Source organism: Paenibacillus sp. Soil750, from assembly GCF_001428045.1.
Classification (GTDB): domain Bacteria; phylum Bacillota; class Bacilli; order Paenibacillales; family NBRC-103111; genus Paenibacillus_E; species Paenibacillus_E allorhizoplanae.
The window spans coordinates 229,343-274,401 of record NZ_LMSD01000004.1 but is presented as its reverse complement, the minus strand read 5'-3'; the positions used below and the strand labels follow the sequence as shown (position 1 = coordinate 274,401).

The following is a 45,059-nucleotide window of genomic DNA, read 5'->3' as shown; positions in this document are numbered from 1 at the left end:
GTAGACGACGAGGTTGATAGGTTCGAGGTGGAAGTGCGGCAACGTATGCAGCTGACGAATACTAATCGGTCGAGGGCTTAACCAAAATTCCTAAGAGTAATACCTACGTTGAAGTTTCGTATCTAGTTTTCAGGGAATACTATTCCTGAATCGTATATATATCTTGGAGAGATACCCAAGTGGCTATAAGGGGACCCTCTGCTAAGGGGTTAGACTGCGTAAGTGGTGCGAGGGTTCGAATCCCTCTCTCTCCGCCAGTTCCAAATATATATACACTTTTATGTGGCGGCGTAGCTCAGCTGGCTAGAGCGTACGGTTCATACCCGTAAGGTCGGGGGTTCGAGCCCCTCTGCCGCTACCATAAAACCAAACACCAGATGGAGGCTTAGCTCAGCTGGGAGAGCATCTGCCTTACAAGCAGAGGGTCGGCGGTTCGATCCCGTCAGCCTCCACCATCATCTTTTACGCCGTTGTAGCTCAACTGGTAGAGCAACTGACTTGTAATCAGTAGGTTGGGGGTTCAAGTCCTCTCGACGGCACCATTTTTATGGTAAGACCTTTGTAGCATGGAGCTGTGGTGTAGTGGCCTAACATGCCTGCCTGTCACGCAGGAGACCGCGGGTTCGAATCCCGTCAGCTCCGCCATTTCTTTTATAATTAATGTAGGACATGCTATAAATAATCATTTGGCTTTGTAGCTCAGTCGGTAGAGCAGAGGACTGAAAATCCTCGTGTCGGCGGTTCGATTCCGTCCAAAGCCATTGAGATGGTTGTATTGCTTTGGCAGTACGGGTATCTCGTATCTGGAGGCTTAGTGAAGTGGCTAAACACGGCAGACTGTAAATCTGCTCTCTTCGAGTTCGGTGGTTCGAATCCATCAGCCTCCATTTTCCTTTCACCTACGAGTCATTAGCTCAGTTGGTAGAGCACCTGACTTTTAATCAGGGTGTCGTAGGTTCGAATCCTACATGACTCACTTTTATAAGTAAACGTACAAGACCATAGGGTCTTTTTTTGTTTCCATTTTATATAGAAAAAGCATCCTGCTATAGGATGCTTTTTTGCTGTTCAGAGCTTGTCAGCGACGGACTGCATTTTTTGTTCCATGGAGGCGTGCTTGTCGCGGCGATCATCGATTTTGATGGACGTGGAGACACGAGCAGCACCATGCAAGAAGGGAACCTCGTGGACGGCACGGATGACCTCGAATAAACGGTCTAAAGGGCCTTCCAGGATGGTACCCATGGGTGTCATTTGAAAGCGGATATCTTCATGTCGCTCTAATTCTTTATGGAGGTCAGCGACATAGCCGCTCAGGCTGGTTGTGGCCGTTCCGATGGGGATGATGGTGAATTCAGCAATGGCCATAGAGATCAGAAGCTCCTTCCTTTAGTTTACTTGTTGTTAAGGATAACAATCAGGAGCTGGCAAGGTCAATAATGTAATCAGCAGTTCTTGCTGCTAAGGCCATTACGGTAAGCGTAGGATTGCCTCCACTAGAGGTGACGAATAGGCTAGCATCACAAATGAATAGGTTCGGTATGTCATGACTTTGACCGTACGAGTTCACCACGGATGTAGCGGCGTCATTGCCCATCCGGCAACCACCCATCAGATGTTGTGTATCTGGTACGACATAGGAGATCTCTCCACCAGCTGCACGGAGGATCAACTTCATATTTTCAACAGCGTGATCCAGGAGCTTGAGATCGTTATCGCAGTAATTGAAGGCTAAGGAAGCCATAGGAATACCATATTCATCTTTTTCATCAGCTAACGCAACATGATTGTTCCAATTGGGAAGGACTTCTCCGACCATTTTGAGACGACCATAGAAGTTGTAATCCTGCATAGCTTGTCTGAAGGACGAGCCCCACAAAGGCGCCTCAGTGGCCTTGCGAATGCCTTCTGCCATCTCTATAGGCCGAGAGCCGTGAGCATGTATGGTATACCCGCGGACAAAGCCTCTACGTGGATCTGTCTCATAGAAATCTTGGGTAGATGCCAGCACGGGTGTTCCTTTGTACAATCGGACTTCCTCTTCAAACTTGGCATAAACATCGTTGCTGCTATGCGTCATAATCGCCTTGCCTACCCATCCGCTGGAATTGGCTAATCCATCAGGGAACTGTGGTGTGGCGGAGTGGAGTAGCAAACGAGGTGTTTCCACAACGTGCGAACAGAGGATAACAGTTTTGGCACGTTGCCGATAGGTTATGCCTTCGTGGACGAACAGAACCCCGCAAGCATGGCCATAGTCATTAACTTCGATTTGAGTGACCCTGCAATCTGCGAGAATTTCGGCACCTGCTTGAACTGCTTTAGGAATGTGCACGATCAATGTGCTAAATTTCGCATTAGGGATGCAACCTTGCAGGCAGAACCCACGATTGGTGCAAGCAGATCGGCCTTCTAACGGGTTAGAGAGGATGGCTAAGGGTGTAGGTGCGGATTGAATACCAAGAGATTTGCATCCTTTGTGAAATAAGACAGCATTAGGACTAAGCGAATCTAGTTCTGGAAAGGGATATGGACCCTGAAAATTTCCCCAAGGGAAATGCTTAGGGCCGGAAACGGAGATTTCTTTTTCAACACGCGAGTAATAGGGTTCTAAATCTTTGTAATGAATGGGCCAATCTTCCCCAACGCCATCAATGGCCTTCGTTTTGAAATCAGATTCATGAAATCGCAGAAAAACCCCCGTAAAGTTCTGGGTGCCGCCGCCAACCCCTTTTCCCGAATGATGCTTTCCAGTAACGAATGTCTCGGTAGCATCAACAAGACGCGTATCCTCCCAAGCGAGGTGCTTCATACTCAGTTCATCACTTGCGAAATCCTTCACAGGATCACGCCAAGGCCCTGCATCAAGCACAACTACACCAAGCCCAGCTTCACTGAGTTCTTTGGCTAGAACACCTCCAGCAGCGCCTGCTCCTACGATAACAATGTCTACGGTTTCATTCTCATAGCGCCACTTCATGATCGTTTCGCAGCCTCCCAGGATTCAAGTTGGTCAGGACTATGAAGGGTGTATCCGTGAGGATAAGCAGGCCCTCCAAACCCAATTTCCGACCAAACTAAAGGATGAGCATAGTAAGCTTCTACACAGAGTTGAAGAAGCTTTTGGAATAAGATTTTTTGAGGAATGCCATCCCAATTTTTCGTAGGTGGATAGCTATCGTTGCTTATCTGAAGCATAATGCTCCGTTGGTTCGTCTCATCTAATTGAAAGAAAGGCTGACTATTCGCAATCCATCCTGTTTCGTCAATCGCTTTGAGTCCTTGACGTAAAAGTACTCGAATAGGAGGTGTACCCACCTTGCGATGTCCCTCACCTTTATTTTCAGATAGTACCTGATCGATATGGTTAATGACGTATTGAATGATTTCTCCGCGATGATCGTCCATAAGCAGTGAACACCAAGCACGAAGCGTTTCGGCCTCAATGACCGTTACATATCCGTATGCATTTTCACGAATAAGTCGAGCTTTCACAATGGATCTCGTGTGTACATCCCATTCCCTGCTTTCTTCCATGACATCAAAGGTTGGATAATGATTATGATCTTTCATGCTTGTCACCTCCATAGCTAACGAGAATAAAAACCAAAAAGTGCTACTACAATTATTTCCAAATCCATGAAGAATATGAGGATGCCACCTATGAAGTTGTGTTTTTAATAAAATGAAACAATTGGCACCATTGCCAATGTCATGGTGGTTAGGAAATATTTTAGGAATGAAAGTCTTTTCATTACCATGGTAATCTTGTACTAGTAACTGAGATGTTTTCCATTTTACCCAACTCACCCAAGAGAGCACGTACAGGAGGAAATACAATGTTAAAGAGTCTTGCACACCGCACGCTAGGAATAACTGCTGCGATTACGATCGCATTATCAGCAACAACTGCTGTTTCCGCTTATGCCGCAAATGATGATATGGATGCCGTTTCATTAGCCAAAAAAATGGTTGGCATAGATTACTCCAAAAGTGATGAAACACCTTCTGCAGGGTTTGATTCATCAGGACTGATCTATTATGTCTATGAAACGTTAAATTACACAGTACCTAGAACTTTAGCGGATCAATTCAACATGAAATCCACGAAAATCACGAAAATAGATAAAGCTGAGCCAGGTGACGTCTTGTTCTTTGGTAGTGGTTCAAAACCAACGTTTGCTGGGATCTATGTAGGCCAAGGTAAAATGGTCATGGCATCCCAGAGCAAAGACGAAGTCGTCACTCGCAATGTAAGTGAGCTTAAGGGCAGCTTTATTGGTGGAAGAAGTATTCTTTCAGCTAAGGATCGTTTGAAAGCTGAGTTGATCCTAACCGCTCAGAAATATCTTGGAACTCCATATGTATTTGGTGCGAAATATGGTCAAACCAAAACAATGGATTGTTCTTCTTTTACAAAAACGGTGTTTGCTGCTTATGGGATTACGCTACCACGTGTTTCTCGCGACCAAGCGAAGGAAGGCACTTTCGTTAGTAAAAGTAATTTACAAACCGGAGACTTGGTCTTCTTTACAACGCCAGATTCCGGTAAAAACATTGGACATGTTGGTATTTATGTTGGTAACGGCATGATGATTCATACGTACGGTGAAGGTGGTGTCAAATTCACCTCGATGAATAAAGAATGGTGGGCAGATCACTACGTAACGGCTCGCCGCGTAATCAAATAGCACCTCTTTCATATGGACCTTCTTGCCAATTGTGGCAGGAGGGTTCCTTTCGATTCACAGGAATAGGCAGACATATGGTACAATAGAGAGATAAATATAGAAGATGCTATAGGCAATAAGGAGTGAAGGCAGATGATTTGGGAGCATGTCAAGGAGCGATTGGAAGCGGTTTTACAATCGCCAATACAGATAAGCCTGATACCGGATTCCGAATGGCACCAGCTTGTGGAGGATCAGGGAGAGAGCCAAGAAGGATTGAGTCGTAGTGTGATCCGGGGAGAGGAAGTTCTTTTCTTCATTTCACAGGATCATAAAGAAGTTCGTGTCCTAAAGATAAATGGGAGTAAGTTGTCTATTTCAGAACGCAAACTCGTCGAACTTACGATCGAATCTAAGCAAACTGTAGAGAAGAAGCAATTCGGCTCCTATCTGTCTGAAGATGAAAGGAAGTCGAATCAATTAAGAGACTGGCTGCTGCAGCAAATGGAACGCGGTACAGGCCATGCAGAGCTTCCAGATGCGCTTGCTTCACAGTCATCGTTGTATTCAACCAAAATCCCTCTCTTGTTGTATGGGGACTATCCTCAGAACCAGCGTGTATCCTATACGGAGCTTAAGAAGCTATTGGAATCTTTCTTTGAAGCGGAGATTATTCTGATTCCTTTACTGGAAAAAGAGTGGTTAATCCTAGCACCAGAGGTCCTTATTACTAGCGGCAGCGAAGAACGTGATGGGGACGAGGAAGAAAGTGTTGAGCAAACCCTTGATGCACTTGGCTCAGGTTTATATGAGATGTTGGCAAATGAATGGGTAGGTGAATGCCATCTTGCCATTGATTTCCCTGTGAAACCGGCGAAGTCTTTGTTTGCTACCGTGCTAAAGCTGCGTGAAACCATTATGCTGGGCCGATCGTTCCACGTAGGCAGCTTTATTCATCTGCGTTGGGAGCTTCGTCTTGAGAAGTTGTTGCACCTTATAGAGGAAGAGGAGAAAACCGATTTCCTTGAGCAGGTGCTCCGCGGCACGGATCATGTGCTGGATAGCGAGACGGTAACGACGCTAGAGCATTTCTTTACACTAGACTGTAACGTAAGTGAAACAGCGAAGAAGCTTTATATTCATCGTAATACGCTGCTTTATCGGTTGGACAAGTTCAAGAACGAGACGGGACTGGATGTTAGAACGTTTAATCATGCGGTTTTGGTACGTCTGGCCTTGCTATTGTACAAAGTAACGAAAAGAAAGTGATTTTTTTGTAGGGATTGTGCATAGTCAGTCCGCCGCTTGTAGGGTAAGATGTGTATATAGAAATGTTGATAAATAAAGCATTTGAACGATAAATTGTAGGGGGAATGAAATCATGGCAGGCGTACGTTTAAATCATATCGTTAAAAGATATTCTGGTGCAGAAGAATCAACAGTTAAAGATTTCCATCTTGAAGTTGCTGACAAAGAGTTCGTAGTTCTTGTTGGTGCATCCGGTTGCGGAAAATCCACAACTCTTCGTATGATCGCAGGTTTAGAGGAAATCACTGAAGGTGAACTTTACATCGGAGACCGCCTTGTAAATGACGTAGCTCCAAAAGATCGCGATATCGCGATGGTATTCCAATCCTACGCTCTTTATCCGCATATGACTGTTTATCAAAACATGGCATTCGGATTGAAACTTCGTAAATTCAAAAAAGCTGATATCGATGCTCGCGTTCGCGAAGCAGCGAAAATTCTAGATATCGTTCACTTGCTTGATCGTAAGCCAAAAGCACTTTCCGGTGGTCAACGTCAACGTGTTGCCTTGGGTCGTGCGATTGTTCGTGAGCCACAAGTATTCTTAATGGATGAGCCGCTTTCCAACTTGGATGCGAAACTTCGTGTACAAATGCGTGCGGAAATCACAAAACTTACAAAACGTCTTGGTGTTACAACGATCTACGTAACGCATGACCAAATCGAAGCAATGACAATGGGCGATCGTATCGTTGTTATGGATAAAGGTATTATTCAACAAGCTGCTACACCAGAAGAAATCTACAACTTCCCAGTGAACATGTTCGTAGCTGGTTTCATTGGATCCCCATCCATGAACTTCATGTCCGGAACATTGGCATCTGAAGGCGGCGGTGTATTCTTCAAAGCAGGTACTGTCAACGTTGAAGTTCCAGCTGGTAAAGCACAAGTTCTTAAAGACAAAGGATTCGTTGGCAAAGAAGTGATTCTGGGAGTTCGTCCAGAAGATATTCACGAAGAGCCAGTATTCTTGGAAGCTTCCCCGAAAACAGTATTCAATGTTAACGTTGAATTGACTGAGAACTTGGGTCACGAAATGTACTTGTACTTGAACGGTATCGGCGCTAACACAGTAATCGCTCGTGTTGACGGTCGTTCCGGAATCAAAGAAGGTACTAACGTTAAATTGGCACTAGACATGAACAAAGTTCATTTCTTCGATAAAGAATCAACACTTTCCATCCTGGTTAACCCAAACCTATAGGATTGCACTGAAAGGCCAGCCGTTATCGGCTGGTTTTTTTGTTTATTTCGAGGTTCATGAACACAGTAGTTGATTTCAATTAGGTATTCCATTACGATGAAACTATTGGAAGCCTGCGTGCAACAAGGGAAAGCAAATGGTACATAAGCAAATTCGGAGGAGTTAGGACAATGGCCAAAAAGGTAAAGGTTTCCGAAATGATGGAACAGCTACATATGGAAGTGTTAGCAGGTGAGGGTGGGCTAAAGCGTCCGATTACTACTGGTGACTTGTATCGCCCTGGTCTTGAAATGGCGGGATATTTCAATTACCATCCCAAAGAGCGAATTCAGATGCTTGGAAAAACAGAGATTACGTTTATAGAGATGTTGACGACGGGTGTTCGTAGAAATCGGGTGGAACAGCTTTGTGCCCCTGAGGAAACGCCATGTATTATTGTAACGCGAGGACTGGATGTTCCCCTTGAATTACTCGAAGAGGCAACTAAGCGTGATCTTCCGGTGCTAAGAACGCAGCTGTCAACGACGATTTTTGCAAGCAGATTAACTGGTTTTCTTGAAAATAAGCTTGCACCCAGCACGACAATCCATGGTGTACTTGTTGATGTCTATGGGGTAGGTATGTTGATTACCGGTAGCAGTGGGATCGGTAAGAGTGAAACTGCGCTTGAGCTTGTAAAACGAGGGCATCGACTGATTGCGGATGATGCGGTTGAAATTAGGCAAAACGGGGATAAAGTATTGACGGGTAATGCCCCAGAGTTGATTCGTCATTTACTTGAGATCCGCGGCGTAGGTATCATTAACGTCATGACACTATTCGGTGCAGGTGCGATTCGTAATGTGAAGAAGATTTCAGTTGTTGTAAAATTGGAGAATTGGCAGCAAGAGAAGCAATATGATCGTTTGGGCTTAGATGAGGAGCTAACGCGGATTATCGATACTGATCTGCCGCTAGTTACGATACCTGTAAGACCAGGCCGAAACTTAGCCGTCATTGTTGAGGTTGCTGCGATGAATTATCGCTTAAAGCGTATGGGTTATAACGCGGCGCTGCAGTTTACGAATAAGCTGACAGAATCGTTGAATGAAGATTTTGAGGATTTTGATTGAGAGAGGGCGTAAGCTCACCAAATAAAGGAGTGGAACTATGTTAGAAAGTATTGCGTTCTCCTTAGGGCCGATTCATGTAAGGTGGTATGGCATTATTTTGGGAACAGCCGCATTAATCGGTTTAATGTTGGCAATCAGGGAAGGGAAACGATTCAAAATCGTACCTGACTTCTTCATGGATTTATTGTTAATTGGGGTTCCTTCTGCCATTATTGGGGCTAGAATTTATTATGTAGCTTTCCAATGGGCTGATTATAAGGATAATTTATGGGAAGTATTCATGATATGGCACGGCGGGATTGCAATTTATGGCGCTCTGATCGGGGCTATTATCGGTACTTCATTCTATATTCGGGCCAAGGGATATAACTTCTTTCGAATTGCTGATATCCTTGCGCCAGGTCTAATTGTTGGACAAGCAATCGGTCGTTGGGGCAATTTCATGAATCAGGAAGCTCACGGTGGTCCGGTAGAAGAGTCGTTTTTGAGAGATAGCTTGCACTTACCGAATTTTATTGTGAATCAAATGAACATCGAGGGGACATTCTACCACCCTGCGTTTTTGTATGAATCGATATGGAGCTTTGTAGGTCTGCTGTTCTTGTTCTGGCTTCGTCGCAGGCCGTTTTTGCGGGCAGGAGAGCTATTTCTAAGTTATTTCATCTGGTATTCGATCGGTCGTTTCTTTATTGAAGGGATTCGTACTGACAGCTTAGACATCACGGGGCCAGGTTGGTTAGCTTCATTAATGAATGCGTTATGGTCACCTATGAAAATTGTGTTTGAACCAGGCGTACTGACATATGGAGGGAATATTCGTTTCTCCCAACTCCTTGCATTGCTAATTGTCATTGCGGCCGTGATCATGATCATCATTAGAAGAAAAAAAGGCTATTCCAATGAACGTTACTCGGATCCAATTGTATCTACGCTAGCGCTTGATAAAAACAAAGTAGTCAATGATGAAGAAACAGATAAAGGAGTAAACTATGATTCAAACCGTACTATTTGATTTGGATGGCACGATTGTAGACACGAATGAGTTAATTGTACAATCGTTCTTGCATAGCTTGGAAGGCGAAACACCTGAACCTATTAGTCGGGAGCTTATTATTCCCAATATGGGTCGCCCGCTAGTGGAGCAAATGGAATTTTTCACAGGCAAAAAAGAAGTTGAGGCGCTGATTACTAAGTATCGTACGTTTAACCTTGCTAAACATGATGAGCTTGTGCAGGAATTCCCGAACGTGCGTACGGTAATGGCAAAACTTCACGAAAAAGGTATCAAAATCGGAATCGTGACAAGTAAAATCAGACTTACCACATTGATGGGACTGAAACTTTGTGGATTAGACTCTTACGTCAGCGCTATTGTAACAGTGGATGATGTAAAAGAACCAAAGCCGAGCCCCGAGGGTATCATTGCAGCGCTGAAAGAGCTAGGCAGTTCACCTGATGAAGCAATGATGGTAGGCGATAGTCATTATGATATTGAGGCTGCTCAAAATGCAGGAGTTACATCTGTAGGTGTATCCTGGTCCTGGAAGGGGCGCTCTTATTTAGAGCAGTACAACCCGGATCATATTGTCGATGATATGTTTGACCTGTTGCCATTAGTCGGGATATCGTCGGAAGTGAAGGTTGATTGAGGCAGACAGAGAAGTATCCCGTAGATGGCCCAAATGCGCTGTGGCAAATTTATCAAACGGTCAGTAAGTGGAAGGCTATGCGGAATTTCGTTTGGATTCAAATCACCCGTTATTCGCCATCCTTGCGGTTGAAGAACTGGATATATCGTCGTGCTCTAGGCATGACAGTTGGTGAGCACTCGGCATTTGCCTTGATGGTGATGGTGGATGTGTTTTTCCCCGAGCGGATCTACATTGGGAGTAATACAATTATTGGTTATAACACGACGATCTTGGCGCACGAGTATTTGACAAAGGAATATCGGTTAGGTGATGTACGTATTGGATCTCATGTGATGGTTGGGGCTAATACGACAATTCTGCCAGGTGTGACGATTGGTGATTATGCGATTATTGGTGCGGGTTCTGTCGTCCATAAGGATGTAGCCCCTAATAGCTTCGTGGCAGGTAATCCGATGCAGGTAATTCGGTCGGGCAGTGCCTAGTAAGAGGAAAATAAGATGGGCTCAACGTCATTGTGATGTTGGGTCCTTTTTTGTTGTGTAAAGGAAGCAGAATCTGCGGAAAACAACTATTAAAAATGGCATTTTGGGAATAGTAAAGACGCAGTGAAATCATAGGAAAAGGGAAGGTGTCGCTTAAGTGCAGCAATGGAATCGTAGTAAAATCGCAGATGTGAAAAAAGGTAACTTTGGAAGGTCTCTAGGAAAGAGTGTGGGAGTTGTAGTACTAGCTCTTATGCTGCTTTTATCCTTGCCGACAATAAGTTTGGCTGTCGGTAAAGAGGCGCAGGGACCCGATGTGTATGTGATCCAAGGGATGCTGAAATCACTAGGCAGCTATTCTGGTGATATTAATGGTTACTACGATAATACAACGGTTCAGGGTGTAAAGTACTTTCAGAAAAAGCATGGGCTGCCGGTAACAGGCGCTGTAGATAGCCGTACGCTCGAGTCGATCACCTATGGCTATATGAAGCTTAAGGGTGTTGGCCAGAGTCAAGGCGGCGGTAAAGGCGGTGCCGGAGGCCAAGGCCAGGAAGGCGGTAAAGGCGGTGCCGGAGGCCAAGGTCAGGAAGGCGGTAAAGGCGGTGCCGGAGGCCAAGGCCAGGAAGGCGGTAAAGGCGGTGCCGGAGGCCAAGTTCAGGAAGGCGGTAAAGGCGGTGCCGGAGGCCAAGGCCAGGAGGGCGGTAAAGGCGGTGCCGGAGGCCAAGGCCAGGAGGGCGGTAAAGGCGGTGCCGGAGGCCAAGGTCAGGAAGGCGGTAAAGGCATTGGCGGAGGTAAGGGCCAAGGCGGTGGTAAGTTCGAAGGTGGCGGTAACGGAGGAGGCAAAGGTCAAGGACCGAGTGCGACACAAGCACCGAGACCTAACGGTGGACCGAAGCCAGTACCAAATGGCGGTCAAACGCCAGCGCCGAACGGTGGGGCAACACCAGCACCATTTGGGAACGGAAACGGAAACGGTAACGGAAACGGGCAAAACGGACAAGCACCGAATGGCAACGGTAATGGTAACGGAAACGGTAATGGTAATGGACAATTACAGTCGCCTAATGGAAATGGTAATGGTATAAATGGGAATAAAGCTCCAAATGGTGGTCAACCACAGGCACCTAATGGTGGCGGTAAAACCCCGAATGGACCTGTAGAGGAAGACTGATTTAGATTTATCTAGAAGAGGGCATGCTGCCGCGGCAGCATGCCTTTTCCTTTTGTCAGAAAGTATGCTGATCGCATGCATGCGTCAGCGTCACAATGCGCCTCAAGAATCCGTATGCGTTGGGTGAAGACTCCTACGGGGCGCGGCAAATAGCTGGATATTATGCATCTATATGGACAGGATTTCGGCGGCTAAAGTAAATAGATGGATTTTCTGCTGTTAATTTCAGTCATTTGAGCTCGACGAGCTACTTTCGGCGAAAATAAATGTAGAAAATCCATCTAATGGTTGAAAAGAGTGGATTTCCCTCAAATTAACTGGAGGTTTTCCAGTTAGATAGGTGGTGGAGGTAATGGGACTGCTACTACACAATATAAGTGGATGAAAAGCGGGAAGATCCAAAATGATATAGCATAAAGCCGTGAATATAGGCTTCTCCATATACAGTTGACGACGTATGGGTTTATATGCCATTCTTAAAGCGCTGAACAAGGCGTAGACGATTGACGGTCCTAAAGATACGTGTTAAAATAGCCGTACATTCTTTATTTTGGTAGTATGGTAGCACGTTAACGCACTAAAGTAATTGATAAACAATAAATTGAGAACAACTGATTATACTCCTACTTATAGAGGTGAGACGGTGTCGAAGCCAAAAGTATTTGAAAAACCGTTAGGCGCGAAAGATTATTTGCCTGATGCGGTTGCGAAACTTAGAAATATAGAATTCCGTGTATTGGCCTGTATGGAACGCTGGGGCTACAACCAGATTATTACACCTACACTTGAATATTACGATACAGTTGGTGTAGCAAGCTCGACCGAGGATAAGAAGTTGTTCAAGCTGCTAGATCGCAAAGGGAAAACGCTCGTGCTGCGTTCGGAGTTAACGGCTCCAATAGCTCGAGTAGCTTCCTCGCTTTTAAAGGAACAGGAGTTTCCACTCCGTCTTTCTTATCATTCGAATGTTTTTCGTTCCATTGAAGAAGAAGCGGGCAGAGATTCAGAGTTCTATCAAACTGGGGTTGAGTTGATCGGTGATGCTACATCGGAGGCGGATGCCGAAGTTGTGGCGCTAGCGATTGCTTCTTTGCAAGCTGCTGGCGTTGAGAAATTTAAGATTGCACTTGGCCATGTTGGTTTTCTGAACGGATTATTCCAAGAAACATTGGACGGACGTACCGATGCGCAGCTTTCCTTGAAAGAGCATTTACTCGGCCGTGATTACGTCGGATACCGGGAAGCGATTAAGTCGCTTTCTCTGGCGCCTGATGTTGAGCGTGAGCTGAACGGCGTGCTAAGGCTTCGTGGCGGTGATGAAATCTGCGAGCAAGCTCGTATGGTTTCCCAGCATCCAATCGCACAGGACGCGATCCGACATCTATGCGAAGTGTGGGATGTGCTGAAAGCTTACGGTGTAAGCGAGCACGTGGTCATTGATTTAACGATGATTGGGGATTTCTCCTACTATACAGGTATGACGTTTGAAGGCTACGCTGCTGAACTAGGTTTCCCTGTCTGCAGTGGAGGCCGTTACGACAATTTATTGAGTCAGTTTGGACGTCCAGCTCCAGCGACAGGGTTTGCATTGAAAACGAATCGCATCCTTGAAGTAACTGGTAAAGAGCAAGTGGAACAACCAGTTCGTGTGCTTATCGCCTACGATGCCGAGCATCGTGAGAAAGCTTTGCAGCTGGCGAAGGATATGCGAAGCGATGAAAACATTAAAGTGAGTATCGTTATCACACAGCTTGTCACGAAAGAACAAAGCAATGACCTGGACAGAGTGGGGTACCACGTAATGAAGCTGATTGCGGAATAACCTCTCAGCATAGATGAGGGAAGTTTGGAGGAGGTTGGAACGGTGGATGATATTCTTAAAGTAGCGATGCCGAAAGGCCGTATCTATAAACAAGCAGCGAAGCTGTTTACGAAAGCAGGATTGCCTATTCCAGAGGATCTGGAAGAAGGCCGCCGTTTGATTATCCCTGTGCCAGGGGCGAAGATGGAATTTATTTTAGCCAAACCGGTCGATGTTCCTACTTATGTGGAGTACGGCGTTGCCGATATCGGGGTTGTGGGCAAGGATGTTCTGATGGAAGAAAATCGGAATGTTTACGAATTGCTTGATCTAGGGATCGCAAGATGCCGCATGTCGGTGATTGGATTACCGGATTGGAAACAAGTAATTAACCCACGCGTTGCGACTAAGTATCCGAATGTAGCTTCTCAGTATTTCCGGGAAAAGGGACAGCAAGTAGAAGTCATTAAGTTGAATGGTTCGATCGAGCTGGCGCCTTTAATCGGACTAGCTGACCGCATTGTAGATATGGTGGAGACCGGCCAAACTTTGAAGGAAAACGGTCTTGTCGAGCAAGAGGAAATCTTTCAGATCACGAGCCGCTTAATTGCGAATCGTGTGAGTTATCGGATGAAGAATGACTCCATCCAACGGTTGTGTGATATGCTGCAGGACGTACTGCCGATAGTGAAATTATAGCTTGTGTTAGTAAAGATGAGAGGAAGATGAAGATGCGGATTATGCCCGCCTCCGAATTTCAATTAAACCGCGAGGTCGAATACGGCTCACCCGAGCAAAATGAGTCCGTCCGCCGCATCATCGATGAGGTGCGGCAGGACGGAGATACCGCGCTGCGCCGCCTAGCGCAGCAGTTCGACGGCGTCAACGTCGCTGAGCTTCGCGTCAGCGACGAAGAGATCCAAGCGGCGTACGCGCAAGTCGACGCCGCATTCCTAGCGGCGCTGCGTCAAGCCGCCGCTAACATTCGTGCGTTTCATGAGAAGCAGAAACGCAATTCGTGGATGGACCTGCAGCCAGACGGCAGTCTGCTGGGCCAAATCATCCGACCGCTGAAGCGGGTCGGATTGTACGTGCCCGGCGGGAAGGCGGCGTACCCGTCTTCCGTGCTCATGAACGCCATCCCTGCGATCGTCGCAGGGGTGCCAGAGATCGCGATGGTGACGCCACCGTCCACCGCGGGCGAAGAAGGCATCAACCCGCATATTCTCGTGGCAGCAGCCGAAGCGGGTGTGAAAGAGATCTACCGCGTAGGCGGGGCGCAGGCGATTGCCGCGCTGGCTTACGGGACAGAATCGATCGCGCCGGTCGATAAAATCGTCGGCCCCGGCAACATCTACGTCGCGCTGGCGAAGCGCTTCGTGTTCGGCGTCGTCGACATCGACATGATCGCCGGACCAACCGACATTGTCGTGCTCGCCGACGAGCACGCCGATCCTGAATACGTGGCGGCCGATTTGCTAGCGCAGGCCGAGCATGATGAGATGTCACCATCGATTCTGGTGACACCTTCCCGCGAACTAGCCGAAGAGGTTCGGCTAGAGCTATGGCGGCAGCTGGATGTGCTGCCGAAGAAAGCCATTGCCGCTGTCTCGACAGCGACGAAAGGTGCGATCCTGCTTGTCGACTCACTCGATGAAGGTGTTGACGTGATCAATCGCTTGGCGCCGGAGCACTGTGAGCTGCTTGTGCAGGATCCTTTCACGTGGCTGCCGCGCATTGAAAATGCAGGTGCCATTTTCCTAGGCGCCTACAGCACAGAGCCTGTTGGCGATTATTTTGCCGGACCGAACCACGTGTTGCCGACGAATGGCACAGCACGATTCTCATCGCCACTGAATGTGGACGATTTCCTCAAAAAATCAAGCGTCATTCACTATAGCAAGGAAGCCTTACTAGCAAACGGAGACATGATTATGACTTTGGCTCGGAATGAAGGGCTGGAAGGTCATGCGCGTGCCGTAGAGATCAGACTTAAAAAAGAAGGGAAGTTGACCTAGATGGCTGAACAGGATCAAGTAAGAACTCGCTCAGCGAGTGTAGCCCGTAGGACGAATGAAACGGACATTAAACTTTCTTTTGACGTAGACGGTACAGGAATTTCAGAGCTCCAAACAGATGTTCCATTCCTGAATCATATGCTCGATTTGTTCACGAAGCACGGTATCTTCAATTTGAAAGTAGATGCCAAAGGAGATATCGAAATCGATGATCATCACACCGTAGAAGACATCGGGATTTGTCTAGGTCAGACCCTGCGCGAAGCGCTAGGCGACAAAAGAGGCATCAAACGCTACGCAAGTGTATTCGTCCCCATGGATGAAGCTTTGGCACAAGTTGTGATTGATATCAGCAACCGTCCGCATTTTGAGTACCGTGCTGAATACCCTACAGCGAATGTTGGCAGTTTTGAAACACAGCTGGTAAAAGAGTTCCTTTGGAAATTTGCGCTAGAAGCTCGTATTACTTTGCATGTTATTGTGCATTACGGTGAAAACACGCATCACATGATTGAAGGTGTGTTTAAAGCGTTGGGACGTGCGCTGGATGAAGCAACATCGATTGATCCTCGTGTGCAGGGGGTTCCTTCGACGAAGGGAGTGCTGTAGGCATGATCGCCATTATTGATTATGGAATGGGTAATTTACATAGTGTGAGCAAAGCGGTTGAACGGCTCGGCTATGAAGCGGTTGTGACGGGAGATCCGGAACAAATTCTAGCAGCAGAAGGCGCGATTCTTCCTGGTGTCGGCGCATTCGGTGATGCGATGGAGCATCTACGTGAATCTGGACTGGATGAGGTCGTTAAGCAGTATGCGGCGTCTGGCAAGCCTATGATCGGCATTTGTTTAGGGATGCAGCTATTGTTCTCCAGCAGTGAAGAGCATGGACAGCATGAGGGGCTAGGGCTTCTGCCAGGTACGGTTGTTCGTTTCCGCGGAGACTACAAAGTGCCGCATATGGGCTGGAATCGTCTTAGCTATAAGCAGAGTGAGAGTCCTATTTTCAAAGGGATTGAAGAAGGGCATGTGTATTTCGTACACTCCTACCATGCAAAGCCGGAGCGGGAAAGCGATTTGTTGGCTGTGACTGACTATTATCAACCTGTAACAGCAATTGTTGGTCGTGACAACGTCTATGGCATGCAGTTCCACCCAGAGAAAAGCGGCGATATCGGTATGCAGCTATTGGGTAATTTTTTAACCCTGTGTAAATAAGGCGGAAATAGTCTCTCAAGGAGGTGCTGAGCATGTTAGCCAAAAGAATTATCCCATGTCTTGACGTCAAGGATGGCCGAGTGGTGAAAGGCGTAAATTTCGTGAATTTACGTGATGCTGGTGATCCGGTTGAGCTTGCGGCAATTTATGATAAAGAAGGCGCGGATGAGCTGGTGTTTCTCGATATTTCGGCTTCGGTCGAAGGGCGGGCAACGATGGTTGAGGTCGTTCGTCAAACAGCAGGCGAGATTACAATTCCGTTTACTGTAGGCGGCGGGATTTCAAGTGTCGATGATATGAAACGTCTCCTTCGTGCAGGTGCGGATAAAATCGGGATCAATACGGCAGCGGTGCTGAATCCTCAGCTTGTATCGGATGGTGCGCGGAAATTTGGCTCCCAGTGTATCGTGGTGGCCATTGACGCGAAGTTCAATCCGGAGTGGGGCGAGTGGGAAGTGTACACCCATGGTGGACGCAAACCGACAGGCATTAAGACGCTGGAGTGGGCAAAGCGCGTAGAGGAGTTAGGTGCAGGTGAAATCTTGCTGACGAGCATGGATGCAGACGGAACGAAGGATGGTTTCGACTTGAAACTGACACGTGCGGTATCCGAGCTGCTAACGATTCCTGTGATTGCTTCTGGCGGTGCGGGAAAAGCCGAACATTTCTACGATGTATTTACGGAAGGCAAAGCTGATGCGGGGCTGGCGGCAACGATTTTTCACTATAAAGAATTAACGATAGACGGGGTCAAGGCTGACCTGAAAGGTAAAGGGGTTGAAATTCGATGACATTTTCAGTGGATCAAATTAAATATGACGCACAGGGGCTTGTACCTGCCATCGTGCAAGATGCGGTTAGTAAAGAAGTGCTGATGCTGGCTTACATGAACAGTGAGTCCTTGCAACGTACGATTCAAACGAGGGACACTTGGTTCTGGAGCCGTTCACGTAATGAGCTTTGGAATAAAGGGGCAACTTCCGGTCATACGCAAAAGGTAAAAGCACTTCGCTACGACTGTGATGCGGATACGCTGCTTGTACTTGTTGAGCAAGTAGGACCTGCTTGTCACAATGGTTCGTACACTTGCTTCACTTCGAACATCGCAGTGGAAGGTTCTGTTGAGGAAGCTGCAACTACTACTGGCGGTGATCGTTTCGCTATTTTGGCTGAACTTGAAGCTGTTATTGCTTCCCGTGACGCGGAGCGTCCTGAGGGTGCGTATACGACATACCTTTTTGAAAAAGGTGTCGACAAGATCCTTAAAAAAGTAGGCGAAGAAACGGCAGAAGTCATTATTGCAGCTAAAAATAAAGACAATGATGAGCTTCGCTATGAAGCGAGCGATCTTATTTTTCATTTAATGGTCCTTTTGCGTAATAATAAATTGCCATTGGATGATATTATGAAAGAGCTGGCTAATCGTCACGTCAAAAAATAAAGTAAACGACCTGGAGTGAATTCACGATGTTGATTGATTATCATACACATCATGTGCGCTGCGGTCACGCCTCTGGGGAACTGGAGGAATACGTCAAACGCGGCATCGAGATCGGGCTTACCCAATTGGGGCTTTCTGATCATATGCCGCTTTTGCATGTCGACCCGCAGACGTATTGGCCAGAAATGGCGATGCCGAAGGAAGAGCTACCCCGTTATGTAGAAGAATGTCTTCTTCTCAAAGAGAAGTACAAGGATCAGATCGATATTCGCGTGGGCTTAGAAGGCGATTATGTAGAAGGCTTTGAAAGTGAAATTGCTGCCATCATTAACGCATACCCATGGGATTATGTGATCGGATCGGTTCATTTTCTAGGTGAGTGGGATATTTCCGATTTTCGACAGCTCGCAGGTTGGGAAGGTAAGGATATTTTTGCAGTTTATACCCAATACTACGAGGCAGTGAAGAAAGCAGTTCGAACCGGACTGTATGACTATATCGGTCACATCGATATGATCAAACGATTTGGTTACGTGCCAGATCGCGATACGTGGGAATTGGAGAAAGCAGCGTTAGATACCGTTAAAGAGTATGGACTTGCGATTGAGTTGAATGCATCAGGCCTGCGTCATCCATGTAAAGAGATGTTTCCGAGCCGCCGCATGTTGGAATATTGCCATAAGGTGGGAATTCCAGTGACGCTTGGATCAGATGCGCATCAGCCGGAACGGTTGTCTCAGTATTTGGATGAGGCTAGAGAGTTATTAAAAGCGATTGGATTTAACGAAATAGCCACATTTTCTGCTCGAAAACGACATCTTGTGACTTTTTAAATTCGACACGTATCATGTATAATGAGTAGGACTATATAATCTATTTAATGAACCTTCGGAGGTAACCATTAACCATGCATAGCGACAATGTTAAAATTTTTTCCGGATCTTCGAATCCGAAGCTTGCGGAAAGTATTTGTAAAGAGCTCGGCCAGCCGCTAGGACAAATTAAATTATCACGTTTCAAAAGCGGAGAAATTTATTGCCTTTACGAAGAAACGATTCGTAACTGCGACGTGTTTCTGGTACAAACCTTCTCCCATCCGATTAATGAGCATATGATGGAGCTTTTGGTCATGATGGATGCGGCGAAAAGAGCATCTGCAAAAACGATCAACCTTGTCATCCCTTACTATGGTTACTCTCGTCAAGAACGTAAAGCAGCTCCGCGTGAGCCGATTTCAGCTAAATTAGTCGCGGACTTGTTTGCTTCAGCAGGCGCAACTCGTGTTGTTACGATTGATCTCCATGCGCCAGCGATCCAAGGTTTCTTCAATATTCCTGTGGATCACCTGACAGCACTTGATCTAATTAGTGATTGCATTAAAAGAAAAAATTTACCGAACCCCATTATCGTTTCTCCAGATGCGGGTCGTGCGACAACAGCTGAGAAAATGGCTAACATTCTCGATGCGCCTTTCGCTATGATGATTAAGAAGCGCCCAGAGCACAATGAATCTGTAATTACTCACGTCATTGGGGATGTTGCTGGACGTACGCCGATCATTATCGAGGATCTTATTGATACAGGAACAACGATCGTTAATGTTGTGGAAAGCCTGAAAGAACGCGGTGCGCTTGATGTCTACATCTGTGCAACACACCCTGTGTTCTCTGGCCCAGCGCTGCAACGTCTCGATCACCCAAGCATTAAAGAAGTTATTATTACGGATTCCATCGCGATTCCAGAGGGGCACTCGGATAAGTTTAATGTGCTTTCTGTAGCGCCTTTACTGTCTGATGCGGTTCGTATTATTACAGATGGTGGGTCCCTATCCTCCCTATTTAAATACGGCGGCGTATAATAAGGGAATTTTAAAAATCACCTTTGAAAACGCGGATATTCAGAGGAGCATATTCGGCGTCGAATCTTGAACGAAGTCCGGGAACTGCGGTACTCACGTAGGCTCACCTACGCTCTGTTCCTCGTTCCTCGGATTATCGTCCAACCTTCTCGGTTCTCGGTTTTGAAAGGCGACTTTTTAAGTCTATATTGGAACAGGATCGAAGACCGGTTTATAGGTCCATATCTTACCTTCGGATAATGTTTTTGGCTTCTTAGCGATCTATGGTATAATTTGAGTGTAATCAAATTGCCGGAGGTGTCTTGCTATGGAAAAGAAAAAGCGCAAATCCGAAGCGCCAAAACCAAAAGTTATCTCAATAAACATGGATGCCGCATTCTTTTTCGAGAGAGCGGTTCAATCTTTGGATCGGTTTCATTATGATAAGGCATTGAAATATTTCCGGCGGGCTGCAGAGTATGAACAGGATAACCCTGTGAATCACTGCAATCTCGCAGGAGTTCTCTCCGAAGTTGGCAATTATGACGAGTCGAACCAAATTTTGCAGCATATCCTTGAAACCATTGATCCCGAGATGACAGAATGTCACTTTTATATGGCGAACAACTATGCCAACATGGAAAACTTCGAGCAGGCAGAACAAGCGTTGGTTCGGTATTTGGAGAATGACCCGACAGGGCAATTCATGGACGAATCCGAAGAAATGATGGAAATGCTGAGCTACGAGCTTGATCGTCCCGCCCCTCTCACTAGCATCAAGAGTCGAGAAGGGCTGTTCGAGCATGATAAAGCCCGTGCGTTGCTCGAGGAAGGTAAGTTCGGCGAGGCAGTAAAGCAGTTGGAGAAATTAGTGAAGAATCAGCCTGATTTCACAGCCGCTCGTAATAATCTGGCATTGGCTTATTATTATATGGGTCAATTCGAGAAGGCGATGGAAACAATACGCGAAGTGCTGGTTATTGATCCAGGTAATCTGCATGCACTTTGCAATATGGCGATTTTCCATCAGCATTTTGGCAATAAGAAGGAACTGGCTGAGCTGACTACACTGCTAGGTAAGACGTTTCCGTTCCAGCAAGAACATGTGTTCAAGTTGGCTACGACGATGGGTATTCTTGCTCAGCATGAGAAAGCCTACCATCTGTTTAAACGTCTATTGAAGGCGGGAGATGGGGGAACAGATCCTTGTTTGTACCATTATGCGGCTGTTGCTGCCTGCCATATCGGTCGTTTCACAGAAGCATACCGCTTGTGGAAGCAGGTTCAGAAGCTAGATCCTGGTGCTGAAATTTCGAAGTTCTACTTAGAGCAATTGCGAGTCAGAGAGAAGTCGGCGCTTCCGCTTACTTGGAGCTACCACTATCATCTGCCGTTCGAGGAGCAGTTCCGTGCGCTTGAGAAGTCGACGCAAGGAATTCCTGATCAATTGAAGAAGGACCCCCTTGTGCGGTCATCCTTCTTCTGGGCTTTGCGACATGGCGACGTAGAAACGAAGCTTCAAGTTATTCAAGCCTTTGGCTTGATTGCGGACAACGAAGTGAGAGACGCGCTTCAGGATTTCATTCTGGATCACAAAGAGGATGACTATTTGAAGAAGGTTGCCATATTCGTTTTGCGAAGTATGGGTATCCGTGAGTCCCTTCCAGCTTATCTCGAAAATAAGGACATTATGGTAGAGGCTTCTCCGTACTCGCCTCATCTTCCCGTATGGGATGCAACATGGCAGCGAGTGATGGAAACAGCGCTATCGCATATGCACAAGCGTTACGATATGGTTCAACAGTATGACTTAGAAATTCTGTGGGTTGAGTTTCTAACGAAGGTGTACCCGAACGTGCCGAAGATTCACAAATCTGCAGGCTGGGCAGCGGCGTTAGAATATTTAATTGCCAAAATGCATCGCCGTACGATTTCCTATCAGGAAGTAGCTACACGCTATGGCGTCACGGTTTCCACGGTCAGTCGGCATGTGAAGCATATCGACGATACCTGTGGCTTGCGTGAAAAAATGGATGCGATTTTCAATAAGTTTACGAGTCTTTGATAGCCGAGAATGATGCATCATGAAAGCCTCGGCTTTCATACATATAGATAAACTGATTGTTCTTGCCCTAAACAGCGTTGAGCAATCGCTGATCAATCACGCTAATTAAAGAGAGCTTTCCTTAGGAAAGCACCTAGGAGGGAAATCATATGTATAAATCAGTCGTAGTAGGAACAGGACCATCCGGTCTAACAGCAGCCATTTACCTGGCTCGTGCGAACCTAAGCCCACTTGTCATTGAAGGACCAGAACCAGGTGGACAGTTGACCACAACTACCGAAGTAGAGAACTTCCCAGGATTTCCTGAAGGGATTATGGGACCAGAATTAATGGAAAACATGCGCAAGCAGGCAGAACGCTTTGGCGCTGAATTCAAAACAGGTTGGGTTAATTCCGTTGAATTGACGAACCGTCCATTTAAGCTTCAAGTAGAAGGACTTGGCGAGATCGAAACAGAAACACTGATTATCTCAACAGGTGCGTCTGCAAGATTGCTTGGCATCACGAACGAGAAAGAAAACATCGGGCGCGGCGTAAGTACATGTGCAACGTGTGATGGCTTCTTCTTCCGTGGCAAAAAGATTATCGTCGTTGGTGGCGGTGACTCTGCTATGGAAGAAGCAAACTTCTTGACTCGTTTCGCTTCAGAAGTGCGTTTGGTTCATCGCCGCGATGAGCTTCGTGCATCCAAAATTATGCAAGACCGCGCTCGTGGAAACGAGAAGGTGAAGTGGTCACTTAATAACACGCCGTTAGAAGTTGTAGCGGGCGATAAAGGTGTTACTGGCCTTAAAGTGAAAAACAACCAAACAGGTGAAGATGAAATCCTTGAAACTGACGGTATCTTCGTAGCGATCGGTCATACGCCGAATACGAAGTTCCTCGGTGGACAAATCGACACAGATGAGCATGGCTACATCGTCGTGAAGCCAGGAACAACAGAAACGAACATCCCAGGCGTATTCGCTTGTGGTGACGTGCAAGATACGAAGTATCGTCAGGCTATCACAGCAGCTGGAAGCGGATGTGCTGCAGCGTTGGAAGCTGAGAAGTTCCTTGAAGGCAACAGCGTACACGACTGGAGTATTTCCTTGTAAGTCATTTTGGCAATTCAGTTAACGTGGAGGGCTACGCTTTCCACGTTTTCTCATTTAGACAGGGTGTGGATGAATCTTGACCTCCCGGCAGTGTTGTCTTATAGTGGGAACAGGAGCACATGCCCGAAAATTTTATGATTATTCATGAGGTGACCTTGTAATGTCCAATCAAATTTATATCGGTGTAGATCTAGGCGGCACGAATATTAAAGTGGGTATTTGTGATGAGCAAGGCAAGCTTCTTAAAACGTTAGAAGGTCCTACTTCACCTGAACTAGGTGCAGATTCGGTCCTTGAGCGTATTGCGCAATATGTACGTCAAGTTGTCGAAGAATCCGACTATTCCTGGGAGCAAGTAGCTGGAATTGGCGCGGGGTTGGCTGGATTTATGGATATTCCAGAAGGCTTCGTGAAATTCTCGCCCAACTTGCAATGGCATAACGTGCCAGCGAAGAAGACGCTTGAAGCACTTCTGGGTAAACAAGTAAAGATTGATAACGATGCGAACGTAGCTGCGCTTGGCGAAGCTTGGGCTGGAGCTGGAGCGGGTATCCCGAACGTTGTATGCTACACACTTGGAACAGGTGTTGGCGGCGGTATCATTATTAACAGTAAAATTTATCAAGGTTCTGCTGGTATGGCTGGCGAACTTGGACATATGTCCATCGTGCCTGACATTGAAGCGATTCAGTGCGGTTGTGGTCAAATGGGATGTCTTGAAACCGTTTCTTCCGCAACAGGTATTGTTCGCATGGCGAAGGAAGCGGTGGAACGCGGCGAGCGTACATCACTGGCTCTTCACGAGAAAATTGAAGCTAAGCATGTGTTTGATGATGCAAAAAGCGGAGATGAAGTAGCTTTGCGCATCGTAAATCGCGCGGCTTATTATATCGGACGTTCGATGGCGGCTCTGGCTGTAGTCATTAATCCTAAGCGCTTTATTATCGGCGGCGGTGTTTCGAAGGCAGGAGAAATTCTATTCCAACCAATTCGTGAAACGTTCATCAAGTTTACACCAGAAGCTGCAGCTGAAGGTGTTGAGATTGTTGCTGCTACACTTGGTAATGATGCTGGTGTTGTTGGAGCTGCAGGATTGAACTTACGATAGTAGGCAAGACCGGTTCGCAGATGTAGATAACAAAAGCTGATCTGCGAAAGCACACCAAAGGAAGGTGTCAAGCATGGAAGAAAACCACCCTTTAGCGAAACTGGTCATTATTACAGGGATGTCGGGTGCAGGCAAGACAATAGCTGTTCAAAGCATGGAGGATCTTGGATTCTTCTGCGTTGATAACTTACCTCCCGTCTTGATTCCGAAGTTTGCTGAATTGATCGTGCAATCGATGGGTAAAATCGGCAAAGTCGCCTTGGTTATTGATTTGCGCGGACGTGAATTTTTCACTGCACTCCAAGAGTCCTTACGATATATCCAAGAAAATTACACCCTTAGCTATGAAATTTTATTCCTAGACGCAACGGATGGGACGCTCGTTCAGCGTTACAAAGAGAGCCGTCGTCGCCATCCATTGGCACCAGACGGAGCGCCGCTTGAGGGAATAGGTCTTGAGCGTAAGTTGCTTGAAGAGCTCAAGGGTCTGGCGACGCAGGTGATTGATACTAGCAGCCTGAAACCGGTGCAGTTGAAAGAAAGAATCATTTCCCGGTTCACCAATCTAGAAGCTAATCGCATATCTATAAATGTAATCTCTTTCGGGTTTAAGTATGGTGTCCCTATTGACGCTGATCTAATCTTTGATGTGCGCTTCTTGCCAAATCCTCACTATGTGGAGCAGCTGCGTCCGCAGACGGGGCAGGATCCAGATGTTTATGACTATGTGATGAAGTGGTCAGAGACGCAAGAATTTCTGACAAAGCTGCTCGATATGCTGAACTTCTTAATGCCTCAGTATAAGAAGGAAGGCAAGAGCCAGGTTGTTGTTGGTATTGGTTGTACAGGAGGTAAACATAGATCGGTTGCAATTACAGAATATCTAGGTAAAGTTATGGGGAACAGTGAGACTGAGACTGTGCGTCTAAGTCATCGAGATTCCGAGCGGGACCGTGTATAGACGGCTATGTGAGGCTTCGATAGAGGTTTTCTCATTAAGAGGGTGAAAGAAGTATGGAGCTTGGTCAATTACAACGTAAGCCCAGAATAGTCGTTATTGGCGGTGGAACAGGGCTCTCTGTTATGCTGAGAGGGTTGAAAGAAAAGCCGGTTGATATCACAGCTATCGTGACCGTTGCAGACGATGGAGGCAGCTCAGGTATCTTGCGAAGTGAATTGCAGATGCCGCCTCCGGGGGATATTCGAAATGTGTTAACATCGTTAGCTGACGTTGAGCCGTTGTTGTCATTGATGCTTCAGTATCGATTTCAGAATGGTACAGGTTTAGCCGGACATAGTCTGGGGAATCTAATACTAGCGGCATTGACAGATATTACAGGTGATTTTGTTACTGCCGTGCAAGAAATGAATCGCGTATTTGCTGTTCGCGGGAGAGTTCTCCCGGCTTCGAATCAAGCCATTGTGTTGAAAGCCATTATGGAGGACGGGACTTTAGTTGTTGGGGAGTCCAAAATTCCGAAGGCCGATGGACGGATCAAGAGAGTATTTATTGAACCGGCGGGGGTAACACCACTTACAGAAGCCGTTCAAGCGATACGCGAAGCGGATGCCATCTTGTGCGGTCCTGGCAGTTTATATACAAGTTTGCTGCCGAATTTGCTTGTTCCAGGGATTGCTAAGGAGATCGTGGCATCGAATGCTGTGAAATTGTTCATTTGTAATGTCATGACACAGCCAGGCGAAACCGATGATTATTCTGTGAGTGATCATCTGGATGCGATTTATGATCACTTAGGTCAGCATTTGTTTGATTATGTGATCGTGAATAATGGTGAAATTCCACCGCAAGTGCAAGCCAAGTATGCGGAAAAAGGTTCAAAAGCGGTTCATTTAGATTTGGATGAAGTGACGAAAAGAGGATATCGGGTAATTGCAGATCGACTTGTGTTATTCCGTACTTATCTTCGTCATGATGCAGAGAAATTGAGTGACCATATCTATCAGCTCGTCGAAAGCTGGCTGTTAAGGAAGAAGTGAGTCCCTTGTCCTTTGCGGCAACAACCAAAAAAGAATTAACATTAATTAATGATTCGGAGTCATGCTGTGAAAAAGCGGAGCTGTCCGCGCTCATTCGTATGAATGGCGCTGTTCAGTTAACAAGCCAGCGTGTCGTGTTGGATGTATCCACGGAGAACGCTGCGATTGCACGGCGAATTTACTCGCTGATCAAGAAGACGTATAATACACACACGGAGTTGCTCGTGCGTAAGAAGATGCGTCTAAAGAAGAATAATGTGTACATTGTTAGGGTGCCTGGCCAAGTACAGGAACTTCTCAGTGATTTGAAGATCGTCTCGGAGGGTTTCATTTTTACGACGGGGATTAACAAGGACATTATTCGCGGCAATTGCTGCAAGCGTGCTTATCTTCGAGGAGCCTTCATGGCTGGTGGTTCTGTCAATAACCCGGAGGGATCTTCCTATCATTTGGAAATTGCTTCGATTTATGAAGAGCACTGCAAAGCTTTAACACAGCTTGCGAATAAGTTTGACTTAAACGCCCGATTCATTGAACGTAAGAAAGGGTTCGTGCTGTACATCAAGGAAGGCGAGAAAATTATCGAGTTTCTCAATATCATTGGGGCCCATCAGGCGCTGCTGCGCTTCGAGGATGTCCGGATTATGAAGGATATGAGGAATTCCGTTAATCGCATCGTGAACTGTGAAACGGCGAACTTGAACAAAACGATCGGGGCAGCCGTCAGACAAATCGAAAATATTCGATTGTTGCAGCGGGAGATCGGTCTAGATAGCTTGCCTGAGAAGTTAAGAGAAGTTGCGGAGATTAGACTTGCGCATCCCGACTTGAATTTGAAGGAAGTTGGCGACATGCTTTCGGGCAGTGTTAGCAAGTCAGGTGTGAATCATCGCCTGCGGAAAATAGACGAATTAGCCGAAAAACACCGAAATTCGTAGGAAAGTCCGGGCTGTACAACGCTTGTATAAGTTTTTCGCATTTTTTCTAGTGTACTTGAAGGAAAAATGCTATAATATTAAAACATAAGGTAAACGCTGTTATTAATAGTAATCCATATAAGCTCCACACTAGGGGGAATTAGTTCCATGTCCAGACGTCCAGTCGTTGTGAAGTTGAGAACAGGACTTCATGCCAGACCTGCGGCATTGTTTGTTCAAGAGGCGAATAAGTTTTCATCGGAGATCTTTGTTGAGAAAGATGAGAAGAAAGTGAATGCGAAGAGCATCATGGGAATTATGAGTCTTGCGATCAGCACAGGGACCGAAGTCTTCATAAGTGCAGAAGGTTCGGATGCAGAGCAGGCTGTAAACGCTTTAGTCACATTAGTCAGTAAGGAAGAGTTGGAAAACCAATAATCCTTTAAAAGCCTACCTTTCGAGGGGGCTTTTTTGCAGTTTGTAGATACAAATCTCTAACTTTCTAAAAGTGTCAAAATTGTTAACAAATAGTGGTATGGGGCAACCTTTTTCATTTGGCTACGTCTAATAAACGTGGTCGTGATGGATAAGGCTATTTGTATTTCCAAATAGCGCCCCTATCCCAAGTTTGAAGAAGGAGCCGAAGTGAAATGAATGTAGTAAAGAAAGAAATGATTGCCTTACTGGCTGTACTCGTATTTCTAGTTAGTACGATTACTGCACCAGCCGCGCATGCGGTATCAACAAGTTCGTCCTTTATTTTACTTTATATCGACAAAGCAGAAGCTTTCGTAAATCAAGAGCAGATCCATCTAGAATCCCCTTCTACCATCATTGATGGAAGCACCTTCGTTCCAGCCAAATTCTTGGGTGATACATTAGGGTTTCAAGTAGAGTGGAATGATTTATCCCGTACGATTCAAATGTCGCCTCCAGGCTACAACATCGTGCTGGATTCAGATCATAAGACGGTGACAACGAATGGGGTGGATGTACCCTTTAAATCCGTAGCCGCTATTGTCAATGGCAAGTTGCTTGTGAAGCTGACATGGTTGGCTGATTACATGGGTGCAAAGTATACCTACAATAGTGAGCTGAGACGTGTGGAGATCGTGCATTTTAAAGCGCCTGAGGGCATCTACATCGATCAAGATAGTAATTCTCGTCCAGTTGCCAAGTTCGCCACTGCGAAGCCTACCTACAGGCTTGGTGAGCCTGTTAAGTATTTGGATTTGAGTTATGATCCAGATGCAGAGGGTATCGTATCTTTCGATTGGACTGGTAAACAAGAGGCATTCTTCAAAGCTGGCCAATATCCAGTAACCTTAACGGTTAAGGATGGTCACGGGCATGTAAGTAAGTTGTTCAAAAGCTTTGTGACTGTTGTAAATGAACCGTATTTGTCAGAAGTCGAGTACCCGATTTATATGAAGCCGGTTGGTGGTTTTATTAAAACGAACTGGACAACGATCTGGTCACATTTTAACGAGTTACCGATGCTTCCGAAAGACGTGAATGAAGTACAAGGACGTACGCTGCTTGTTAGCGACAGTCCAGAAGAATTTACGTCAAGCGGTATTTTGTATCAAGACAATATTAATGGCAAAGGGCGCTTATACGCAGATCATATCAATGGCACGCAACAGAAGATGACGTTTGCCATCTTTGCAACAAACAACACGGATAAGCCGATTACAATTAAAACGACAAATAAAGGCGAAGTCTACCCTTCCGTTTATGCGAATTTGATCGGCAGCGAAGCTTCCGTTGATTTCCTTCTAAACAATGTTTACACGGATACAATGACGGTTCCGCCACATGCAAGTTATGTCTATGCGAAGCTGCCTGATTTCTATCCAGGTCAAGGCGTGAATTTGTTCTATGATGTCGAAACAGACGGTGAGCTTCAAATGTCCTTTATCGCAACGGATAAAATGCTGACACCAACGATAGTGAAGGAGTTGCCTTTGCTCTCCTTTAACGGTCATGTTCGCGGTACTTTCCCCGTTTCCGAGATTGAATGGAAAATTGATGCCACGAGCTTTACGAAAGCCTCCAGATTAACGATCGGAGATAATAAGACGGATCCATTCGTCAAAGGCTACGACGTAATGCGTAAGCAAGTCGTAGAGAATGGTGGTAATTACGGCGTCGTCTATAAAATCCATGCCGATAAGCCGCGCAAAATGGCTGTCATGATCATGGCAAGAGGCGGCGTGTTCAAGGGACCGTTTAAAATCAACGGTGAAATCATTCCTGTCCCGTATTCCGGTGTCATTACGGCATTTGATGGCTTGGAAGTGCTGGCACGTACCACGGGTACGGAAGATGCGTTAGATATCGAGTTTACGCCTCCAGCGGGCTCAGCGTTCCCAATTGATTTGATCTTCTACCCATTGGAAGATTTGAAATAAATCCAATAAAAAAACCAGCCAATCTTCGTTAGCTCAAATGAGCGAATGAAGATCTGGCTGGTTTTTTATTTATGAATTAGACGCGCTCGATGACTTTATCGATGAGTCCGTATTCGGCTGCTTCTTTAGCACTCATGAAGTTATCACGGTCCGTATCCTTCTCAATACGCTCGAACGTTTGTCCCGTGCGCTCTGCTAGGATCGTGTTCAGGTTGTCCCTCATTTTCAAAATACGCTTAGCACGAATCTCGATATCCGAGGCTTGACCTTCTGCGCCGCCAAGCGGTTGGTGAATCATGACTTCGCTGTTCGGAAGCGCGTAACGCTTGCCTTTGGCACCAGCAGTGAGCAAGAATGCACCCATGGAAGCGGCCATACCTACACAGATCGTGGATACGTCTGGTTTGATGAACTGCATCGTGTCGAAGATCGCCATACCCGCTGTGATGGAGCCGCCGGGGCTGTTAATGTAAAGCGAGATATCTTTATCAGGATCTTGAGCGGCCAAGAAGAGCAACTGAGCAATGATGGAATTCGCCACAACATCGTTGACACCCGTGCCTAAGAATATAATGCGGTCCTTCAGCAAGCGAGAGTAGATGTCATATCCTCTTTCACCGCGCGCGTCTTGTTCGACGACCATAGGAATAAAACTCATGAGAATGACCTCCTTGGGGTTGGGTTACCTACTATTGGGTACATACTATTTACAGTATCTACAAGTATGATAACGAAAAAACGTCTGAAGGTCAAGAAAGGTCAAACTAAACACAAAAAAAATCAGCTTCAGAGCTGATTTGGCGATTAAACCTTAACTCATGTAGCTGATTTGTTGGACGCGCCCGAAAGGAATCGAACCTTTATCTCAGGCTTCGGAGGCCTACGTCATATCCATTGGACCACGGGCGCATAGTTTAGAAAAAGTGAAGCAAGGGTTATTATAAGTCAGCTTTCCATAAAAAGCAAGATGGTAAGCCCTTACAGGTCTATTTGGAGAAAAATGTTTGAACAAATGTTGAATGTTGCGAAGGAAATGGTTATAATAAGAACTGTAAACGAGAAATGAAATACGTAATTATGCAAGGAACTTTTTTTTCACCCAGGTGGGACACAAAATGTATACCTGGGACAAAAAACGTCCTACATTGGATCGGGAGCGTTGGAAGTCGTCCTATGAGAGAGATTCTAGACATTCAGAAACAGCTCATGCCTGATCTTATGGACATCATGAAGAAACGCTACTCGATTCTGCAGCACATCTTGGTTTCCGGTGTTGTCGGACGAAGGACGTTAGCGTCCTCACTCGACATGACGGAGCGCGTACTGCGCGGTGAAGTCGATTTCCTTAAGGAGCTAGGGCTTCTGGAATCAGACGCAAGTGGTATGAAGATCAGCGAGTCTGGTCGTCAGCTGCTGGAAGACATGCAGCCGATCATTAAGATGGCGTTTGGCTTAACAGATCTGGAAGATAGCATTGCCAAAGCTTTTCACATCTCCAATGTAATTATCGTACCTGGGGATTCCGACACTTCCGTATTTACGAAGAAAGAGCTTGGACGCGCTGGCGCGGCCGCCTTGCGTAAATATGTCGCCAAAGATGATATCATCGCGGTAACAGGTGGGTCGACCATGGCTCAGATCGCTAATAACCTAGCTATCTCGTCTTCGATGAAAGGTAGTTGGTTCGTCCCTGCACGTGGAGGACTTGGTGAAAGTGTGGATATGCAAGCGAACACGATTGCTTCCATTATGGCCAAGAAAACTGGTGGGAAATACAGGTTGCTGCATGTGCCGGATCATCTTGGGGAAGAGGCGTATCAATCGCTGATTCAAGATCCACAGATTCAGGAAGTTGTAAATGCGGTGCGCAGTTGTCGCATTGTTGTACATGGTATCGGAGATGCTATGGTCATGGCACGCAGACGTAAAGTAGATAGTGATACTACGAGCAGTCTGAGAGCTGATGGTGCACTTGCAGAGGCGCTTGGTTATTATTTTGACCGCCAAGGAAATGTGGTTCATAAGATGCCGACAGTCGGACTTCGACTGGAAGATCTGCATCGTGTTGAAGTTGTGATTGGTGTTGCTGGTGGGAAGAGCAAAGGGGAAGCGATCGCTTCTGTACTAAGACATGGGCAAGAAGATGTACTTGTAACAGATGAAGCAGCTGCCTTAGAAATCATGAAGCATGTATAGCTGAAGTTGCCATCATAACGTATGCCATTCATGGCTGCGTTTTGAAATATAATATTTATGTAATCTTAGGAGGAAATGACTATGACAACAAAAGTAGGTATTAACGGTTTCGGACGTATTGGTCGTAACGTATTCCGCGCAGCATTGAACAACCCAGATGTACAAATCGTGGCAGTAAACGATTTGACAGACGTTAAAACATTGGCTCACTTGCTTAAATATGACACTACTCACGGTAAACTAGACGCTACAGTTGAAGCTGGCGAAGGCGAATTGATCGTTAACGGTCGTTCCATCAAGGTTTTTGCTGAGCGTAACCCTGGGGATCTGCCATGGGCATCTGTAGGCGCTGAGATCGTAATCGAATCCACTGGTATTTTCACAGCGAAAGAAAAAGCAGAACTTCACTTGAAAGGTGGAGCTAAGAAAGTTATCATTTCCGCTCCAGCTTCTGACGAAGATATCACAATCGTACTTGGTGTTAACGAAGACAAATACGATCCAGCTGCACACACAATCATCTCCAACGCTTCTTGTACAACAAACTGTCTAGCTCCTTTCGCGAAAGTTATCAACGATAGCTTCGGAATCGTAAAAGGTATGATGACAACTGTTCACTCTTACACAAATGACCAATCCGTACTTGACGTTCCACATAAAGACCTTCGTCGTGCTCGTGCAGCAGCTGAGAACATCATTCCTTCCAGCACTGGCGCAGCTAAAGCAATCGGTCTAGTTCTTCCTGAGCTTAAAGGCAAATTGAACGGTATGGCTATGCGTGTTCCTACACCTAACGTATCCGTAACTGATTTGGTTGTTGAGCTTAAAGTTAACGTAACAGTTGACGAAGTAAACGCAGCTTTGAAACAAGCTTCCGAAGGCCCTCTTAAAGGCATTCTTAACTACACAGAAGATGCACTTGTATCCAGCGACTTCAATGGTGACCCAGCTTCCTCAACAATCGATGCATTGTCCACAATGGTAGTTGGCGACAACATGTTGAAAGTTGTTTCCTGGTACGATAACGAGTGGGGTTACTCCAACCGCGTTGTTGACTTGGTAGCTTTCATCGCGAAAAAAGGTCTGTAATTTCATAATTCATCAACTGGAAAAACCACATGAAGGGGAGAAGAGATTCTCCTCTTTATGTGCGATTTACCCTGTAAAAGGATAGAACCGGAAGAAAACCATACACGCCAGAGCTTATGCTTACGAAGATAGTTTTACTAAAGCAAAACTTTTAGGAGGCTTTTACGATGAATAAGAAAAGTGTTCGCGATGTTGAAGTAGCTGGTAAGAGAGTATTTGTTCGCGTTGATTTCAACGTGCCTGTAGAGAACGGACAAATCACTGACGATACACGTATCAGAGAAACGCTTCCTACGATTAAATTCTTAGTAGAGCAAGGCGCAAAAGTTATTCTTGCTGCGCATTTTGGTCGTCCAAACGGACAAGTGGTCGAAGAGCTTCGTTTAACACCAGTTGCAGCGAAATTGGCTGAGCTTCTGGGTCAAAACGTGATCAAAGCGGATCAATCCGTTGGTGAAATCGTGAAAGCACAAGTGGATGCGCTTGAAAATGGCGACGTTCTTTTGCTTGAAAACGTTCGTTTCAACGAAGGTGAAGAGAAGAATGATCCAGAGCTTGCAAAAGCTTTCGCTGATCTAGCTGATCTGTTCGTGAATGATGCTTTCGGTGCTGCTCACCGTGCACATGCTTCGACTTCAGGCATTGCGGCTTATATCCCAGCTGTTTCCGGTCTTTTGATGGAGAAAGAGCTTGATGTTCTAGGCAAAGCGCTGAACAACCCAGAGCGTCCTTTCACAGCTATCGTTGGCGGATCCAAAGTTAAAGACAAAATTGCAGTCATTGAGAACCTCCTGAACATTGCAGACAACGTCTTGATTGGCGGCGGTCTTTCCTATACATTCTTGAAAGCACAAGGCTATGAAATCGGTAAATCACTTCTGGACAATTCGAAACTTGATCTAGCGCTTAGCTTTATTGCAAAAGCAAAAGAAAAAGGTGTAAACTTCCTACTTCCGGTGGATATCGTTGTTGCAGATAAATTCGGCGCAGATGCTAACGTGCAAATCGTTGACATCGACAGCATCCCTGCTGATTGGGAAGGCATTGACATCGGACCGAAAACACGTGAAATGTATGCAGACGTTATCGCGAAGTCCAAACTAGTTGTTTGGAACGGACCGATGGGCGTATTCGAAATCGAGCCTTTCTCCCACGGGACACGTGCAGTAGCACAAGCTTGTGCAACAACTGAAGGTTATACAGTAATCGGTGGTGGCGATTCCGCTGCTGCAACGGAGAAATTCCATTTGGCTGAGCAAATGAACCACATGTCCACAGGCGGCGGCGCTTCCTTGGAGTTCATGGAAGGTAAAGCATTGCCAGGCGTAGTAGCACTTAACGACAAATAAGAAATTATTTTTCATAAAAGGAGCCCTAATTCATGAGTAGAACACCGATTATCGCGGGTAACTGGAAAATGTTCAAAACCGTTTCTGAAGCAATCAGTTTCGTGAACGAAGTAAAAGGCAGCACAGTAGAAGGTGTGGAGAGTGTTATTTGCTCCCCTTTCACAAACCTTCCTGCTCTTGTTGAAGCTACAAAAGGTACGGACGTTCACGTTGGCGCACAAAACCTTCACTTTGAAGATAACGGCGCATTCACAGGTGAAATCAGCGGTGTGATGCTGAAAGATCTTGGCGTTGAATATGTCATCATCGGTCACTCCGAGCGTAGAGCTTACTTCGCTGAGTCCGACGAAATCGTGAATAAGAAAGTCGTTGCGGCTTTCAAACACGGCTTGAAACCAATTCTTTGCGTAGGCGAGAAGTTGGAAGAGCGTGAAGCGGGTCAAACGAAAGACGTTTGTAAAGTACAAACAGAAGCAGCTTTTGCTGGTCTAAGTGCAGAGCAAGCAGCACAAGTCGTTATTGCTTATGAGCCAATCTGGGCAATCGGTACAGGTAAATCTTCCACAGCCGAAGATGCACAAGACGTGATCGGTTACATCCGTACATTGGTTAGCGGTCTTTATGGCGCAGCAGTTGCAGATGTTGTTCGTATCCAATACGGCGGCAGCGTGAAGCCAAACAACATTGCTGAGTACATGGCACAGCCTGACATCGACGGCGCACTTGTAGGTGGAGCGAGCCTTGAGTCCGCTTCCTACATCCAACTCGTCCAGGGGGCGAAGTAACATGTCCAGACCGAAACCGGTAGCACTCATCATTCTCGATGGCTTCGGACTCCGCTCGGAAGAGCAGGGGAATGCGGTTGCTCATGCCAAAAAGCCTAACTATGACCGTTACTGGTCTACGTTCCCTCATACAACCCTCACTGCTTGCGGTGAGGCTGTAGGTTTGCCAGAAGGCCAGATGGGGAATTCTGAAGTAGGACACCTGAACATCGGCGCAGGCCGTGTGGTTTATCAGGATCTGACGCGGATTTCGAAATCGATTCGTGATGGTGAATTTTACGACAATGAAACGATTGTAGGCGCAGTTCGTCATGCCAAAGAAAACGGCAAGAAGCTTCACCTGTACGGTTTGCTTTCTGACGGCGGTGTACACAGTCACATCCAGCATTTATTTGCTCTTCTAGACTTAGCGAAAAAAGAAGAGTTCCATGAAGTTTACATCCACGCCTTCCTAGACGGCCGCGACGTTGCTCCGGATTCGGCGAAGGGGTACATGGAAGAGCTTCTAAACAAAATTAAAGAAGTCGGTGTAGGCAAAATTGCGACCGTTCAAGGCCGCTACTATGCAATGGACCGCGACAAGCGCTGGGAGCGTACGGAGAAATCCTACCGCGCCATGGTGTACGGCGAAGGCCCAACCTACACGGATCCGTTGAAAGCGATCGTTGAATCCTACGAGAAATCCGTCTATGATGAGTTCGTTATGCCAACGGTTATCCTTGGTAACGATGGTAAGCCGGTAGGACTTGTAGAATCTGGCGATGCCGTAATCTTCTTTAACTTCCGTCCAGACCGCGCGATTCAGCTTTCCCAGGTCTTCACGAATGAAGACTTCCGTGGGTTTGATCGTGGTCCTAAAGTGGCTAAGAACCTCTACTACGTCTGTCTGACGCTGTTCAGCGAGTCCGTAGACGGTTTCGTAGCGTACAAACCGAAAAATCTCGATAACACACTTGGCGAGGTGCTGGCTCAGAACGGTCTGAAACAGCTTCGTGCAGCGGAAACAGAGAAATATCCACACGTAACCTTCTTCTTCAGCGGTGGTCGTGATGCTGAATTACCAGGCGAAACTCGCTTGCTGATTCCTTCACCGAAAGTTGCGACGTACGATTTGCAACCGGAAATGAGCGCTTATGAATTGGCGGATGCAGTGGTTAAAGAAGTAGAAGCAGAGCGTCATGATGTGATCATCTTGAACTTTGCTAACCCTGACATGGTCGGTCACTCTGGATTGCTTGAGCCAACGGTAAAAGCGATCGAAGCGACAGACGATTGTCTTGGTAAAGTAGTCGAAGCAATTCTAGCTAAAGGCGGCGTAGTCTGCATCACAGCGGATCACGGAAATGCCGATGTCGTTACGAATGCAGACGGCTCACGCAACACAGCACATACAACGAATCCTGTGCCTTTTATTGTGACGGACAAATCTGTTACACTAAGAGATGGCGGAATTTTGGCAGATATTGCACCAACCATGTTAGACTTCTTAGAAGTGAAACTTCCAGAAGAAATGACTGGCGTAACAATTCTAAAAAAATAATTTATATTATTGAAGGAGTGTTTTATCACAATGACAATTATTTCTGATGTTTATGCACGCGAAGTATTGGATTCCCGCGGTAACCCAACGGTTGAAGTAGAAGTATACCTAGAGTCCGGCGCTTTCGGCCGTGCTATCGTCCCTTCAGGCGCTTCCACAGGCGCATATGAGGCTGTTGAGCTTCGTGATGGTGACAAAGGTCGTTACCTTGGTAAAGGCGTTCTGAAAGCTGTTGAGAACGTAAATGAAATCATCGCTCCTGAAATCATCGGTCTAGACGCTCTTGATCAAGTTGGCATCGACAACAAAATGATCGAGCTTGATGGTACGCCTAACAAAGCTAAATTGGGAGCTAACGCAATTCTAGCTGTTTCCATGGCTGTTGCTCGCGCGGCTGCTGACGCTTTGGACGTGCCATTGTACGTTTACCTTGGTGGATTCAACGCCAAAACTCTTCCAGTTCCAATGATGAACATCATCAACGGTGGGGCGCATGCCGACAACAACGTTGACGTTCAAGAGTTCATGGTTCTGCCTGTTGGTGCACCTACATTCAAAGAAGCTCTTCGCATCGGCGCTGAGATTTTCCATAGCTTGAAATCCGTATTGAAAGAAAAAGGCCTTAACACAGCAGTTGGCGACGAAGGCGGATTCGCTCCTAACTTCAAATCCAATGAAGAAGCAATCACGACAATCCTTACAGCTATCGAAAACGCTGGTTACAAACCAGGTGTTGACGTATTCTTGGGTATGGACGTTGCTTCCACTGAGTTCTTCAAAGATGGTAAATATCACCTTGAAGGCGAAGGCAAATCCTTCACATCCGCTGAGTGGGTTGACTTCTTGGCTGCATGGGTTGATAAATACCCAATCATCACTGTTGAAGATGGTTGCTCCGAAGACGATTGGGAAGGTTGGAAATTGCTTACTGAGAAATTGGGTAACAAAATTCAACTCGTTGGTGATGACTTGTTCGTTACAAACACTGAGCGTCTATCCCGCGGAATCGAAGAAAACATCGGTAACTCCATCTTGGTTAAAGTTAACCAAATCGGTACGCTTACTGAGACTTTCGATGCAATCGAAATGGCAAAACGCGCTGGTTACACAGCAGTTATCTCCCACCGTTCCGGTGAGAGCGAAGACAGCACAATCGCTGATATCGCTGTTGCTACTAACGCTGGTCAAATCAAAACAGGTGCTCCGTCCCGTACGGACCGTGTAGCGAAATACAACCAACTTCTTCGTATCGAAGACGAGTTGTTCACTGTAGCTCAATACGCTGGTAAAAAAGCATTCTACAACTTGAGAAACTTCAAGTAATTAGATCCGTATGTAATTATATGGCGGGCAGGTGGCTTACACCTGCCCGTTTTGGCGTATAATGGGGGTAAAGTCGTCCGATGCAATGGAGGTTATGCTTTTGAGCAACTGGGTAAAAACGATCCTGTTCCTAATAGGCTCCGCGGTGCTCACGCACTGGATTCCTTCCTCATTTTTTCGAAACCTGGACACGATGGTGCATGAGTTCGGGCACGCAGTTGCAACACTTGCGCTGTCCGGCAAGGTCATGTATATCGAGCTGTACAGGGACCACAGCGGCGTCACCTACTCGTCCATGACCAAGTCATGGGCTGTCATCCCAGTCTCGCTGGCGGGATATATGACCGCCTCGCTGTTTGCTTGGTTTTTGTTCTCGGCGTACGCCAGAGGCAAGCAGAAGCTAGGGTTGCAGGTGATGACGGCGCTGTCTGCGTTGTCACTGGTACTATTCGTACGGAATAGCTTCGGCGTTTCGTTTCTGCTCGGTTTTATTCTGATGACCGTGCTGGCTTTGGCGCTCGCGCCAAGATGGCTGCGCGATTTTTACTACCTGCTGCTGGCGTTCTTATGCTTGGAGGAGTCGGTGTTCGGCCCGGGTTCACTGATCGTATATGCCTTTCAAAACCAGAGTGCTGGTGATGCGAGTAATTTGGCCAACCACACGGGTATACCTGCTATTGTGTGGGCGATCGGGTTTACGTTGTTCGCACTTTGGTGTGCGAAGCAAGCGGTGCAGGCATTCCTCGGGCGCAAAAAAGCAGCGCAGCGCTCTACTAGATCTACCGCGATGTCCTATCGCGATTAAGTCGGCACGCAATATAAGCGTCAGCCGGGACTGAGAAACATAGTCCTAGGCTGCCGCTGTTTTGTTTGATCAGGCATTATTGCTTGCCTGCGACGGACCGAATGATAAACGCTTACTGATAGCCTTAGAGATGACGTAAATCAGTAGAGGGAACAAAACATAATAATAGGGATCCCACCAAACGCGAATATCGAGTATTTCACTATTTTTTAGGACAAGCGTTAGGATATAAAAAGATGCTGTTAGCACACAAAGCTTGATCCATCCTTGCTTCCATCGGAGCTTCACCAATGTGATGACAATGAGGGTTCCGAATACATAATAAATGGATGCAAAGGCGGTTGTATCGTGAGCAGGGTCGGTAAACCAGCCAGGGTGGTAGAATCGGTTTCGGAACACCATGATCGGGATGATATGGAAGGTTCCGAGGAATGGAGCGGTACACATAAAAAGTAATAGCGAGTGAAGCCATCCTTTGAGGGGTTGTAATAGGTCAGAATAGATCCGTTTGGCTACCATAAAGTAAATAGGAAGCCCAAGGGAGGTATACTCAATTCGCCACCAGTATAGCGTATAGATATGCAGCTTGACGAACAGCCATTCCACACCCGCAAAGAGCCCGATAAAGACGATTTTCCAAAACCAGCCCAGTTGAAACGTCGTTAAGAAGGTTGCTGCGGCGGGGACAGCAAACATATTGGAGGTCAACGCTCCAATATTGCTATCATAGTAAGCGAAGTTTTTGATTATTTTAGGGTGATACTGATAACTACCTAAATAAATATAAATGACAGTTTCAATGATGTAAGCGATTTGCACCATGATCAGAAAATGCAAAAAGCTTCGGATCGTATTTTTTCTGAAGCATATGTAAGCTAGCAGGGATAAACTGATCAGGCTCAACCCTATATACCAATAGGAGTTGTGACTCAATAGAATATTCTCCTTTTCGACAAAAGAGATTTGTTATTTTAAGGGTATTATGCCTACCTATGATGAAAGATATGAGGGGCTAAGTAAATCACAAATGGTTCGTCGCATCACATCGGGCATTTGTTGTGTTCCTGGACGAACTATGTTAAAATACTTATGCTAGTTGTATAAGGCAAAGAATCGGCAATTGGGGTGCTAATATGTTAATCTTTATGAAAATTTTGTTAATCATAGCTTCGGTTGGATTAATCGCGATTGTCCTTTTACAAAAAGGGAAAAGCGCAGGCTTGTCCGGTGCCATTTCCGGTGGCGCAGAGCACTTATTTGGTAAACAAAAAGCTCGTGGTTTGGAACTATTTTTGTCCCGTGCAACAATGGGTCTTGCTGCTGCATTCTTTATTCTTTCTATTGTCGTAGCATACGTAGTGAAAAGCTAACACACATAAAACGATAACAGCAGGAGAACTATACTCCTGCTGTTTTTTCATTTTAAGCGCGAATATCGGATAGACGGATTGGTATGGGCATGTGCTGGAGAAACTAATCTCCATAAAGGAAGAGGAGTCATGTGCGTATACCAAAACGCCGATTCGAGTGTGTGAGCAAGGCTGAAAGATGGATATGAACAGAGTTTATCCTTTCCCTGGAAGTGGCATACTATGGAGTGAGGGAAACGGGTACGGGATCGAAGAGCTTGGCTCAACAACAACAAGAAGGTGAAGAGAATACATGATAAAAGAGAATGAAATCGTAAGTTTGATGCAAGAAGAGGCTTATAAGCCTATGTCCTATAAAGAGCTTGAGAAGCATTTCGGAATTGGCAGCGCGAATGAGTTTAAAGATTTTATAAAAATGCTTAATCAATTAGAAGAAAGCGGTCATATTGTACGGAGCCCGAATGATCGTTATGGTGTTCCTGAACGGATGAATTTGGTACGAGGCAAGCTGCAAGCCCATGCGAAGGGTTTTGCATTCTTAATTCCTGAGGACCGTGAGCACCCGGACGTATACATTAATGCGCACGACCTGAATACCGCGATGAATGGTGATATCGTATTTGTGAAAGTCACATCGCGCAGCCAAGGCGGCGGCCGTTTAGAAGGCGAAGTCGTACGTGTAATTACGCGGGCGAACTCGCAGATTGTTGGTGTTTTCCAAAGTCAGGATACGTATGCCTTCGTCATTGCAGATGATAAACGGGTGACAAGAGATATTTTCATCCCGCAGCATGCTTTTATGGGAGCTGTTTCTGGACAGAAGGTCGTCGTGAAAATTGTGAACTATCCAGAAGGCCGTTCCGCGGCTGAAGGTGAAGTGATTGAGATTCTGGGTCATAAGGATGATCCAGGTGTCGATATTTTGGCGATCATACGCAAACATCAATTGCCGGAGGCGTTCCAACCAGAAGTTCTGGCAGAAGCAGAAGCGGCACCAGATTCGATTACGGAAGAAGAAATCATCGGGCAGGGTCGTCGTGACCTTCGTGCGAAAACGATTGTAACCATTGACGGTGAAGATGCCAAGGATTTGGATGATGCTGTGAATGTGGAGCTTTTGGAAAATGGGAATCTTCGCTTAGGTGTGCATATTGCGGATGTGAGTTATTATGTACGGGAAGGTACGGCACTTGATATTGAGGCCTATAATCGCGGATGTTCCGTGTATTTGACCGATCGTGTAATTCCGATGCTGCCGCACCGTTTATCGAACGGGATTTGTTCGTTGAACCCGCAAGTAGACCGTTTGACCATGTCGTGTGAAATGGAATTTGACGCGGATTTAAAGGTCGTTAATCATGAGATTTTTACCAGTGTAATCAAAACAAAAGAACGAATGACCTATACGAATGTACGCAAGCTGCTGACAGGTGAGGCAGAGCCAGAAATCGTGGAGAAATATGCGTATTTAATGGAAGACTTCAAACGGATGGAAGAATTAGCAGCTAGGTTGCGTTCCAGACGGATGAAGCGCGGTGCGATTGACTTCGACTTTGAAGAGTCTAAGATCCTCGTAGATGCTGATGGTAAGCCGACTGATATTGTCAAAAGAGAGCGCTCTGTCGCTGAAATGATGATCGAGGAGTTCATGCTAGCCGCGAATGAGACGGTTGCTGAGCATTTCTCATGGTTGAAAGTGCCGTTCTTGTATCGGGTGCATGAGGATCCAGATTCCGAGAAATTGATGAACTTCATGGAGTTCGTGACGACCTTCGGCTATGCGATGCGTGGCGGTAAGGGTGGGGCGATTCATGCTCGTTCCTTGCAGGCATTGTTAGAAGATATTAAGGGATCACCGGAAGAGACCGTGATTAGTAAAGTGATGCTGCGCTCGATGAAACAGGCGAAGTATGATGCACAGAGCTTGGGGCATTTTGGCTTAGCGGCGGAGTTCTATTCCCATTTTACATCACCTATTCGTCGTTATCCGGATTTGGTTATCCATCGTGTTATTCGTGAAGTGTTGGAGAACGGTGGAACTCTTCCAGATATACGACATGATTATTTAGCTTCGCGTATGAACGATATTGCCCAGCAGTCCTCCGAGCGTGAGCGCGTTGCTGTTGATGCGGAACGTGATACAGAAGCCCTGAAGAAAGCACAGTACATGCTGGATAAAGTCGGCGAAGAATTCGAGGGTATTATCTCGAGCGTAACGGGCTTCGGTATGTTCATTGAATTGGATAACACAGTTGAAGGTTTAATTCGCTTGAGCGATTTGACCGATGATTATTACAATCATCACGAGAAACAGCACGCATTGATTGGTGAACGCACATCCAAAATTTATCGCCTTGGCGACAGCATTAAGGTGCGAGTTGCACGGGTGAGTATGGAAGATCATACGATTGATTTTGAATTGCTGGATATGAAGCCTCGCAAAGAGGGTGCGTTTAACCGCGGCGGTGGTGGTGGAGGCAAGTTCAAAGGCGCAGGCGGATTTAAAGGTTTCCGTGGTAAGTCGGATAACGGCAGATCCGATAAAGGTAAAGGCGGAACGAACGGGAGACCTGAAAAGGGCAAAGGCGGGTACAAAGGTAAAGGTGGTTTTGCGAAGGCGCAACCTGTGGTTGGGCAAGGCGGAACTGCGAATCAGGGTGATGCTTCTGGGAACCAAACAACCGGAAATCCAGGGAAACGCGGAGACTCGTCAGGGACAGGTCAAGGGAAGAAGCGCGGGCGCGCCGATAGTGGTGCTGCTCGACGGATTGAAATGGCTGCTCGCGGGGCTGCCGAAGGCGCTGGTGGTACAGAAGGCACGGTCGGAACAGGGAAGGGTCGTAGAAGATCTAGAGGTAATGGCGGCCAAGGTCAGGGGCAGTGGCAAGGAAATGGTCAAGGGCAAGGCGAAGGTCAAGGCCAAGGAAGGAAAGATCAAGGTCAAGGAAGAGCTGAGGGCTTTGCTGGAAGTGGAGATGGCAAAGCAGAGCATATTGCTGGCATTGGCGTGGGAGAAGGCCAAGGTGGAGCCTTCCAAGGCAATGCAGCAGGCCAAGGGAAAACGCGCCGCGGCAAGGGTGGTAGTAAGCCTTGGAGCGATAAGCGCGAAAAAGGCGGTAAGATTGGCGAAGGCGGCAGCTTGCGCCAACGGTTGCAGTCAGTCGGCGCAGGTCGGACTGACAGTGGTGTTGGCAGCAGCGGCGAGCGTGGCCGTGGGGTTTCGCTTGGGGGCGAAGCCCAAGCGGGCGGTGGCGCTGCTGCGGAGCGCAGCGGCATGGATTGGGCGAGCGGCGTGAACGCGCTCGCCAAAGGTGGTCGTCGCCGGAGCGACGACGGCGATGGTAGCAAGAAGCGGCGGAGATAGTCGCCGCTTCTTGCTTTTCGGGCTTGATCTTGCTACAATAGGTTGCACATTGTAGCAAGATTTACCTGCATTTTAGCGTGCGGGAGGAGGATCTCACGTGGCAACTAAAAAGGCTGATGGCAAACTACTCGCTCAGAATAAAAAGGCTTCACACGATTATTTCATTGAAGATACGTATGAATGCGGTCTTGTCCTGACCGGCACGGAGATCAAATCCTTACGGGCAGGTAAAGCCAACATTGGCGACAGCTTTTCGACGATTCGGAATGGCGAAGCTTTTGTACACAATATGCATATCAGCCCTTTTGAACAAGGGAACCGCAGCAATCCGGAAGATCCTACTCGGACGCGGAAGCTGTTGTTGAAGAAAGTGCAAATTGCCAAAATACTAGGTCAGGCTAAGCAAGAAGGCTATACCGTCGTTCCACTGAAGGTGTATATCCGAAATGGCTACGCGAAGCTTCTTATTGGTATTGGTAAAGGGAAGAAACAATACGACAAGCGTGAGTCTGCTGCAAAGAAAGATGCACAACGCGATATTCAACGCGCATTGCGTGAGAAGCAGAAGATTGCTAGATAGCTTGGATGTATTGGAAGGTAACACCTTATCTTCCATGAACCTAGTGTTCATATTTCAGCTACTTATGGTATACTAATAACTGTAACAAAGAGATTTTAAGTGTAACTTGGCTCTACAGCTTGTCCTTTAACCTTCACCGTCTCTGACGGTTACGAAGGCAATCCGGGGGTGTTCTTGGATTCGACGGGGATAGTTTGAGCGCGGGTTGCGGGTAGTGGGGCCGCGTCCACTATAAAACGCTAAAGCCTATTAAATGGCAAAACACAAAACAACTACGCTTTAGCAGCTTAATAACCTGTTAGCGTGCTTCTACTCAGCATCGCCCATGTGACTGGGATAGGGGCTCAACTATAGTGGGATACGACGTTTGGTCTCCGCCTGGGGTCGGACGTAGGAAGACAATCAGGCTGACCCAACGCATAGCCGGTTACGGGGCGATGCTCGGGTGACATCAAAACTGTGACTACACCCGTAGATGCCTGTGTGGCAATATTTTCGGACAGGGGTTCGACTCCCCTCACCTCCATCTTGAAACCCGCTCCTGGAGCGGGTTTTTCTGAAACTTGAAGCATTTCTTTGCCGCAACGGCAAGGAAATGCTTCAAAGTACCGACGGCAAAGAAATGCTTCAAATTCATTGGTAGGGTTAAGGTCCACGCCAAAACAGAGAAGTCCTCATTAAATGAGGGCTTTTCTGTTATTTAGCACAAATGTAAAGGGGATCCACTTTATGAATACAATCGGATCTAAGATTAAGCAAATTCGTAAAGTTAATAACATGACCCAGAATGAATTCTCAAAATTAATTGGAATTAGCCAAGGTACTTTAAGTGAAATCGAAAAAGGAAAAGCAAAACCAACAATTGAAACATTGCAGGAGATAAACAATTGTTTTCAAATAGATTTGAATTGGCTTATTTTGGAGAACCATGGAGATATAGAATTATTTGCATCTGAAATTGAACTTATTAACAAAGTAAGAGCACTTGATCACATGTTACAAAGAGAAATTCTTGAGTTTATAGACTTTAAATTAACTCTAATAAAATCTTCTAAAGTGAAAGAAATATAGCGGATAATCCTAATCTTGGTTTGAAGAACCAAACGATTTCTGGTATAGCGTGCCAAATGAGGCAGTTACTCT

The 45,059-nt window shown here is 46.4% G+C and carries 41 protein-coding genes, 9 tRNA genes, 1 rRNA gene and 1 other RNA gene; 46 read left to right on the top strand and 6 right to left on the bottom strand.

Annotated features, from left to right (window positions below; translation table 11 throughout):
- The 9 genes from ASL11_RS06565 to ASL11_RS06525 form a co-directional block, all read left to right on the top strand.
- Positions 1–85, top strand: a 23S ribosomal RNA gene (locus ASL11_RS06565); the annotation flags it as partial.
- An 80-nt stretch (positions 86–165) separates the two neighbouring features.
- A tRNA-Ser gene (locus tag ASL11_RS06560) sits at positions 166–257 on the top strand.
- Between the two features lie 27 nt (positions 258–284).
- A tRNA-Met gene (locus ASL11_RS06555) sits at positions 285–361 on the top strand.
- Positions 362–379: 18 nt separating this feature from the next.
- Positions 380–455, top strand: a tRNA-Val gene (locus ASL11_RS06550).
- Positions 456–466: 11 nt separating this feature from the next.
- Positions 467–542: transfer RNA gene (locus ASL11_RS06545), tRNA-Thr, on the top strand.
- A 26-nt stretch (positions 543–568) separates the two neighbouring features.
- Positions 569–645 (top strand) — tRNA-Asp (locus ASL11_RS06540).
- A 43-nt stretch (positions 646–688) separates the two neighbouring features.
- Positions 689–761 (top strand) — tRNA-Phe (locus ASL11_RS06535).
- A gap of 44 nt (positions 762–805) precedes the next feature.
- Positions 806–887, top strand: a tRNA-Tyr gene (locus ASL11_RS06530).
- Positions 888–903: 16 nt separating this feature from the next.
- Positions 904–976: transfer RNA gene (locus ASL11_RS06525), tRNA-Lys, on the top strand.
- Positions 977–1,068: 92 nt separating this feature from the next.
- On the opposite strand, the gene ASL11_RS06520 is transcribed toward ASL11_RS06525, so the two are convergent.
- From ASL11_RS06520 to ASL11_RS06510, 3 genes are read right to left on the bottom strand one after another with little or no spacing between them, the layout of a single operon-like run.
- Entirely contained in the window at positions 1,069–1,368 is a 300-nt protein-coding gene (locus tag ASL11_RS06520; protein ID WP_056611327.1) for an MTH1187 family thiamine-binding protein, read from the bottom strand.
- Positions 1,369–1,417: 49 nt separating this feature from the next.
- Entirely contained in the window at positions 1,418–2,980 is a 1,563-nt protein-coding gene (locus ASL11_RS06515) for a GMC family oxidoreductase (protein WP_056611325.1), read from the bottom strand.
- On the bottom strand, positions 2,977–3,573 hold the full coding sequence (locus ASL11_RS06510; protein ID WP_056611321.1) for a gluconate 2-dehydrogenase subunit 3 family protein: 597 nt from the start codon (positions 3,571–3,573) through the stop codon (positions 2,977–2,979). The genes ASL11_RS06515 and ASL11_RS06510 overlap by 4 nt, the downstream gene beginning before the upstream one ends.
- Before the next feature lie 266 nt (positions 3,574–3,839).
- On the opposite strand from ASL11_RS06510, the gene ASL11_RS37400 reads away from it, so the two are divergent.
- The 25 genes from ASL11_RS37400 (at position 3,840) to ASL11_RS06385 (ending at position 29,515) form a co-directional block, all read left to right on the top strand.
- Positions 3,840–4,691 (top strand): NlpC/P60 family protein, encoded by an 852-nt coding sequence (locus ASL11_RS37400; protein ID WP_056611318.1) that lies wholly within the window; start codon positions 3,840–3,842, stop codon positions 4,689–4,691.
- Positions 4,692–4,823: 132 nt separating this feature from the next.
- Positions 4,824–5,939 carry a PucR family transcriptional regulator gene (locus ASL11_RS06500; RefSeq protein WP_056611315.1) on the top strand — a complete coding sequence of 372 codons (1,116 nt, stop codon included), beginning with the start codon at positions 4,824–4,826 and terminating at the stop codon, positions 5,937–5,939.
- 112 nt (positions 5,940–6,051) lie between these two features.
- Entirely contained in the window at positions 6,052–7,182 is a 1,131-nt protein-coding gene (locus ASL11_RS06495) for an ABC transporter ATP-binding protein (protein WP_056611312.1), read from the top strand.
- Between the two features lie 170 nt (positions 7,183–7,352).
- Positions 7,353–8,294, top strand: coding sequence for an HPr(Ser) kinase/phosphatase (gene hprK, locus ASL11_RS06490; RefSeq protein ID WP_056611310.1), 942 nt, complete (start codon positions 7,353–7,355; stop codon positions 8,292–8,294).
- 37 nt (positions 8,295–8,331) lie between these two features.
- On the top strand, positions 8,332–9,306 hold the full coding sequence (gene lgt / locus ASL11_RS06485) for a prolipoprotein diacylglyceryl transferase (protein ID WP_082595300.1): 975 nt from the start codon (positions 8,332–8,334) through the stop codon (positions 9,304–9,306).
- Positions 9,284–9,943 (top strand): pyrophosphatase PpaX, encoded by a 660-nt coding sequence (gene ppaX, locus ASL11_RS06480; RefSeq protein WP_056611307.1) that lies wholly within the window; start codon positions 9,284–9,286, stop codon positions 9,941–9,943. The genes lgt and ppaX overlap by 23 nt, the downstream gene beginning before the upstream one ends.
- Positions 9,940–10,428 (top strand): acyltransferase, encoded by a 489-nt coding sequence (locus ASL11_RS06475; RefSeq protein ID WP_056611305.1) that lies wholly within the window; start codon positions 9,940–9,942, stop codon positions 10,426–10,428. The genes ppaX and ASL11_RS06475 overlap by 4 nt, the downstream gene beginning before the upstream one ends.
- A 157-nt stretch (positions 10,429–10,585) precedes the next feature.
- A complete protein-coding gene (locus ASL11_RS06470) occupies positions 10,586–11,602 on the top strand; it encodes a peptidoglycan-binding domain-containing protein (protein WP_235550399.1) in 1,017 nt (338 codons plus the stop codon).
- Between the two features lie 643 nt (positions 11,603–12,245).
- The gene (locus ASL11_RS06465) at positions 12,246–13,424 is read left to right on the top strand and encodes an ATP phosphoribosyltransferase regulatory subunit (RefSeq protein WP_056611302.1); all 1,179 of its coding nucleotides are present in this window, start codon (positions 12,246–12,248) and stop codon (positions 13,422–13,424) included.
- Between the two features lie 42 nt (positions 13,425–13,466).
- Entirely contained in the window at positions 13,467–14,102 is a 636-nt protein-coding gene (gene hisG, locus ASL11_RS06460; RefSeq protein ID WP_056611299.1) for an ATP phosphoribosyltransferase, read from the top strand.
- A 32-nt stretch (positions 14,103–14,134) separates the two neighbouring features.
- Positions 14,135–15,421: a histidinol dehydrogenase gene (gene hisD, locus ASL11_RS06455; protein ID WP_056611297.1), complete on the top strand. Its 1,287-nt coding sequence runs from the start codon at positions 14,135–14,137 to the stop codon at positions 15,419–15,421.
- Positions 15,422–16,030, top strand: a complete 609-nt coding sequence (gene hisB / locus ASL11_RS06450) for an imidazoleglycerol-phosphate dehydratase HisB (protein ID WP_056611294.1) — start codon at positions 15,422–15,424, stop codon at positions 16,028–16,030.
- A gap of 2 nt (positions 16,031–16,032) precedes the next feature.
- Positions 16,033–16,638, top strand: a complete 606-nt coding sequence (hisH, locus tag ASL11_RS06445; protein ID WP_056611292.1) for an imidazole glycerol phosphate synthase subunit HisH — start codon at positions 16,033–16,035, stop codon at positions 16,636–16,638.
- A 32-nt stretch (positions 16,639–16,670) separates the two neighbouring features.
- On the top strand, positions 16,671–17,429 hold the full coding sequence (gene hisF / locus ASL11_RS06440; protein ID WP_056611288.1) for an imidazole glycerol phosphate synthase subunit HisF: 759 nt from the start codon (positions 16,671–16,673) through the stop codon (positions 17,427–17,429).
- Positions 17,426–18,079 (top strand): bifunctional phosphoribosyl-AMP cyclohydrolase/phosphoribosyl-ATP diphosphatase HisIE, encoded by a 654-nt coding sequence (hisIE, locus tag ASL11_RS06435; protein WP_056611285.1) that lies wholly within the window; start codon positions 17,426–17,428, stop codon positions 18,077–18,079. The genes hisF and hisIE overlap by 4 nt, the downstream gene beginning before the upstream one ends.
- A 26-nt stretch (positions 18,080–18,105) precedes the next feature.
- Positions 18,106–18,912 carry a histidinol-phosphatase HisJ gene (gene hisJ / locus ASL11_RS06430; protein ID WP_056611281.1) on the top strand — a complete coding sequence of 269 codons (807 nt, stop codon included), beginning with the start codon at positions 18,106–18,108 and terminating at the stop codon, positions 18,910–18,912.
- A gap of 74 nt (positions 18,913–18,986) precedes the next feature.
- The gene (locus tag ASL11_RS06425) at positions 18,987–19,937 is read left to right on the top strand and encodes a ribose-phosphate diphosphokinase (RefSeq protein WP_056611278.1); all 951 of its coding nucleotides are present in this window, start codon (positions 18,987–18,989) and stop codon (positions 19,935–19,937) included.
- Between the two features lie 307 nt (positions 19,938–20,244).
- Complete coding sequence (locus ASL11_RS06420; RefSeq protein ID WP_056611275.1) at positions 20,245–21,981, top strand: tetratricopeptide repeat protein; 1,737 nt, start codon at positions 20,245–20,247, stop codon at positions 21,979–21,981.
- A gap of 149 nt (positions 21,982–22,130) precedes the next feature.
- A complete protein-coding gene (gene trxB, locus ASL11_RS06415) occupies positions 22,131–23,078 on the top strand; it encodes a thioredoxin-disulfide reductase (protein ID WP_056611271.1) in 948 nt (315 codons plus the stop codon).
- A 160-nt stretch (positions 23,079–23,238) separates the two neighbouring features.
- A complete protein-coding gene (locus ASL11_RS06410; RefSeq protein WP_056611268.1) occupies positions 23,239–24,186 on the top strand; it encodes an ROK family glucokinase in 948 nt (315 codons plus the stop codon).
- A 73-nt stretch (positions 24,187–24,259) separates the two neighbouring features.
- On the top strand, positions 24,260–25,147 hold the full coding sequence (gene rapZ / locus ASL11_RS06405) for an RNase adapter RapZ (protein WP_056611265.1): 888 nt from the start codon (positions 24,260–24,262) through the stop codon (positions 25,145–25,147).
- Between the two features lie 53 nt (positions 25,148–25,200).
- Positions 25,201–26,184: a gluconeogenesis factor YvcK family protein gene (locus ASL11_RS06400; RefSeq protein ID WP_056611262.1), complete on the top strand. Its 984-nt coding sequence runs from the start codon at positions 25,201–25,203 to the stop codon at positions 26,182–26,184.
- A gap of 5 nt (positions 26,185–26,189) precedes the next feature.
- Entirely contained in the window at positions 26,190–27,122 is a 933-nt protein-coding gene (gene whiA, locus ASL11_RS06395) for a DNA-binding protein WhiA (RefSeq protein WP_056611259.1), read from the top strand.
- A gap of 147 nt (positions 27,123–27,269) precedes the next feature.
- A complete protein-coding gene (locus ASL11_RS06390; protein ID WP_028555561.1) occupies positions 27,270–27,539 on the top strand; it encodes an HPr family phosphocarrier protein in 270 nt (89 codons plus the stop codon).
- A gap of 212 nt (positions 27,540–27,751) precedes the next feature.
- Positions 27,752–29,515 (top strand): stalk domain-containing protein, encoded by a 1,764-nt coding sequence (locus tag ASL11_RS06385; protein ID WP_056611256.1) that lies wholly within the window; start codon positions 27,752–27,754, stop codon positions 29,513–29,515.
- A 76-nt stretch (positions 29,516–29,591) separates the two neighbouring features.
- Here ASL11_RS06385 and clpP read toward each other — a convergent pair whose 3' ends face one another.
- Positions 29,592–30,173 carry an ATP-dependent Clp endopeptidase proteolytic subunit ClpP gene (clpP, locus tag ASL11_RS06380; RefSeq protein ID WP_028555559.1) on the bottom strand — a complete coding sequence of 194 codons (582 nt, stop codon included), beginning with the start codon at positions 30,171–30,173 and terminating at the stop codon, positions 29,592–29,594.
- Between the two features lie 179 nt (positions 30,174–30,352).
- Positions 30,353–30,424: transfer RNA gene (locus ASL11_RS06375), tRNA-Arg, on the bottom strand.
- Between the two features lie 264 nt (positions 30,425–30,688).
- On the opposite strand from ASL11_RS06375, the gene ASL11_RS06370 reads away from it, so the two are divergent.
- The 7 genes from ASL11_RS06370 (at position 30,689) to ASL11_RS06340 (ending at position 38,602) form a co-directional block, all read left to right on the top strand.
- Positions 30,689–31,711: a sugar-binding transcriptional regulator gene (locus ASL11_RS06370; RefSeq protein ID WP_056611253.1), complete on the top strand. Its 1,023-nt coding sequence runs from the start codon at positions 30,689–30,691 to the stop codon at positions 31,709–31,711.
- A gap of 81 nt (positions 31,712–31,792) precedes the next feature.
- A complete protein-coding gene (gap, locus tag ASL11_RS06365; protein ID WP_056611251.1) occupies positions 31,793–32,800 on the top strand; it encodes a type I glyceraldehyde-3-phosphate dehydrogenase in 1,008 nt (335 codons plus the stop codon).
- 167 nt (positions 32,801–32,967) lie between these two features.
- Positions 32,968–34,149, top strand: a complete 1,182-nt coding sequence (locus ASL11_RS06360) for a phosphoglycerate kinase (protein ID WP_056611248.1) — start codon at positions 32,968–32,970, stop codon at positions 34,147–34,149.
- 32 nt (positions 34,150–34,181) lie between these two features.
- Positions 34,182–34,934 carry a triose-phosphate isomerase gene (gene tpiA / locus ASL11_RS06355; RefSeq protein ID WP_056611245.1) on the top strand — a complete coding sequence of 251 codons (753 nt, stop codon included), beginning with the start codon at positions 34,182–34,184 and terminating at the stop codon, positions 34,932–34,934.
- A 1-nt stretch (position 34,935) separates the two neighbouring features.
- On the top strand, positions 34,936–36,474 hold the full coding sequence (gpmI, locus tag ASL11_RS06350) for a 2,3-bisphosphoglycerate-independent phosphoglycerate mutase (protein ID WP_056611242.1): 1,539 nt from the start codon (positions 34,936–34,938) through the stop codon (positions 36,472–36,474).
- A gap of 30 nt (positions 36,475–36,504) precedes the next feature.
- Positions 36,505–37,797 (top strand): phosphopyruvate hydratase, encoded by a 1,293-nt coding sequence (eno, locus tag ASL11_RS06345; RefSeq protein ID WP_056611239.1) that lies wholly within the window; start codon positions 36,505–36,507, stop codon positions 37,795–37,797.
- 61 nt (positions 37,798–37,858) lie between these two features.
- Positions 37,859–38,602, top strand: coding sequence for a M50 family metallopeptidase (locus ASL11_RS06340; RefSeq protein ID WP_327205086.1), 744 nt, complete (start codon positions 37,859–37,861; stop codon positions 38,600–38,602).
- Between the two features lie 69 nt (positions 38,603–38,671).
- Here ASL11_RS06340 and ASL11_RS06335 read toward each other — a convergent pair whose 3' ends face one another.
- The gene (locus ASL11_RS06335; RefSeq protein ID WP_056611233.1) at positions 38,672–39,535 is read right to left on the bottom strand and encodes a hypothetical protein; all 864 of its coding nucleotides are present in this window, start codon (positions 39,533–39,535) and stop codon (positions 38,672–38,674) included.
- 200 nt (positions 39,536–39,735) lie between these two features.
- Here ASL11_RS06335 and secG point away from each other — a divergent pair, with 200 nt between their 5' ends.
- The 5 genes from secG (at position 39,736) to ASL11_RS06315 (ending at position 44,987) form a co-directional block, all read left to right on the top strand.
- Positions 39,736–39,972 carry a preprotein translocase subunit SecG gene (secG, locus tag ASL11_RS06330; RefSeq protein ID WP_056611230.1) on the top strand — a complete coding sequence of 79 codons (237 nt, stop codon included), beginning with the start codon at positions 39,736–39,738 and terminating at the stop codon, positions 39,970–39,972.
- Between the two features lie 292 nt (positions 39,973–40,264).
- Positions 40,265–43,336: a ribonuclease R gene (rnr, locus tag ASL11_RS06325; RefSeq protein ID WP_082595299.1), complete on the top strand. Its 3,072-nt coding sequence runs from the start codon at positions 40,265–40,267 to the stop codon at positions 43,334–43,336.
- 97 nt (positions 43,337–43,433) lie between these two features.
- Complete coding sequence (smpB, locus tag ASL11_RS06320) at positions 43,434–43,916, top strand: SsrA-binding protein SmpB (protein ID WP_028555549.1); 483 nt, start codon at positions 43,434–43,436, stop codon at positions 43,914–43,916.
- Positions 43,917–44,080: 164 nt separating this feature from the next.
- Positions 44,081–44,445: a transfer-messenger RNA gene (ssrA, locus tag ASL11_RS35375) on the top strand.
- Between the two features lie 200 nt (positions 44,446–44,645).
- A complete protein-coding gene (locus ASL11_RS06315; RefSeq protein ID WP_056611225.1) occupies positions 44,646–44,987 on the top strand; it encodes a helix-turn-helix domain-containing protein in 342 nt (113 codons plus the stop codon).
- The last annotated feature ends 72 nt before the right edge of the window (positions 44,988–45,059 follow it).

Excerpts from the sequence above, each read along its gene's own strand:
- ASL11_RS06520 (WP_056611327.1), bottom strand. The coding sequence starts at position 1,368 with ATGGCCATTGCTGAATTCACCATCATCCCCATCGGAACGGCCACAACC.
- ASL11_RS06515 (WP_056611325.1), bottom strand. The coding sequence starts at position 2,980 with ATGAAGTGGCGCTATGAGAATGAAACCGTAGACATTGTTATCGTAGGA.
- ASL11_RS06510 (WP_056611321.1), bottom strand. The coding sequence starts at position 3,573 with ATGAAAGATCATAATCATTATCCAACCTTTGATGTCATGGAAGAAAGC.
- ASL11_RS37400 (WP_056611318.1), top strand. The coding sequence starts at position 3,840 with ATGTTAAAGAGTCTTGCACACCGCACGCTAGGAATAACTGCTGCGATT.
- ASL11_RS06500 (WP_056611315.1), top strand. The coding sequence starts at position 4,824 with ATGATTTGGGAGCATGTCAAGGAGCGATTGGAAGCGGTTTTACAATCG.
- ASL11_RS06495 (WP_056611312.1), top strand. The coding sequence starts at position 6,052 with ATGGCAGGCGTACGTTTAAATCATATCGTTAAAAGATATTCTGGTGCA.
- hprK (WP_056611310.1), top strand. The coding sequence starts at position 7,353 with ATGGCCAAAAAGGTAAAGGTTTCCGAAATGATGGAACAGCTACATATG.
- lgt (WP_082595300.1), top strand. The coding sequence starts at position 8,332 with ATGTTAGAAAGTATTGCGTTCTCCTTAGGGCCGATTCATGTAAGGTGG.
- ppaX (WP_056611307.1), top strand. The coding sequence starts at position 9,284 with ATGATTCAAACCGTACTATTTGATTTGGATGGCACGATTGTAGACACG.
- hisD (WP_056611297.1), top strand. The coding sequence starts at position 14,135 with ATGCGGATTATGCCCGCCTCCGAATTTCAATTAAACCGCGAGGTCGAA.
- hisB (WP_056611294.1), top strand. The coding sequence starts at position 15,422 with ATGGCTGAACAGGATCAAGTAAGAACTCGCTCAGCGAGTGTAGCCCGT.
- hisH (WP_056611292.1), top strand. The coding sequence starts at position 16,033 with ATGATCGCCATTATTGATTATGGAATGGGTAATTTACATAGTGTGAGC.
- hisF (WP_056611288.1), top strand. The coding sequence starts at position 16,671 with ATGTTAGCCAAAAGAATTATCCCATGTCTTGACGTCAAGGATGGCCGA.
- hisIE (WP_056611285.1), top strand. The coding sequence starts at position 17,426 with ATGACATTTTCAGTGGATCAAATTAAATATGACGCACAGGGGCTTGTA.
- hisJ (WP_056611281.1), top strand. The coding sequence starts at position 18,106 with ATGTTGATTGATTATCATACACATCATGTGCGCTGCGGTCACGCCTCT.
- ASL11_RS06425 (WP_056611278.1), top strand. The coding sequence starts at position 18,987 with ATGCATAGCGACAATGTTAAAATTTTTTCCGGATCTTCGAATCCGAAG.
- ASL11_RS06420 (WP_056611275.1), top strand. The coding sequence starts at position 20,245 with ATGGAAAAGAAAAAGCGCAAATCCGAAGCGCCAAAACCAAAAGTTATC.
- trxB (WP_056611271.1), top strand. The coding sequence starts at position 22,131 with ATGTATAAATCAGTCGTAGTAGGAACAGGACCATCCGGTCTAACAGCA.
- ASL11_RS06410 (WP_056611268.1), top strand. The coding sequence starts at position 23,239 with ATGTCCAATCAAATTTATATCGGTGTAGATCTAGGCGGCACGAATATT.
- rapZ (WP_056611265.1), top strand. The coding sequence starts at position 24,260 with ATGGAAGAAAACCACCCTTTAGCGAAACTGGTCATTATTACAGGGATG.
- ASL11_RS06400 (WP_056611262.1), top strand. The coding sequence starts at position 25,201 with ATGGAGCTTGGTCAATTACAACGTAAGCCCAGAATAGTCGTTATTGGC.
- ASL11_RS06390 (WP_028555561.1), top strand. The coding sequence starts at position 27,270 with ATGTCCAGACGTCCAGTCGTTGTGAAGTTGAGAACAGGACTTCATGCC.
- ASL11_RS06385 (WP_056611256.1), top strand. The coding sequence starts at position 27,752 with ATGAATGTAGTAAAGAAAGAAATGATTGCCTTACTGGCTGTACTCGTA.
- clpP (WP_028555559.1), bottom strand. The coding sequence starts at position 30,173 with ATGAGTTTTATTCCTATGGTCGTCGAACAAGACGCGCGCGGTGAAAGA.
- ASL11_RS06370 (WP_056611253.1), top strand. The coding sequence starts at position 30,689 with ATGAGAGAGATTCTAGACATTCAGAAACAGCTCATGCCTGATCTTATG.
- gap (WP_056611251.1), top strand. The coding sequence starts at position 31,793 with ATGACAACAAAAGTAGGTATTAACGGTTTCGGACGTATTGGTCGTAAC.
- ASL11_RS06360 (WP_056611248.1), top strand. The coding sequence starts at position 32,968 with ATGAATAAGAAAAGTGTTCGCGATGTTGAAGTAGCTGGTAAGAGAGTA.
- tpiA (WP_056611245.1), top strand. The coding sequence starts at position 34,182 with ATGAGTAGAACACCGATTATCGCGGGTAACTGGAAAATGTTCAAAACC.
- gpmI (WP_056611242.1), top strand. The coding sequence starts at position 34,936 with ATGTCCAGACCGAAACCGGTAGCACTCATCATTCTCGATGGCTTCGGA.
- eno (WP_056611239.1), top strand. The coding sequence starts at position 36,505 with ATGACAATTATTTCTGATGTTTATGCACGCGAAGTATTGGATTCCCGC.
- ASL11_RS06340 (WP_327205086.1), top strand. The coding sequence starts at position 37,859 with ATGGGGGTAAAGTCGTCCGATGCAATGGAGGTTATGCTTTTGAGCAAC.
- secG (WP_056611230.1), top strand. The coding sequence starts at position 39,736 with ATGTTAATCTTTATGAAAATTTTGTTAATCATAGCTTCGGTTGGATTA.
- rnr (WP_082595299.1), top strand. The coding sequence starts at position 40,265 with ATGATAAAAGAGAATGAAATCGTAAGTTTGATGCAAGAAGAGGCTTAT.
- ASL11_RS06315 (WP_056611225.1), top strand. The coding sequence starts at position 44,646 with ATGAATACAATCGGATCTAAGATTAAGCAAATTCGTAAAGTTAATAAC.